Below are 55,802 nucleotides of genomic sequence, written 5' to 3'. Positions count from 1 at the left end.
CGACTGCCGCATCCCCTCAAGGCAACATCCATGCCCGACGCATCAACGATTTCTGCCGGCTTTTCCGACGCGGCCACCACCTTCCACTTGCGTACGCCCGACGCCCAGCGCGTGCATGTGCGGCTGGCCGGCGCCGCGGACGGCCAGCCGTGGCTGGTGCTGCATGGCGGGCCGGGCAGCGGCTGCTCTGCCGCCATGGCGCAGTGGTTCGACCCGCGGCGGCACCGCGTGGTGATGCCGGACCAGCGCGGCGCCGGCCGCTCCAGGCCGGCCGGCTGCCTGCGCCGCAATACCGTGGGCGCGCTGCTGGCCGACCTGGAGCAGCTGCGCCGCGCGCTGGGCATCGAGCGCTGGGGCGTGGTGGGCGGATCATGGGGTGCGGCACTTGCCCTGGCGTACGCGGCGCAATGCCCGCACGCCGTGGCGGCGCTGGTCCTGCGCGGCACCTTCCTGACTGGCCGCGACGATGTGCTCGCGCTGTTTTCACCGCGCCATGGGGGCCGCCGCATGCTGCATTGCGTCAAGGCATGGGGCGAGCGCTTGCCCGATGCGCGCGCGCGGCTGCTCACTGTGTCACGGCTGTTGCAAAGTGGTACGCCTGTTCAAAAACGGGACACTGCCGCGGCGTGGCAGGCGAGCGAACAGGCGTTGCTGGGTCTTTCCCCTGCGTCGCATTCGCGCCGGCAGCCGCGGCCTGAGCGCATGGCCGCGGTGAACAAATACCGGATCCAGGCGCACTACCTGCGCAACCGGGCCGGACTGGGCAAGCCGGCCCTGCTCAGCGCGGCGCGGGTCATCGGCGCGCATGGCCTGCCGGTGACGCTGCTGCATGGCCGCGCCGACAAGGTCTGCCGTCCCGCCAACGCGCTGCGCCTGCAGGCCGCCATGCCGGGCGCACGGCTGGCATGGGTGGACGGCGGACACCTGGCGGCCGGGGCCATGCGCGACGCCCTGGTGGCCGCGATCCGCGCCGCGGGCTGGCAGCGGTGATGCCCACGACGCGGCGCGGCTTTCTTGGCGCCACGCTTGCGCTGGCCATGAACGGCTGGCGCCCGGCGGCCGCTGCCGGCACGCGGGTCACGCTGGAGCGGCTGCAGCCAGGCGTGTACGTGGCCCGCGCCGGCAATGCCGAAGCGGCGCGCGCCAACGCCGCCGAAGTGGTGCCGACCCTGGTCCATCTGAGCGGTGCGGGCGTGCTGGTGGTGGACCCCGGGCCGCAGGCGGCGTGGGGCGGTGCGCTGCTCGGCGCCATCCGGGCGCTGACGCCGCAGCCCGTGCGTTGGGTGGTCAACACGCACGCCCACCCGGAGAACGTGCTGGCCAATGCCGCGTTCGCACGGCTGCGGCCCCGGCCCGTGTTCCTGGCTTCCGCCGCCACGGCTGCGCTGATGCGGCAACGCTGCGCGGCCTGCCTGGCCCGCATGGCCACGCTGCTCGGCAACGGTGCCATGCGCGGCGCCGCGATCGTGCTGCCGCAGCCCGCGCTGCAGCCCGATGGCTGGCTGCACACCGGCGCTACCACCTGGCAGGTGCAGGTTTATGCGAACGCGCACAGTGCCTCGGATACGGTGCTGTACGCGCCGCAGCTGCAGCTGCTGTGTGCGGGTGGCCTGGCTTACCGCGAGCGCGTGCCGGAGATGCACGAGGCCTCGCTGCAGGGGTGGCGCCGTGCGCTGCGGCGGCTGCAGGAGCTGCCGGCGCGCACGGTGGTGGGCACGGCGGTGGGCACGCCCGCCCAGACGCTGGCGCCGACGCTGGCCTACCTGGATGCGCTGGCGCACGGAATCGGCGCCGCGCTGGCCGCAGGCAGCGATGCCTCGCGCGCCAGCGACGCCGTGGCGGCGGAGCCGTTCCGGCATTGGCGCCATTTCCAGTCGGGCCACCCGCTGAACCTGCAGCGCGCCTGGCGCGAGCTCGAAGACCTGTGGATGCAGGGCGAGCCGCTGGCCTGAGCGCGCGGCTGCCCTGGTGCGTGGCCGGGATCAGCCGGCCTGGTGGGGCAGCCCGCGGGCCTCTTCCATTTTCCGGTAGACCGTATTGCGCGAGATCCCCAGCGCCTTGGCCGCCGCAGAGATATTCCCGTTGTGCGCCTTGACCGTGGCGACAATGGCCATGGCCTCGACATCGGCCAGCCGCGTGGGCTGCGCGCGCGGCAGCATATGGCCCGCGGGCGCCGCCGCATGCCCCTGGCGCTCGCGCAAGTCATCGAGGAAGTCGTCGGGCAGGTGGTCCTCGGTGATCTCGGCTTCGCCTTCCGCCATCAGCCGCGCGGTGCGCAGCAGGTTGCCCAGCTGGCGGATATTGCCCGGCCAGTGGTAGCGGCGGAACATCTCCATCACCGACTCGCGGATGCGGGGCGGCTCGCCGGGTTGCACGCCGGCCTGCTCCTGGCGCAGCAGCCTGGCGGCCACCACGTCGAGGTCGCCGCGCTCGCGCAGGGCCGGCAGCCGCACCACCAGCCCGTTGAGGCGGTAGTAGAGGTCTTCGCGGAACTGGCCGTTGGCGACCAGATCACGCAGGTTGCGGTTGGTGGCGCACACCACCGAGACATCGATATGGATGACCTTGCTGCTGCCCAGCGGCGACACCGCGCGTTCCTGCAGCGCGCGCAGCAGCCGCCCTTGCAGATGCAGCGGCATGTCGCCGATCTCGTCCAGGAACAGCGTGCCGCCGTTGGCCAGCAGCATCTTGCCGATGCCGCCCTTCTTGCGGGCGCCGGTGAAGGCCCCTTCTTCATAGCCGAACAGCTCGGATTCGATCAGGTTTTCCGGGATGGAGGCGCAGTTCACCGCAATGAACGGCCCGGCATGGCGCGGGCTGTCGGCGTGGATGGCGCGCGCCATCAGTTCCTTGCCGGTGCCGGTCTCGCCCAGCACCATCACCGGAATATCCTTGCCGATGACCTTGCGCAGCTTGCCGATGACCGCGCGGATGTGCGCGTCGCCCGTGTCCAGGTCGTCCAGCCCGGGGGAGGGGGCCGGGCCTGCGGCCAGGCTGCGCGGTGCGGCGGCCGTGCCAGGCTGGACTGCGTCGCCGGCATCGGTGTTGCCCGGCAACGATGCGGCGGGTGACTTCCATTCGACCCGGGCGCTGACCTTGACGCCGCTGGGCAGGTGCAGCTGGACGATGCCCGCATGAGCCGCGCGCACCGCGTCGAACAGCTGCGACATCGACAGCCCGAACAGCGAGGAGAAGGTGTGCGCATGCAGGGCGCCATTGGACAGGCCAAGCTGGAACTGCCCGCTGCGGTTGGCTGACAGGAAGCGCCCGCCGGGCGTGAAGGAGACGATGCCCTCGACCAGCGTGCCCAGGAACTCCGCGCGCGAATGGAAGCGGATGCACACCATGTCACGGAAGGCGTTGCCGAACAGCTGGTTCTCGATCATCTGCGCCGACATCCGCACCAGCGCCATGGTGTGCTTGTGGAAACCGCGCTGGTCGCCGGTCACATCCAGCGCCCCCACGGTCTTGCCGTAAGGGTCGAGGATGGTCATGCACGAGCAGGTCAGGAACTGGTTGGCCTCCAGGAAGTGGTCGGCGCCGTGTACCAGCGTGGCCCGGTTCTCGGCCAGGGCCGTGCCGATGGCGTTGGTGCCGCGGCGCGCTTCCGACCACTCCGCGCCCGGGCGCAGCGCGACCTGGTTGGCCCGGGCCAGAAAGTCGTCATCGCCCATCGAGTGCAGGATCAGGCCATCGGCGTCGGTCAGGATGACCATGCTCTGCGTATTCACGATCTGGTCGTAGAGCGTTTCCATCACCGGCAGCGCATAGGCGAACAGCGACTGGCTACGCTCGATCCGCGTTTTCAGCTCGCTCTGCAGCACCGGGCAGAAGTCGGGCGATTCATAGGGACGCAGGCCATAGGACTCGGAACGCTGGTGGGCCTGGGCAATCAGTTGGTCGCGCTCGGGCTGCCCCGTGTCACCCGGGGCGCCCGCCGCGGGGCGGGCCGGTTCCGGCTGGAAGGTCATTTCTCTGTCTCCTGTGGAAAGTCCGCCCGCGATCTTTGCGCGGGTCGCTGTCGGCGTCGCCGGGGCGCATGGTCGACAGTGTTGCGTCATGAAGCAAAACACTTGCCAGGGTGTGGCAATCCGGGACACCCGTGCCGCGATGCTGCGTTGCACTGAACCATGGCGGCGCGGTGAAGCCTGCCTGCAGGCGCCTCCGGGCCTGGTCCGGCTGGCTGGTATGGCTCTTGCGGAAACAGGGCAAACAACCAAGACCCGTCCACTGTAGGAGACATCCATGAAAACGCAGCGCCGCCTGCTTGCCTTGCTCGCGCTTTGCGCGTCCCTGACCGCCGTCCCGGCCGGCTCCGTGCTGGCCCATGGCGACGTCACGCCCCAGGCCGTCGATACCAAAGCGTTACCACAGCTGGGCGACGAATGGCGCCCGGACAATCCCTACCGCAGCGGCGATGCGCACAAGGAGGCGCTGCGCATCGGCAGCTCGGCCTATAACCAGAACTGCGCGCGCTGCCATGGCCTGGAAGCGGTGTCAGGGGGCATCGCGCCGGACCTGCGCAAGCTTGACGGCGACTGCGTCTCACTGGCGGATGCAAAGAAGAAGCAGGCGTGCATGAGCGAGATTTCGCAGTTCTACACCACCACCGTGCGCAAGGGCCGCACGCGCGACGGCCGCGTCTACATGCCGCCGTTCGACGGCGTGCTGAGCCAGGAGGCGGTGTGGGCCATCAAGACCTACCTGGAGTCGCGCCACGAGTAAGAGGCGGCTGCGCCGGCAGTCCTTCACGTTGTCCAGCCCCGGCCCGCAGTGCCGGGTCAACGCATCTTCCAGGAGCCATCCCATGCCCGCCAGCCCTGTCCGCGGCCTCAGGCATTCCGTGTCCCCCATGCCGGCGGCGCCGGCAGGCGCCGTGCGCTGGCTGTGCGGCGCCATGCTGGCTGCCGGCGCGCTCCTCTTCTGCGCGCAACCGGCCCAGGCCGACCTGGCCAGGATCCGCCAGACCGGCACCCTCAAGGTGGCGGTCTACAAAGGCTTGCCGCCGTTCTCCGCGATCGCGGGCAGTCAGGCCGCGGGCATCGACGTGGCCCTGGCCAGGGCACTGGGCAAGGAGCTGGGCCTGTCGGTGGCGCTGATGCCGTTCGATGCCGATGAAAGCATGGCTGACGACTTGCGTGCCATGGTCTGGCGCGGCCATTACCTTGGTTACGGACCGGCCGACGTAATGCTGCACGTGCCGGTCGACCGCGCCTTCATGCGCGAGAACGACAAGGCGCTGATCTTCGCGCCGTATTACCGCGAGACCTTCGTGCTGGTGCAGGACCGCGAGCGCGTGCCGGCGGTGCGCGGCCTGGAAGACCTGGCCGGGCAGCCGACCGGCGCCGCAGCCGGTTCGGCCGGGGCCAATGCGCTGCTGTCCGGCGCGGGCGGCGCCTTGCGCGACAAGGTCAGGATCTACCCCGAAGCCGACGCGGCATTGCGCGCGCTGTTCTCCGGCGAGATCGCGGCGGCGATGGTGACGCGCGCCCAATACGAGAGCGCGCTCAAGGCCGCGGGGCAATCCGGGGCGCGCTTTGCCGCGACGGAACCCAGCGCGCCGCTGCTGCCGCGGCGCGGGTGGGCCGTCGGCATGGCGGTCAAGGCAGGCGAGCGGGAACTGGCCGAAGCGCTGGAAAAGGCGTTGAGCGCGCTGCGCAGCAATGGCGAGCTGGCGCGCATCTTTGCCGGCTACGGGGTGTCGATGCAGGCGCCGTGAGGGGTGGGTGGCGAGCGCCTCACCGGGCCGGCCTGCCGGCCCGTGCAAGCGGCAGCGTCTGCAGGCGCTCGGCAACGACATTGCGGATCGCCTGCGGCGCGTCCAGTTCGTCCAGCATGCGCGGCCAGTTGGCATGTGCCAGCGCGACGGCTTCCCTGACGGCGGCGGTCGCAATGCGCCGCGGGACGCCGGCCTTCTCCGCGATGGTCTCGTACGTTGCCAGGGTTTCTTCACGCTGCCGCTTGTCGATGGCAACGTTCTGGCCATAGGTCGCAAAGCCGGGAAGCGCGGCCACGCAGACGATGTCGTACGCCGGTGACAGTTCCGGCAGGACCCCGTTGTGATAGGTCACCGAGAAGTTCTTCAGGTGCGCATCGCTGTTGCCGATCAGCGTGTTGACCGCCTGGCGCAGGAAGAACTGCCGCGCATGCTCGACCCCGCTCGGGCTCAGGCGATACAGGGCGGCAACGAGCTGAATGTAGCTCTCGATGCCGGCGTACTTCTTCGCTGGCATCCTGCCCAGCATCTGGCAGCCGTCTTCGGCGTGCACACGCCCGGCCGGGGTGCGGTCAAACCTGTCCACCGCAAGGTAGTGCAGGTTTTCGCCCAGAGATTCAACCAGTCCCTCGACCTCGATGGTCGAGACTGGCAGCACTCTGGTCGGCGCGACATGGACGCCGGCGGCGGCCGCAAGCTGCATCGAGATCGATTCGTTGAACACCTGCGAATCATCGTTCCTGGCAGGAAGCTTGGCGATGATGTCGGACAGCCTGCCCTTGGCTGGCAGGGTGTAGCGCTTGTCCTGCAGCACCGTCGACAGGGCCAGCTTGTTCTGCACGCCGGACACCGAGGCCGCGCCCTGGGTGGCGCCCTCCACCACGGCAATTTCCAGGTTGTCCGCGCCGCCGGTCACGCCATACGTCCGCGCATACTCCGGCAAGGCGCCGATGTCCGCCGGCACGATGACGACGGCCCCGGGGAGATCATTGCCGGCCGATGCCAGGATGCCGAAATCGTCCTTGTCATCGGGATTGCTCCGCGTTGCCTCGAGCCGCTTGCGCAGTTCGCCCTCGGGCAGCAGGCCGGCAAAGTAGGGCGGCAGTTCATGGCCCGTGCTGTAGACGGCAGGATGAAAGGGGTTGTCCAGCACCTCGGCGGTGGCCTTGCGGCCGGCCTCGGTCGGGACGCTGATCGACAGGCTCAGCGTGGGGCGGCGCGTGTCGCCCCGAAAGGCTTCGGATGGCACGAACCGGACATTGCCGCTGGCCTCGCACAGGTAGCCGCATAGCTGGTCGTAGAGCCGGACCTCAAGAAAGCGCGGATGCAGTTCGTAGCTCATTCCTGGTCCAGGAAGATGTCGACTGCGCTGCGGGCACTGCGGTCGGGCCCGCTGCCTTTGCCTTCCAGGACTTGCCTGACTTCCTGTGCCCGCTCGTTGGGCACCAGGACCCATTCCGCGTCCAGGGCGGCCGCCAGGGCTTCGAGGGTGGATGCGCGGCTGTCCTTCTTCCCCAGCAGGATCGCCGACAGGTTCTGGCTTGCCATGCCCAGCACCCGCCCGATCTCGGTCAGGGTCTTGCCTCTGGCTTCCCGCATGTCGCGGCACTGAGAAACTAATGACATAGCATTATTTCACTGATGTATGCATGTTCTAGTATGATACATCGGCGCGCCGATATCCAGGTGTGTATCATTCGATAGTAGCTATATCTCTAGAAAATAATACTATCGAATTACTTTCTATTGCGAACCGCCGCCCGGCATGAAACCGGGTGGAGCAAATGAAGACGGCCGCCGCCCGCCCGTCTCACTTCCCCGGGGTCCCCCAAGCCACCCCTTGCCGCTACCCCTTGCGCTGGCACCAGATACTGTATAAATATACAGTTATCGTAAACCTACTAGTTCCTCGCCCTCCCCGGCGAGCGACACCAACTCCACATGACTGCGCAATCGCACGCAGCCCCGCCCATGACGGCGGAGGGCCTTCTTTTCCCAGCGCCGGCGCCCCCGGAGCCTGCCCCGTCTGCCCCGGCCTCGCGCCAGCAGGCGCTGTCGGCGCTCGAGCAGCGCTATCCCGGGCTGTGGCGGGCCGGCCAGCTGGGCCGTGCCGGCGGTGCGGCGGTATGCCCGACCGGATATGACGCGCTGTCGGCCGAGCTGCCCGGCGGCGGCTGGCCGGCGGGCGGGCTGACGGAGCTGCTGACGGCGCAGGGTGGAGCGGGCGAGCTGCGCCTGCTGCTGCCGGCGCTGCGCGCGCTGGCCGGGGCCGGGCGCCGTATTGCGCTGGTGGCGCCGCCTTACCTGCCCAATGCGATGGGGCTGGCCGCGGCCGGCCTGCCGGCGCGCCAGCTCTACTGGATGCGCCCCCCGGCCGGCGCCGGCAAGGCCGCGCAACAGGCCGACATGCTGTGGGCGGCCGAGCAGGTGCTGCGCAGCCAGGCCTTTGGCGGCGTGCTGGTCTGGCTGCCCGCGGCCCGCCCCGAGGCGCTGCGCCGCCTGCAGGTGCTGGCGCAGGCCGGCGACGCGGTGGCATGGGCGCTGCGCCCGGCCACGGCGCTGCGCGAGTCGTCGCCGGCGGTGCTGCGGCTGCTGCTGGCGCCGCTGCCCGGCAATGTGCTGTCGATCACCTTCCACAAGCGGCGCGGGCCGGTGCGGGACACGCCGCTGCTGCTGCGCCTGGACGGGATGGCGGCGGCCACGCGCGCAGCCGCCTGGCCTGTCCCGGCAGGTGCGCCTGCCTTGTCTGAATCGTCTTCTCCATCTTCTTCCGATGCCGTACTGGATCGCGGTGCACCTGCCGCGCCTGCCCCTGGACGCCCTGCAGCCCAACTGGCCTGAGCTGGCGCCCGCCGCGAGCCCGCCTGCCGCCACCGCCACGCTGCACCATGCGCTGCCGGTGGCGGTGATGGCGCGCGAGCAGGTGGTGCTGGCCAACGGCCCGGCGATGCAGCTCGGCGTGCGCTACGGCATGCGCCGCGGCGGCGTGCAGGCGCGGTCGGCCGACATCGTGCAACTGGAGCGCGACCTCGCCGCGGAAGCATCGCTGATGGAGGCGGTGGCGCTGGCGCTGCTGCATTTCACGCCGGGCGTGTCCGTCGACGAGGAACCGGAGTCGGCCACGGTGATGCTGGACGTCACCGCCAGCCTGCGCCTGTTTGGCGGCCACCGCGCGCTGTGCCGCGCGGTGCGTGCCTGCGTGCGCCAGCTTGGCACCTTTGCCCAGGTGGGCTCAGGCCCGACCGCGCACGGCGCCGCGTGGCTGGCGCGCCAGCCACTGCGGCGCACGCGGCGCGGCGTGGTGCGGCCCGGGCGCCGCGCGGTGGGCATGGCGCGCCTGCACCGGCTGCTGGACCGCCTGCCGGTGGAGGCGCTGCACACGCTGGCCGATCCGGCCTGGCTGGACGGCATCGGCTGCCGCACCCTGGGCGAGGTGCGGCGCCTGCCGCGCGCGGGCCTGACGCGCCGGCTGGGCCCGGCGCTGCTGGCGCGGCTGGACCAGGCCTATGGCGAGGCGCCGGCGCGCTTCGTCTGGTTTGTGGCGCCGCCCGCGTTTGCGCAGCGCATGGACCTGCCGGGCCGCATCGAATCCGCCGAGGGCGTGCTGGCCGGCGCGCAGCGCCTGCTGCTGGCGCTGGCCGGCTGGCTGGCAGTGCAGCAGGCCGGCGTCACGCGCTGCGTGCTGGTGCTGGAGCATGAGCGCTACCGGCGCGGCGTGGACACCGACGGCACCGAGGTGCCGGTGGGCCTGGCCCAGCCCAGCCGCGATCCCGCGCACCTGTCGCGGCTGCTGCGCGAGAAGCTCGACAAGCTCAACTTCCACGCCCCCGTGACCGGCCTGGCGCTGCGCGTTGAGGCGATGGCCGCATGCGTGCCGCAAAGCGATGCGCTGTTCCCCGAGCCCGGCGGCACGCCGGAAGACCTGGGCCGCCTGCTCGATACGCTGATGGCGCGGCTGGGCCGCGACAACGTGCTGCAGCCGCGGCCGCTGGCCGACCACCGGCCCGAGCGCGCCAACCGCTGGTGCCCGGTCGACGAACCCGGCGGCAACAAGGCCGCCAGCCTGCCGGGCCCGCAGCCGGAGCGCCCGCTGTGGCTGCTGCCGCAACCGCTGCCGCTGCCGGTGCAGCGCCACCGGCCCTGCCACGGCGGCCCGCTGGCGCTGCTGAGCCGCCCTGAGCGCATCGAGGCCGGCTGGTGGGACGGCGCGCTGGCCACGCGCGACTACTTTATCGCCGAGCGCGCCGACGGCCTGCGCTGCTGGATCTTTCGCGAACGTCCGGGCCATGCGGCGCAGGACGAGGGCGGCGAGTACCGCTGGTTCCTGCATGGGTTGTTCGCATGAGCGCGCTGTCCTTGCCTGCCTCGCTGCCGGGTTTGCTGCCGGCGCTGCCGGATTACGTGGAGCTGCACTGCATCTCCAACTTCACCTTCCTGACCGGCGCCTCGCACCCGGGCGAGCTGATCGAGCGCGCCTTCGGCCTGGGCTACAGCGGGCTGGCGCTGACCGATGAATGCTCGGTGGCCGGCACCGCGCGCGCGCACGATGCCATCGAGACCCTGCGCAAGCGCCTGCACGACGCGGTGGCGCGCAGCGCCGCACGCGGCGAAGAGAGCGTGGATGAGCCGCTGCTGGACCATGACGAAGAGCCTGACGCCGGCGCTGACGATCCCCATGCCCACGCCAGCCGCCACCAGCGGCTGCAGGCGCTGGCCCGCGCCGCCGATGCCTTCTCGCTGCTGATCGGCAGCCGCTTCAGCCTGACCCCGGCCGATGGCTCGGAGCGCGCGCCGCTGCGGCTGGTGCTGATCGCCCAGCACCGCGAGGGCTTTGGCAACCTGAGCGAGCTGATCACGCTGGGCCGGCGGCGCGCGCAGAAGGGCACCTACCGGCTGCATCCCGAGGACCTGGCCGCGCCCGCCGCCGACGAAGCGCACCTGCGCGGCATGCCCGGCTGCGTGGCGCTGCTGCTGCCCGACTATTGCGCCGATCCTGAACTGCTGCGCGAGCAGGCCGAGTGGTGCCGCGCGGTCTTCGGCGAACGTGCCTGGATTGCGCTGGAGCAGCTGCAGGGCCATGCCGACGCGCTGCACCGCGCGCGCCTGGAAGCGGTATCGGCCCAGACCGGCGTGCCGCTGGCGGCGGCCGGCGCGGTCACCATGCACGTGCGTTCGCGCAAGCCGCTGTCCGATGTGCTGGCCGCGATCCGGCTGGGCCAGCCGCTGGCCGAATGCGGCATGGCGCTGGCGCCCAATGCCGAGCAGCACCTGCGCATGCGCCAGGTGCTGTCGCGCCTGTACCCGCGCGAGGCGCTGGCGCAGACGCTGAAGATTGCCGAGTCCTGCGATTTCTCGCTGGGGATGCTGCGCTATGAATATCCCGAGGAACTGGTGCCGGCCGGCGAGACGCCGATCTCCTACCTGCGCAAGGAGGTCACGCGCGGCAAGCATGAGCGCTTTCCCAACGGCCTGAAGCCGGAGTGGGAGAAACAGCTCGAAGAAGAACTGCAGCTGATCGAAGAAAAACATTACGAACCCTTCTTCCTGACCGTGCACGACATCGTGCGCTTTGCGCGCGGGGAGGGCATCCTGTGCCAGGGCCGCGGCTCGGCCGCCAATTCACTGGTGTGCTTCTGCCTGTATGTGACCGAGGTCAGCCCCGAGCAGGCCAACCTGCTGTTCGGCCGCTTCCTGTCGCGCGAGCGCGATGAGCCGCCCGATATCGACGTGGACTTCGAGCACCAGCGGCGCGAAGAGGTGATCCAGTACATCTACAGGAAATACGGCCGCCACCGCGCCGCGCTGGCGGCGTCGCTGATCACCTACCGCTCGCGCAGCGCATTGCGCGACGTGGGCCGCGCGCTGGGCATCGACGCCAGCGTGGTGGAGCAGGTGGTCAAGGGCCAGGCCTGGTGGGACGGCGGCCGCGGCTTTGTCGAGAAGATCGCCCGCTACGGGCTCGATCCCGAATCGCCGGCGGTGCAGCAGTGGGCCAGCCTGACCGCGCAGCTGCGCGGCTTTCCGCGCCACCTGTCGCAGCATGTGGGCGGTTTCGTGATCGCGCAGCACAAGCTGTCGCGGCTGGTGCCGATCGAGAACGCGGCCATGGCCGACCGCAGCGTGATCCAGTGGGACAAGGACGACCTGGAGTCGCTGGGCCTGCTCAAGGTCGATGTGCTGGCGCTGGGCATGCTGTCGGCGATCCGGCGCGCGCTGGAGATGATCCCCAACCCGGACCTGGCGCGCGCTGCATTGCCGACGCGGATGGAAGACATCCCCAAGGAAGACCCGGACACCTACGACATGATCTGCAAGGCCGAGACCATCGGCGTATTCCAGATCGAATCGCGCGCGCAGCAATCGATGCTGCCGCGGCTGCAGCCGCGCCAGTACTACGACCTGGTGGTGGAGGTCGCCATCGTGCGGCCCGGCCCGATCCAGGGCGGCATGGTGCATCCCTACCTGAAACGGCGCGAGGCCTTCCGCCGCACGCAGCAGCCGCCGGCCTATTTCAACAAGGTGATCGAGAATGTGCTGGGCCGCACGCTGGGTGTGCCCATCTTCCAGGAGCAGGTGATGCAGCTGGCCATCGACGCGGCTGGCTTTTCACCGGGGCAGGCCGACCAGCTGCGCCGGTCGATGGCGGCGTGGCGGCGGCGCGGCGACCTGCGCCAGCACCAGGATGCGCTGGTGCGCGCGCTGACCGGCAACGGCTACCCGGAATCCTTCGCGCTGGCGATCTGCAAGCAGATCGAGGGGTTTGGCGAGTATGGCTTCCCCGAGAGCCACGCCGCCAGCTTCGCCAAGCTGGTCTATATCAGCGCCTGGCTCAAGTGCCATCATCCGGCCGCCTTCCTGTGCGCGCTGCTGAACAGCCAGCCGATGGGATTCTATTCACCGTCGCAACTGGTGCAGGACGCCAGCCGCAATGGCGTGCAGGTGCTGCCGGTGGATGTCACCATCAGCCGCTGGGACAGCACGCTGGAGCCGGTGGAGGCCGATGTCGCCGACGCGCAGGCCCGCACCAGGCCGCAGCATCCGCGCGTGCGCCTGGGCCTGGGCCGCGTCAAGGGCATGCGCGAAGCGGCCGCGCTGCGCATCGAGGCCGCGCGCGCCCAGCGTCCGTTCGACAGCGTCGAAGACCTGGCACTGCGCGCCAGCCTGGACCGGCACGACATCGACGTGCTGGCCGCCGCCGACGCACTGGCGCCGCTGGCCGGCAACCGCCGCCAGGCCCGCTGGCAGGCCCGCGCCGCCGCCGCGCATGCCGCGCACCGCGACCTGCTGTACGAAGCGCCGCCCGCCGAAGCCGCGCTGGCGCTGCCCGCGCCCCGGCTCGGCGAAGACGTGACGGCGGACTATGCCAGCCTGGGCCTGTCGCTCAAGTCGCACCCGCTGGCGTTGCTGCGGCACAAGCTGGCGGCGATGCGCTTTGCCACCGCCAGCCAGCTCGCGCGCTGCGCCAACGGCCGCCGCGTGCGCGCCTGCGGCATCGTCACCGTGCGCCAGCGCCCATCCACCGCCAGCGGCACCATCTTCGCGACCATCGAGGACGAGACCGGCTCCGTCAACCTGATCCTGTGGCCCGACCTGGTCGAGCGCCAGCGCAAGGAGGTGCTGGGCGCCACGCTGCTGGGCGTGGTCGGCACCTGGCAGCGCCAGGGCGACGTGCGCCACCTGGTGGCCAAGGAGCTGGTGGATTTAAGTCCGATGCTGGGGCGGTTGATGGTGGGGAGCCGGGATTTTCATTGAGACGCACGGCCAGAAGCCAGGTCATGCCTGTGCGTAGAGCGGTTTACTTGCACGCCTGATTCATCGCCAGGCACCGCTTTGTTGTTCACGCAACTGTAACGAAGCGCAGGTAACGTAGCGTCCGTCCACTACCGGACACCACAGGGCGCTGCGCCCGGCCCGCGCCCCCCACACCTGGCGCTGCCGGCGCGTGCGCCAGCCAGCCTGATCGGGCTGCCCGGAATTGCCTTGTCTGCACCGTGGGCGCGCTTTGCCCGCACTCCTGAACCGCCTCGACACCACCGCCATGAAAACCCGACTGATCGCCGCGGCCTTGCTGGCCGCCACGGCGAGCCCTGCCTTCGCCCTGAACATCCTGCTGACCAACGACGATGGCCTGACCAGCAACCTGAAGGCGCTGTACGACGCCCTCAAGGGCGCAGGCCACAACGTCATCGTCAGCGTGCCCTGCACCGGCCAGAGTGGCCGCGGCGCCGGCATCGTGATGTACAGCACCACGGTCATCGTGCCCGACAACGACAAGACCCAGGTCGAGGCCGAAGGCGGCTGCCACAACGGCGCGGCGGCCACCGGCGAGCCGGCGGTGGGGCCTTTCACCAAGCCGGGCTATGCCAACGGCGATTACCACTACGCTCACGGCACGCCGGTGATGGCGACCATGTACGGGCTCGACGTGCTGGCCCCCGCGCGCTGGGGCAAGGCGCCGGACCTGGTGCTGTCCGGGCCCAACGAAGGGCAGAACGTGGGCCGCATCGTCAACAGCTCGGGCACCGTCAGCAACGCGCAGTTCGGCGCGGCGCGCGGCATTCCGTCGATCGCGCTGAGCGCCGGCACCGACTCGGTCGACAACGCCGGCCTGGCGAGCCCGGTGTCGGGCGTGGTGGCGCAACTGACCATCAAGCTCATCAACACGCTGCGTGCCAAGACCAACGGTGGTCCGCTGCTGCCGGCGGGGCTGGCGCTGAATGTCAACTTCCCGAACGCGCCGACGGCCGCCACGCCGTTCGCGTTCTCGCGGCATGGCACCTTCGACGCCTATGCGCTGAAGTTCAACGGCACCGCGCCGTACGGGCTCGGCATCGGCGCCGGCAGCGGCACGCCGACCGCCGCGCAGGCCGAGGACGAGTCCGTCGTCTACAAGACCAGGACGGCCGTCACCGCCATGCAGATCGGCTTCGACCAGCGCCCCGCCGGCCAGCAATGGCTGCGCCTGCGCCTGGGTGAACTGTTCGGCCAGTGAGGCAGGTCCCGATGAAACGCCTCATTTCCCTGTTCCCCCTGGCAGCCGTGCTGGGGCTCGCCGGTTGCGGCGGCAACGACGCGTCCGACAACACCACGCCGCCCGCCACCGCGAGCGTGTCCGTCACGGACCTCGATCCGGGCGCCTACGTTGTCAGCGTGGGCGACGCCGACAACCCGACCGTCGGCAAGTACTACGCCGGCACGGACGGCAGCCGCTACCTGGCCCTGGCCGATGCCGAAGACAAGGCCACCACCATCTACCGCCGCGACAAGAACGGCAGCTGGGTCGCCGCACCGGGCGCGGACGCCGCGGCCAGCGTCAAGCTGCTGAGCCAGGCTGCCGTGCCCTCGGCGAAGGTAGAGCCCGGCAACGTGGCTGGCGCTTACACCGCGGTGCTGCCCTCGGGTGCCAGCGCAAGCTTCACCGTCACGGCAGAAGGCAAGATCGCGCCCGGCGCGTCTGCATGCCAGCTATCGGGAACGCTCGCCACGCATGCCATGCCGAATTCGCTGAGCCTCAAGCTGTCCACGTCGGCCTGCGGCACGCTGCCGGCCAGCGCCACCGGCGTGCTGGCCATCGACACCGACTATCAGCCCGCCGCGTTCCGCCTGATGGCGGACGACGGTGGCCGCGTGGTCGACTTGTGGGCGTATCGCGACTGAGCGGCGCAGCCTGGCGCGTGAAACAGGGACGACACGATGCTTGTGAAGCGCATTGCCGCCTGCAATCGGGTGCGCATGCGCTCGCCTGGAAAAATCCGTGAGCTGCTGCGGAAACCGCGGTATTGATGCCGGAAACCGGCGTCAAAACTCGGAGAAAGGTTAATGCACAGCCCGGATTTTTCTCGAAAAGGTCGATAGCCGCCGATAGCGGTGCCACAGCGTACGCATGGGTTCCGTCAGGCAGAAGCCTTCTTTTGCGAATTGTGAATTCACGTGCCCTGACGGGCGATTTATCGTCATTGACGCAGCGCTGGAACCACATCCCAGGAACATGGCGCGACCGTAAAAGGAGATGACGATGAAGCAGGCTTTCGATGGGCGGTGGCTGGCGCGCGCCAGGCTGGCACTAGCGGCGACCGGGATGGCGGGGGTGGTTGGCGTTGCCGTCGTGGTGGCCCCAGGCACAGCGCTGGCGGCATATCCCGACAAGCCGATCCGGCTGATCGTGCCGGCGGCCGCGGGTGGTACAACGGATATCGCGTCGCGCCTGGTCGGCAAGCGCATGGGCGAGTTGCTTGGCCAGCCGGTGGTGGTGGAAAACCGCGCCGGCGGAGGCGGCATCATTGGCGCCCAGGCGCTCAGGCAGTCTGCCGCCGATGGCTACACCCTGATGATGGGCAATATCGGGCCCAATGCCATCAACTACAGCCTGTACCGGCAACTGCCCTACCGCGCCGAGGACTTTGCGCCAATTACCATGGTGGTGTCGGTACCCAATGTCCTGGTCGTCAATGCCAGCGTGCCGGCCCGAACCGTGGCCGAACTGGTCGCGCTGGCCAAGGCGCAGCCCGGCAAGTATTCCTTTGCCTCCTCGGGCACCGGCCAGTCGGTCCACCTTTCCGGCGAGCTGTTCCGCAAGCGCACCGGCACTGACCTCATCCACGTTCCTTACAAGGGTGCGGCACCGGCCGTGGCCGACCTGGTCGCGGGACAGGTCACCATGATGGTGGACAATCTCCCCAGCTCGCTGCCGCATATCCGGTCGGGCAAGCTGCGCGCGCTGGCGGTGACCAGCGCCAGCCGGGTGCCCGAGCTGCCTGATGTGCCTACCATGAAGGAAGCTGGCGTGAACGACTTCCAGGTGACGGCTTGGTTCGGCCTGGTGGCGCCGGCCGGCACGCCACGGGAGGTGATTGACCGGCTGCAGAAGACCGTCGCCGGCATCCTGGACGAGCCCGACATCAAGGCAAGGCTGGCGGAGCTAGGGGGTATCCCAGGCGGCGATACGCCCGCTCACTTCGGCACCTTCATCAACAGCGAGCGCGAGCGCTGGGCGCGCGTGGTCAAGGACACCGGCATTCCGCAGCAATGAACCAAGACCGGCCGGCCGGGGCATGCACGCCGCCGGCGCCGGACTGGGGCCGTTCTTTACGCCGACCGCGTATGGCACGGCCCTGGCTGAGGGCAAGGAAACGCGCGAGATCGATGGCAGGGGTTATGTGCTGGAGCAACCCTTGCGCGGCGATTTCGCGCTGGTCAAGGCGCATCGGGCGGATCGCTGGGGCAACCTCGACTACCGCTATGCGGGCCGCAACTTCGGGCCGGTGATGTGCACTGCAGCCCGACACACCATCGTCCAGGTCGATGAGATCGTGCCGCTGGGCACGCTGGCGCCAGAGCAGGTGATGACGCCAGGCATCTTCGATAATGCCAGCAAGGAGCCGGTCGCGTTGCTGGCGGGCGCTTCCATCTCCGACCATGCAATGTCCTTCGCGATGATGCGCGGCGGGCATCTCGACATCACCGTGCTGGGCGGCTTCCAGGTCTCCGCCACGGGCGACCTGGGCCAACTGGTCGACCGGCGGGCCCGACGCGATTCCCGCCGTGGGTGGCGCCATGGACCTGGTGGCGGGAGCGGCCAGGCTGTTCGTGATGATGGAGCATGTCACCCGCGACGGCCAACCCAAGCTCGTGGAGCGCTGCAGCTATCCCGTTACCGGCCTTGGCGTGGTGGACCGCATCTACACGGACCTGGCGGTGATCGACGTGCAGCCTGGCGGCGGGCTGCTGGTCACCGGCCTGGCCGAAGGCGTGTCACTCGAAACGGCGGCGGCACTGAGCGCGGCGCCGCTCATGCTGAAGCCGCAATGCCGGGTGTTGCGCTAGTGTCATACGCATGGATCCGGACGACCTGCGGCACGCTGCTTGCCTGCGTCACAGGGTTGCTGGCCATCGATGCCGACTACCAGCCTGCCGCGTTCCGCCTGATTGCGGACGATGCTGGCCGCATGGTCGACTTGCGGGCGTATCGCGACTGAGCGGCGCAGCCTGGCGCGCTAGTTCATCGCCAGGCTGCCCGCCAGCATTGACTGCCCGGAAGAGAACTCGCGGATGGCCTGGTTCCGCGTCGCGGTAGTGGTGGTGATGGCAGCGCCCAGGCTGGCGATTTCCTGTTGCGGCACCGCAATGCGGACGTGCTTCCGGTTGGGGCGGCCTTCGAATGACCCATGAAGGGCTCAGGATTCAATCGGTCGATGCAATCCTCTGGAGGCCGGGCGCTCGCGACCAGTTCCGTGGCAGGGGCAACGGAAAACGGTATTGTCAACGCAAACAGTTATCATCGTGCCGTGCCTTGCCGGTTTCATCCGGAACACTGAATTCACCATACACTTTGCAGGTCGATTGATGCCGATTCCGTCTTGCCACCCGGGCTTCGCGCCGTATCGTCAGTCCCTGAGCGGGCGGGGCCCATGGTAAAGGGCCGCCGCGGCGCGGGCGCGGCGCCGGCCCGGAAATCGTCGTCGCAGGCGTCATCGGCCAGAACGGAGACCGCGCAGACCGCCGAGCCAGCGCCGCCGTCGCCCACCACGTCGGCGATGCTCGCGCGCATTCACAGCATGCGGGACTCGCTGGGGCCGGCCGGGCAGCGCATTGCCGATTTCGTGACCCGGTATCCGCAGACCGTGATCCATATGTCGGTCAGCGAAGTGGCCGAGCGCACCAATGCGAGCGAGGGCAGCGTGGTCGGCTTCTGCAAGAGCCTGGGCGCGACGGGCTTCCAGCAACTGAAGATCCTGCTGGCGCAGGAACTGGTGCAGGGGGTCCAGATCATCCACGAAGACCTCGAGCCCGGCGACACCTGCCCGGCGGTCATGCGCAAGATCTTCCAGAGCAACGTCCAGACGCTGCATGACACCAGCGCCGTACTCGACGTGGCCGCGATCGAGCGCGCGGTCGCCATGCTCAGGGCGGCCGAACGCATCGAGATCTATGGCATCGGCAGCGCGGCGCCGATCGCCGAGGATGCGCAGTACCGCATGCTGCGCATCGGGCTCAACGTGAAGGCGGTGGTGGATTCGCATATCCAGGCCATCAGCGCATCGCTCGCGGGCCCCAGGGTTGCCACGCTGACCATCTCGCATTCGGGCAGCACGCACGAAACCGTGACGGCCACGCGGCTGGCGCGGGAGAGCGGTGCCAGCACCATCTGCATCACCAATTTCGGCAAGTCGCCGATCCAGGCCTTCGCCGACGTCGTGCTGTTCACGATGGCGCGCGAGACCCGCTTCCGGACCGAGGCGATGACCAGCCGCCTGGCGCAACTGGCGATCATCGATGTGCTGATCGCCTGCCTCGCGCTGACGGACTACGACCACTCCGTCGAAACGCTGCGGCGTACGTTCGACGTCCTGTCGCTCAAGCGATATTGAGCCCCAGCCGGCCCGCGCCGGCATCCTGACATTTTCCTGCTGCAGTTGTCGTCCAGCCTTGCTCCCGTCAGTGACGGGGGGTGCCGTTCCACGGCCAGAAAATGAGGATAATTCAAATGTAAAAACAATCATATTGAGCAATATTCATTTGGATGTCACATCGGCCCCCTACGCTTCGAGTCGCGTCAGTCCCTTCCCCCTGGCCCTCGAACATAAGGAGTCCTCATGAACAACCCATTGTGGTCTGGCCGCGCCGCGCTGCTCGCGGCGCTTTTGTCCCTGGCCCTCACCGCATGCGGTGGCGGCGAAGATAGCAGCAGCATCACTCCCCAGGCCGTCAAGACAACCATGCAGGCGGCAGCAGCCGAAGACGCGGCAGCGTCGAAGCAGGGCATGCACTGCGCACCCTGACACATCCGCGACCCTTCCCCCATCGTCCGCTCCTACCATTCCCCCGATCATGACCAAAATCGATCGACGCACCTTCCTCTCCGGCGCCGTCAAAAGCGCTGCCGCTGCTTCGGTTCTGTCGATGCTGCCGCCCAGCATCGCCCGCGCACTCGCCGTTCCGGCTGCGGTCAATACCGGCACGATCCAGGACGTGCAGCACGTAGTGATCCTGATGCAGGAAAACCGCGCGCTGGACCATTACTTCGGCGCCATGCGCGGCGTGCGCGGCTTTGGCGACCGCTTCCCGGTGCCGGTGCCGTCAGGCAAGCCGGTGTGGTTCGAGTCGAACGGCACGCGCGAGATCACGCCGTTCCATCTCGACAGCGCGACCGTCAACGCGCTGCGCGTCTCCGGCACGCCGCACAGCTTCATGGATGCGCAGAATGCGTGGAACCAGGGCCGTTTCGGCTTCTGGGCCAAGTACAAGAACGACCATTCGATGGGCTACTACCGTCGTGAAGACATTCCGTTCCAGTACGCGCTGGCCGAGGCCTTCACGCTTTGCGACGCCTACCACTGCAGCCACGCCGGCGGCACCGACCCGAACCGCATCACCTTCATGTCGGGCTCCAACTACAACCCCGCGATGCGCGAGGCGGGGCGCAACTGCACGCTTGACGATGCGGAGGTCAACAACCTGCGCTGCAGCGTGAGCGGCAAGCTGCCCACGCCGGGCTACACCTACAAGGGTTCCGCCTTCCAGTGGTCCACGCTGCCGGAACTGCTGCAGGCAAAGGGCGTCAGCTGGCGCATCTACCAGAACCCCAATGCCAACTGGGGCGGCCTGCTGCATGGCGGGCTCGCCTTCAAGAGCTTCCGTGAAGCGCAGCCAGGCAATCCGCTCTACGACAACGGCATGAGCAGCTGGACCATCGAGCAGCTGGCCGCGCATGTGCGGGACGACACGCTGCCGGCCGTAAGCTGGATCCTGCCGACGCCGGCGCAGTCCGAACATCCGGGCGGCCCGTCGAGCGCAACCGAAGGCGCGGACTTCATCAACACGGTGCTGACGGCGCTGACCGCCAACCCGGAGGTCTGGAGCAAGACCGTGTTCTTCATCACCTTCGATGAGAATGACGGCTTCTTCGACCATATGCCGCCGGCCGCGGTGCCGTCCTACGACGCCAATGGCGTCCTGCACGGCAAGTCGACCGTCGACGTCACCGGCGAATACTTCGACACCGCCGGCAATACGGCGCTCGACGGCACCACCACCAGCGGCGAGACCATCCGCCTGCGCCCGTACGGGTTCGGCCCGCGCGTGCCGATGTATGTGATCTCGCCGTGGACGCGCGGCGGGTGGATCAACTCGCAGGTGTTCGACCACACCTCGATGGGGCGTTTCCTGGAACAGCGCTTCGGCATCACGGTGCCCGCGATCAGCCCGTGGCACCGCGCAGTGGCCGGCGACCTGACTTCCGTCTTCGATTTCAGGACGCCGAATGACCAGGTGTTCCCGACGCTGCCGGATACCAGCAACTACAAGCAGGTGATCGCCGAGCAGCTGGCGAAACCCAAGGCGGCGGCACCGGCCGTGCCGGCGTCGCTGTTCCAGGAGACTGGCACCAAGTATTCGCGCGCGCTGCCCTATGTCCTCCATGCGAGTGCGCTGGCCGAGCCCACCATCGGCAAGCTGAAGCTGATCTTCAGCAATACGGGGGAGCAGGGCGCGGTCTTCCATGTCTACGACCGGCTCCATCTGGACCAGATTCCGCGCCGCTACACGGTCGAGCCCGGCAAGATGCTGGACGATGAATGGGATGCGCGCACCACGGACAACGGGCGCTATGACCTGGCGGTCTACGGGCCTAACGGCTTCGTGCGCATGTTCAAGGGCCAGCTGCCCGCGGACGCCATGGCCGATGCCCCTGAGGTCCGCGTCTGCTACGACCTGGACAAGGGCAGTGTCTACCTGTCTGCGCGCAACGACGGCAAGGGCGCGGTCAACGGTGGCGGCAAGCCGCTGACGCTGGTGGTGACGCCCAACGCTTATCGTAGCGACGGTCCGTGGCAACTCCATATCACGGCCGGCGCCGAGGTGGAGCACCACTGGCCGCTGCAGGAGAGCGGCAACTGGTACGACTTCACGGTCACGGAAGCCGAAAGCGGATTCGAACGGCGCTTCGCAGGTCGCCTGGAGACTGGCCAGCATGGCGTGACGGACCCGGCGATGGCAACCGGGCTGGGCTAGCGTCCGGTCGCCGCGGTCTGGCCGGAATGCGTGCCGGACCGCGGTTTTGCGAGGTGATGGCATATCGCCTCGAAGCTCCGGATCTCGATGCGGATCTGCAGCTTGCACCGCTCGACCATCGGGAAGATGCAAACGGCGCGAGACCAACTGGCTCACGCCGTTTGCTTTTCAGCGCTGCTCATCCGTTGCGCGGTCAGCAGCGCTCTTCGTCAGACCAGCGCCTGCAGGCGGTTGGCGCTCTCGTCCAGTTGCTGCTTGAGCGGCAAGAGCAGGGCGTGGAGGCCGATGCCCTGGGGGATGGTGTCGCTCTGCAGGTCCAGCAAGGTCAGGAAGGACTGAAGACCGACGCTGACACGCAGGATGTCGTCGGTGACTTCAAGGATGTGGTCCTCCAGGGGGACGGCCTTGCTGGGCGGGGGTGGGGCGGCTTTGCGTGGCGACGAGCCTGGGCGCGGTCGATTTTGGCCAGGTTCTCGGCTAGTTGGGCTTGCTTTTGGGCGAGGGTGGGCTCTTGGGGAGCCGGGGTGTTGCTTTGCATGATTACCTCCAAGTGAGTGATGGAGGCTCGCAGTCCGCTGCTAACCGGGGGGGCGAGCACAGGGCCGGGTTAGTCAGTATGACTCCCCTGGAGCAAGGAGGGCTGGCCCGCCGCGAGGAATCAAACGCTCGCACATGACCGGTCAACGAAGCTGGCCGATTGGAAACGAATTTTGACATACTGGCCAGGTATGCAGGTCAGAGGGCGACTGCAAGTTTGTCCGGAACGTTACCGAACCCGTGTTCCGGCGGAGGTCGCTTGTCGGCCAGTTCCGGCCAGTCGTCGAGTGACTATCGACTGGCCGAATCACGCGCAATCTCGGTCGTCCGATTTGACGAGGGGCGGCCCGGGCTGTTGGTCGGCGAGCGACGCAGATTCTTACACATTGCGTAGTGATCGGAACCCGGAGCGCAACTCGGCGCTGAACAGCTCTGGTTCCTCCCAAGCGGCAAAGTGACCGCCTTTCTCGACGCGGCTATAGTAGATCAGGTTTTGATAGGCTCTCTCCAACCACTGCTTCGGCGGCCGGTATACCTCGCCTGGGAAGACGGACACTGCCACTGGAATGGTGATGGGGACGTTCTTTGCCGGTGCGATACTGGTTTCCCAGTAGATGCGTCCGCTCGACGCGCCTGTGTTGGTGAGCCAGTAGAGCGTGATGTTGTCAAGGATCGCGTCGCGGCCCAGTGCGCGCTCGGGATCGCCACGCGTGAATACCCAGTCGGCCTGCTTGTCATAGATCCACGCTGCCAAGCCCACCGGAGAATCGGCAGGCCCGTAGCCAATGGTCTGCGGCCGCGTCTGCATGATGGCGGCGTAACCGAGGCCCTTGTTAAGGAAATCCCTTGCTTCGTCGAAGACCTGCTTTTCTTCGGGAGTCAGGTTCGACGGCGCGGGATCCCCGTTTTTCAAGGCCATGGCAAGCGTCGGTGGCAACGTCGTGGCACGCTCGATCCGGTTGACGTGAATACCGAGGAGCCCCTCTGGCGCCAGGCGGCCAAGCGCGTCGGAGATAATGGCGCCCCAGTCACCCCCTTGCGAAACGTAGCGCGCATATCCAAGGCGCTTCATCAGAACATCCCACGCCCGCGCAATGCGATCCGGATTCCAGCCATTGTCCGTTGGTTTCTGTGAAAAGCCGAAGCCAGGTATCGTCGGAAACACCAGATGGAACGCATCGTTTGCAGTGCCGCCGTGCGCCGTGGGATCCGTCAGCGGGCCAATGACATTGAGCAGCTCGAAGACCGACCCCGGCCAGCCGTGGGTCATGACGAGCGGCAGCGCGTTCGCATGGCGGGAGCGGACATGGATGAAATGAATGTCCAGGCCGTCGATGTTCGTCACAAACTGCGGCCAGGCATTGAGTTTTGCCTCGGCCTTGCGCCAGTCATAGCCCGTTGCCCAGTAGCGCACGAGCGCCTGAAGTTTCTCAAACTGTACGCCCTGGGATCGATCGCCGACTGTTTCCGGACCGGGCCAGCGTGTAGCGGCAAGGCGGCGGCGCAGATCGACAAGCGCCGCTTGAGGGATGTGTGCACGGAATGGGCGGATCGCATCTGACGCCACGGCACGCCCGGAATCTGCCTGCGCGGCGGTAGTCTGGAACGGGTAAAGCATGGAGAGCGCTGCCGTCGCCACGCCCCCTAATAGTAGTGTTCGGCGCGACCGATCGGTAGCCTCGTTGGACCATTGCGTGTTCATGGAAAGCCTCCTTTATTCGCCAGCGGCAGATCCAGATTGCTTGGCCGGCACCGATAAGGGCGCACCCTTTTTGACGATGTAAGTAGCCAGTTCGGACGCCTTGCCGCTGCCGACATTGCGCGCCGAATGGGGACTCCCGGCCGGGATGAACAGCGCGTCACCGGCCTTCAGCGTGACAGCCGGCCTGTCGTCGAGCTGGTATTCCAGCGTCCCTTCCAGGACATAGGCGATTTCTTCCCCGGGGTGCGAATGTTTCGGCGCGAAGGCGCCGGGATCAAAATCAACGCGTACCTGTACACCCTCACGGCCGGGCACGCTGAGTTCGCGCTGGACTAGATCGGTGCGGTGGACTCCCGGCGTTTGCGCTTGAGCCGTTGGTAGAAGCAAGCCACTACCGGCGATAAGCAGGGCCGAGGCGAAGAGTCGGGTCATTTTCATTGGCAGGTGTCCATGTCGTGATAAACGACGGATTCACGTGAAGGTTCAGCATCGGCGGCCGCGTCGGCCGGAAGCGCTACCTTGGCCGCCTGTGCCGCCTTGGCGATTGCGCCAAGGCGCCAAGGCGACAAGCCGACCAACCAGCGCCCGGAAGCTGCTCTGGATTGGTACCACCGCCGTTGCCGGCCGAGTCCGTTGGCGTCCACTAGCTCAGCGTAGCGACCTGAATGCCGCCCTAAGTTCCTGAGTGAAGATCACCGGCTGCTCCCATGCGGCGAAGTGGCCGCCTTTCTCAGCTCGGTTGTAATAGATGAGGTTGGAGTATGCCTTCTCTGTCCAGCTTCGCGGCGCCTGATATTGCTCGCCGGGGAACACGCTCACGGCCACCGGGATCTTGACCCCTTTGGTGTTAAAGAAGCCGCCCTTATATTCCCAGTAGAGACGAGACGCAGACACTCCGGTGTTGGTGAGCCAATACAGGGTAATGTTGTCGAGGATCTCGTCACGCGTCAGTTCCCCTGTAGCGCTCGTGGTCCGGTTCAGAGCCGAGGCGACCGCCGCGGCCGGCTGGCCATCACCATCATTGTGGTCAAGGAGCCAAGCGGCGAGGCCGACAGGTGAATCGGCAATGCCGTAGAGCGTCTGCGGACGCGACCCCATTATCCGGGCGTAGTCCACTTGCTTGAACGTAAGGGCTAGCTGCTCATAGGCGCGATTCTCCTCCACTGACAGACCGGCAGGCGCAGGGGCGTTGGTCTGGAGCGCCTTGTCGACATCGGCCGGAACCGTCGCGGGCATGTTGGTATGGATGGCGAGGAGTCCCGGAGGTGCCTGCAAGCCCATTTGATCGACGACAAAGGCACCCCAGTCGCCGCCCTGAGCGACGTAGTGCTTATACCCGAGACGGCGCATCAGCTCCGCCCAGGCGCGGGCCATGTGCTCGGGACCCCAGCCTGTGCTCGTGGGCTTCGCAGAAAAACCGTAGCCCGGCATCGACGGGATGACGACGTCGAACGCGTCTCCAGCCTTCCCGCCATGTGCGACCGGGTCCGTCAGCGAACCGATGAGCTTGATCTGTTCGAGCACGGAGCCGGGCCAACCATGGCTGATGATCATTGGAAGCGCATTTTGATTCTTCGAACGAACATGGATGAAGTGGATGTCCACCCCGTCGATGGTCGTGACGAATTGCGGAAGGGCATTCAGTTTCGCCTCCGCCTTTCGCCAGTCGTAATCCGTCGCCCAATATCGCGCGAGTGTCTGGATGGTTGCGAGCGGCACGCCCTGCGAAGAATCTGTGACGGTCTCCCTGTCCGGCCATTGCGTGGCGGCGATTCGGCGACGAAGCTCGTCAATGGTTTCCTGCGGCATGTGGATTTTTGGGAACGGACGGATCGAGTCGTCCTCAGCCGTTGCGCGCTGTATCGCGGAAGGCTGATCCGCAGCCGGAACGGCATGGGCGTAACTAAAGGCAGCGGCCAGAACAAGGCCGAGTACGGCCGCAGCTGACGCGAGAAAGCTGCGCCGGGTTGGCGCTGAAAATACTATAAACATGGCAATTTTCCGAATAAGACCGCTCGAGTCTGCGGCGCGCGCAGGGCGACGCGCGGTACGTCTGTAATTTGCGCCATGGTGATGGGGTCCAGGACCATCAAACAGTGGTGGCTATGGACCGCGCGCTGCATCACCGTGTAGGGCGCCTTCGCCTATATGTGCTTGGTCAGGGATGGACGGCCTCGGCATCGCTCCCGCGAACTTGTGACCGGACGTGCCGCCGCTGGTGACGATCACGTCGCGGCCGCCGCTTACGCCGGCAACGCCTCACCAGACAGCTCCCGCACGATGTACTCGGCGTACCAGGCCGGCCAGTTCTCATCGTGCTTGCCGCCGTTGCGCTTCTCATACTCGCCATGCGCAGCCGCCGCACGCCGGAGCGCGGCCGCGAGTTCGTTCGACGAGGTGAATGTCGTATCCGCATTCACGCGCCCGGGCAATCGCGCGGTGACCTCCTGCAACAGCCAGCTGTTGCCGTCCGGGTCGCTGAACGTGGCGTACGAGGAGTAGGTCTGCCGCTGCGGATGCGGGCCACTCTGAGAGGGTTCCCCGACGGTACGGTGGAACACTTCGCTCACGTCTACACCGAGAGCGACGAGTTCGGCGCGCGCTGCCTCGATGTCAGAGACGACAAGATAGAGCCCCTGTGCCGAGCCTGGCACGGCCGACGTGACTCCCATGCCGAAGTGGATCGAACACGACGAGCCTGGAGGGGTGAATTGAAGGACCCGAAACGCGTCGCCCTTGGGGAAGTCGGCGTCGAGCTTCCAGCCCAGGCCGCCGTAGAAGCGCTTGGCGCGATCCACGTCCGAAACGGGGATGACGACAACTTCGAGCTTCATGTCATTCCTGGCAATAGTCTTCACAATTGGACTCCGTTCAGAGGGATGGGATTGAATAGATGCAGCCAACGTCCTCGATGGGGCACGAGATGCGCCCCATGATCGTTCAGCAATGTGTATGGGCGCCGTCTGGTAGTCATGATCGATTTCCTTGAACGGCAGAGCCTGATATGGTCGGGCCAAAACCCGCATACGGCTTCAATGCAATGACTTGTGGGGGTTGAAGGTAGCCAGATTTCACCAAAGGCAAGGCGGAAAACCTGGTCCGGAGAGTCTCTGCATCTTCGCTCTCAGCAATGATGCATGCGCCACCATCGCCCCGCAGCCAAATCTGCCTGACTACGCTATCGACATAGAGGTGCCGGATGACCTCGGACTCGGCTTCGCGCTCTTCGCGTGTGGGTGTCTGTTGGCGAGGGGGGACGGTGAGGGAAACCAGGACAAGAAACTGCATGGTGGATTTCCTATGAGTAAATCGTTGCTGCGTACGATGATTTCGTGGCCCGATCAGGCTTTCGATAATTCGCCATCCGTCAGGCGCCAGATGTCGCGCGGATTGTCATGCTTGAGTGCTTCCGGCAAAAGCTCGTCAGGGAAGCCCTGGTAGCACACGGGCCGCAGGAATCGCTCAATCGAACTCATGCCAACCGAGGTGAAGCGGCTATCCGACGTTGCGGGAAAGGGTCCCCCGTGGATCGACGCGTATGACACTTCTTGCGGATGCGCAAACGCATTGATGACGATACGTCCCGTGCGACGCTCGAGAATGGGCAACAGGCGCGCAGCCAACGCATGATCGGCACGGTCGATTTGCATCGTCGCCGAGAGTTGGCCGCGAAATTGCCTGGCGATGGCAATCATTTGCTCAACGTCCTTCACGCGCACCAGTAGTGCCGCAGGGCCAAACACTTCCTCCGACAATGACGGCTCGTCGAGCATGCGCGAACCGTCGATTTCAAAGAGAAGCGACTGTCCGTCCCATGGGCCAAGCGGTTCGCCGCCAGCTGCAATGCGTTCCGCACCAGCGCCAAGGTGCCGATCCACATTCTTGCGATATGCCGTAGAGATTCCCGGCGTCAGCATTGTGCGGGACTGCATCGCTTCGACGCGGGCAATCATCGCCTCCTTCAGTTCGCTGTAGCCGATGCCATCGATGGCGAGGAGGATCGCAGGCTTCAGGCAGGCCTGACCCACCGTAACCAGCATCCGTTCGGTGAAGCCGTCGCCGATTTCCCTGCCACGCGCGAAAAGCGCGGCCGGCAGGACGAATGTCGGATTGACGCTTGTCATTTCAGTGAAGACCGGGATCGGATCCGGGCGCTGCTGTGCGCGCCGGAACAGTGCCATGCCGCCGCTTTCCGAGCCTGTGAAGGTCACACCCTTGATGAGCGGATGATCTACCAGCGCCTCACCAATGGCATTGCCGCCGCCACGGACCAGGGAAAAGACGCCTTCGTGCAGATCCGAGTCTTTTACGGCTTGGCGGATCACACGCCCCATCAGTTCTGACGCACCGGGATGGCCGTTGTGTGCTTTCAGGATGACGGGGCACCCCGCGGCTAGTGCCGACGCGGTGTCGCCGCCGGCGACCGAATACGAGATAGGGAAATTGCTTGCCCCAAAGATCGCGATCGGACCCAGCGCGATCTTTTGCATGCGGTGATCCATCCGCGGGCGAGGTTGACGCGCCGGTTGCGCGGGATCGATGGTCGCCTGGCGGAAGCGACCTTGACGCACGACCGTTGCAAACTGGCGAAACTGGGTTGCGGATTTCGCGGCTTCGCCTTCGAGCTGGGCGACGGGCAAGCCGGTTTCCAGCGATGCGCGCTGGGCCAGCTCCGGCGCAATGGCGTCGAGTCCATCGGCAACGCGTTCCAGGAACGCGGCGCGTACTTCTAGACTTGTGTTGTTGTAGCTGTCGAATGCGTCGTCGGCGAGCCGAGCAGCACGATCGACTTCTGCGATGTCGCCAAATGCGAAGGTGGGTTCGATCTCGAGATTCGTCGCGGGGTTCAGGGCCTTCATACTGCCCGCGGTTACGCCCACCTCCTGGGCGCCGATAAGCAGATTGCCATTGAGCGTCATGCTTGCACTCCTTGAGACGTAACGGGGAGCGCAGCAATCAGCTCGGCAGTCGCCAGGATTTCATGCGCGAAAGTCGGGCCGTTCAGATGGTGTGCGGCATGCATCATGTCCTTGGTGAAAGCGGCCGTTGCATCGCGCACGAGCGTGACGTGATAGCCCAGTTCCATGGCAAAGCGAGATGTCGATTCGATGCAGGTATTCGCCAGCAGGCCGACGACGATGACGTGCGTAATGCCTTGCTGTTTCAACTGAAAGTCGAGATCGGTGTTGGCAAAACCGCTTTGGCCCCAGTGTTCCTGGATGATGATGTCGCCGTCCTGGGGCACGAAGTCGGGGTGCCATTCGCCGCCCCACGTCCCCTTTGCGAAGGTGTGACGCTTCTGCACCAGACGTTGGGTCGGATTCGGATGATCCCAGTTGTCGTAGTCGCCGGGTTGCCAGCGACGATGCGGCACGTAGAAGATCTGGATGCCGGCTTTGCGTACTGCCGCCACCGAAGCGCGCAAGTTGTCGAGCAGTCGGACGTCGTTGGCGACGTCCTTGACCATCGGGAACAGCTTGCCGCCATCCGAGAGGAAATCGTTGTACGGGTCCACCAGCAAAAGGCCGGTTCGGTCCGGGCGATACACAGGATTAGCCATTTCGTTTCTCCTTTCAGAGGGTATGTGCGATCAAAGTCGCGTATCACGGTGGCGCCGAGTTGCTTGACTCGGTGGATGCGAGACGTCTCACGCTTCGGTTCAACGAAGTATAACTATGAAAATCATAGTGTCAAGAAATACGGGGATTTCCGGCTGATCTTCTGGAGGGCGGCAGGCTTCCGTCGCGCGCGGCGCGATCTGAAAAGCCCTGTGACTCACATCGCGTTCTGTTACTATGAAATTAATACCAACTATGAGAGATCAGTCGTGGCACGTGTGACCGAGACGGCAAATACGGTGTGCCCGGTGGCGCGCTCGTTGGATATCGTCGGCGACCGGTGGACAGTCCTGGTGCTACGGGAGCTGTACATGGGCGAAACGCGTTTCGATGAGATACAGATCCAGACGAATGCAACGCCTCAGATGCTCGCAACGCGTTTGAAGGCGCTCGAGGCGGATGGCATGGTCGAACGACAACCGTACAGAGAGAAGCCGCTGCGCTATGAGTATCGTCTGACCAAAAAGGGGTGGGCCTTCTATCCCGTCATCTACGCATTGCGGGCGTGGGGAGAAACGTGGTGCAAGGACGACAACGAAGAAGTCGCCATGCACTTTGTGCATCGTGAGTGCGGCCACGATGTGGGTCTCGCCAGTGTGTGTCCGCAATGCGGGATCGAGGTGCAGCGAGAGGACCTAGATGCGTCGCTTGGCAGCCAATTTGCGGCGGAGCGCGCAGAACGACGCGCTGTTTTCAAGACGAAATAGGTCCGGTTCGGACCGGCATCGACGAAGGCGCGCCTGGTCGCGGGGCGTCCATTCGGGCTTGAGGCGTTTCTCGAGTCGAAAGCGCTGCTTGGCGCCGTGTGATCGAACTGCGCGCCAGGTTAGCCTGCTGCGCCTGCGCTCCGGACGGGACGAAGCGATGCACACGTTGCCCGGTCCATCGGAAAGCTCCTGCGACCGCCTCAACTTCCTGACATCCTGCCCCCGAAGGGCCGGTCAGGCGAGCGGAGCGGACGTTCTTCAAGTCGAGGAAAATGACCTCAACGGGTCGGAAGCGGAAGTTCGACGCCGCGGCGGAGGTCGGCGACCGACGGACTTCCGAGTTCGGCCAGAAAGCGACGGCCGGGCTCTCAGACTGAATGGCCGAAGCTCTGCCACAGCGGACGCGTGCACTATATGGAGCTTGCCGGGCCGCCGTTAGAGTTCCTCTTTCGGTTGCTTCCAGTCCCGCCTTTCAAGTCGAGCGCATTGTCACCAAGTTAAGCGCCGCCAGTGGTCCTCCAGGAAATTGGTGCTGCCTTCCGCCCACATCGAGCGAACCGAGATCGATGCTGAAAAACCCAAGACGATCGATCAACGTGGCCACCTCGGCTTTGGCGTTCGCATCGTCACCCGATAAAAACAACACGCGGCGGCCACCTTCTGCTTGCGGATCGCCAGACACCAGCGCGGGTTGCAGGTGATTGAACGCCTTGACAACACGCGCGCCGGGCACGAGGTCTGCAAACACTGCGCTCGAAGAGCGGCCATGCAGGTCCGCGGGGCGAAACAGCGGGGCCTCAATTGGGTTGTTTGCGTCGACGACAATCCGCCCGCCAAATTCGGGCAGCCCGCTCAGTGCCAGTGGCAGCTTCGACCAGTTCACAGCCACCAGCACGATGTCCTGCGCTGCGGCTTCCTCGCGCGTGCCCGGGCGAATCGAAGGCCCGATTGCTTTCACGGCATCCCGAAGCGTTTCAGGCCCACGGCTGTTGGCCACCACTGCCTGGATGCCGTGGCGTGCCAGCGCCGTGGCGAACGCCATGCCTATCGCGCCCGCGCCGATGATGCCAATGGTCTTTCCGTAGCTTGCTTGCATGACGAACTCCTTGTTCAAGCGGTGAAGCCGCCATCGGCAACGATCTCGGCACCGGTCACGAAGGCTGCGTCCGGGCCGGCGAGGAATGCCACCACGCCGGCAATCTCATGTGGCTGCCCGTATCGGCCCAAGGCAATGCCGGGCCCTACGATCTCGCTAACCGGGCCGCCGGCGGGGTTCATATCGGTGTCGGTCGGGCCAGGGTGGACGGTGTTGACCGTGATGCCTTTCGGCCCCAGATCACGCACCAGACTGCGATTGAAGCCTGCAATTGCACCCTTGGTCAGCGTGTAGAGCGATGCCGTGGGAAACGCTGCGTAGCGCACCATCGACGAACCGATGTGGATCACGCGCCCGCCCGCCTTCATATGCCGCACCGCTTCCTGTGTGGCCACAAATACGCCGGTCACGTTCACCGCAATCATGCGCTCGTAGGTGTCGAACGGGATGTCCTCGATAGCGCCGCCCAGGCCCAGGCCAGCGTTGTTGACGAGGATATCGAGACCACCGAATGCGTCGACCGTCGCGGCCACGGCTCGGCGCACCGCGGCAGGATCGCCGGCGTCTGCGGCGAGCGCGATGGCCCGGCCGCCGGCCGCTTCGATCTCGCGTACCACCGTGGCGGCCTTATCCGGTGAGGCAGTGTAGGTCAGCGCCACGGACGCGCCGTCGGCGGCCAGGCGGCGGGCAATGGCGGCGCCGATGGAGCGCGAACCGCCAGTAACTAGGGCGATCTTGCCGACCAGGGAAAGCGTCTGTTGAGTCATTTTTAGCTCCGGTTTGGGTGAATCACAAGGTGTGAACGAAGTATGGGCGTGCGATTCCCCGGTGATTAGTCGCGAATGACTGGAATCAACTTCAAGCGATCGTGTAAGCTGAGTCGGATGGAAACCCTCGCCAACCTCGAATCCTTTGTGCGCAGTGCCGAAACCGGTAGCTTTTCGGCGGCGGGTCGCCGACTGGCCCTGACGCCCGCGGCCGTCAGCCGCAACGTGGCCATGCTCGAGCGCAATCTGGGCGTGCGACTCTTTCAGCGCTCGACACGCAAGCTGACGCTTACCGAGGCTGGCGAACGCTTCCTTGCATCCATCGGCGGCAACCTAGACGCTCTGCAAGCCGCCATCGCCGCCATGTCGAACGACCACGGCGAACCGGCTGGCGTGCTGAAAGTCAGCCTGGCCCCGTCGTTCGGCATGGCTTACGTGCTGCCGTTGCTTCCCGATTTCCTGAAGCGTTATCCGGCGATCCGCCCGGAATGGCATTTCGAGAATCGCGCGATCGATTTGATTGCCGAAGGGTTCGACGCGGCTATAGGCGGGGGCTTCGAGCTGGCGCCGGGTCTCGTGTCGCGCGCACTGGCACCGGCGCATGTCGTCGCCGTGGCGTCGCCTGCGTATCTGCGGGAACGCACGCTGCCAGCCGATCCATCCATGCTGAACGTCATGGATGGCATCGTCATGCGCTCCGGACGCACAGGGCGCACGCGCCAATGGACCATGCGCGATGCCGCCGGCAACGAGGTTGCCGCGACCATGCCCGAACGCATTGTGGTGAGCGACCCGGCCGCCATGCGTGAAGCCGCGCTACTGGGGCTCGGTGTAACATTGCTGGCTGTACCTGATGTGTTGCCATGGATTGAACGTGGCGAACTGGTGCGCTTACTGCCACGCTGGTATGCCGATGCAGGCGCCATTTCGCTGTACTACCCTACGCGCACACTGATACCAACCAAGACGCGCGTATTCATCGAATACGTTGTGGAAGCATTTCGCCAAATGCAGATGGCCGAACGCCTGGCAGGCAGCCTCGGCATTTAGCGTTGCCTGCCGAGACATGCCGCTTCGGCGTCCGCTCTGGCCTCAACTTGAGTCACTCGCCAAGCTTTAATGAAGGGTAGGAGTGGGTCGGACAGCGACCGTTACAGCAGGCGCAAACTGAATCTCCCTTCACCTGAAAGGAGATCGTCATGGATACGCGAAACTCCCCCGCCGCGCCTCACGTTCCTTGGAACAAAGGGAAGCTTACGGGTCAGAAGCCGCCCTTGAAGCTCAAGGAAATCTGGGCGATCCGCACCAGACTCCAAATGTCCTCGAAGGCGCGCGAGCTTGCGCTGTTCAACTTGGCCATCGACAGCAAGCTCCGAGCTTGCGATCTGACTCGATTGCTGGTCCAAGACATATGCAACGGCGGGCACGTGGCCGCCCGAGCCACAGTCACTCAGCAAAAGACCCATCGACCGGTGCAGTTTGAGATCACCGAGCAGACCCGTGACAGCGTTGCTGCCTGGATTCGGATACGAGGACTCCGTTCATCTGACCACCTTTTCCCAAGCCGACTTCACGCCTCTGCCCATCTTTCGACGCGGCAGTACGCCCGCCTAGTGCATCGATGGATCGCTTCGATCGGCCTCGATGATTCGGCGTACGGCACACACACGTTGCGCCGAACGAAGGCTTCGTTGATCTACCGGCGCACCAAGAACCTGCGCGCAGTACAGTTGCTGCTTGGACACACTAAGATCGAGAGCACTGTCAGATATCTTGGCATCGAGGTCGACGACGCGCTTGAGATGGCGGAGCAGACTGAAGTTTGATGACATCACGGCCGGCGAGCGGTCGCTTGCGGCCAATTGCGGTCATTGATCGTGTCGTGTTCCAGGACTCTTTTGACTCCATCAACAGACGCTCAAAGCGGTCGAAGGGCCGTTGGCCCGCGCAATAGCTATAGTGCGATAGCTCACGCGGCGCTCTTCCTTAGGCACACGGCTGTAGTTGGGCAGACTCGCATGGTCGCCGTGTTCGAGAGATGAAGCCATTGTTGCGACCGCGGAGAGTCTGATCCGGCTTGGCTTGCTCGGCCAATCAACGGAGATTACCTAGGGCAATCTACTCGGCATCAGACAGCTTTTAGCAACTCGTTGCGCTGCTCCGCCCATTTGAGAAGAGCGTCCAGAGCGGGACAGAGTGCTTGTCCCCAATCAGTCAACCGGTATTCCACCTTGGGCGGCACCTGGGCATAGAGCTTTCTTGCCACGATCCCGTCCGCCTCCAACTGGCGTAGCTGCTGCGCGAGCATCTTTTGCGAAATACCAGGGATGAGCTTCTCCAGATCAGAGAAACGCTGCACCTTGCCATCGAAAAGGTGGAACAGGATGACCAGCTTCCAGCGCCCTTCCAGCAATTTAAGCACTGCTTCGACACCAACTGCGGCCGTGTCGGGGGTGTATTCCTTTCCCATAGGTAGGTAACTTACTTTTCCGTGCGTTCTTGTTCAATAGTAAGTTTATAGCGAAAATTCCTGTATCGACACTTTGCCATCAGAGGCTCCTTGCATGGACATTTCACTACCCGATGCGGTCTCCACTTTTTTTCAGGTGAGCAATGGTGCCGCGCCTTCATCGCTGCGGCGTGCTTTTTCCGAAAAGGCCGTTGTTCACGATGAAGGCCAGACGTATCAGGGACACGAAGCAATCGAAACCTGGCTGGCGGAAGCGCAGCGCAAGTATGCCTATAGCGTAGAGCCGTTGACGTTCGTGCAAGACGACGCCCGCGTCACTGTCGTGGCTCAATATGCTGGCAACTTCCCCGGAGGTCTCGCCGACCTGAAACATGCATTCCGGCTCACGGACCACAAGATTGAATTTCTAGAGATCCGCTGATGACCACGAACCGCGAACTCACGGGCAAGCGTGTGCTGGTCACGGCTGGCACGAAGGGCGTTGGCCGCGCCGTCGTCGAACTGCTCGGCGAACTCGGCGCGCGCATCCTGACGACGGCTCGTGCCAAGCCGGACTTCATTCCCGACGCCATGTTCGTCGAAGCCGACCTCACTACGCCGGAGGGTTGCGCCACCGTAGCACAGGCCATCGAAAACCGGCTGGGTGGCGTGGACGCCATCATCCATGTCCTGGGCGGATCGTCAGCCCCGGCAGGCGGTTTTGCCGCGCTGGATGAAACCGAATGGCAGAAAGAGCTGAACCTCAATCTGTTTCCGGCCGTACGACTGGATCGGGCGTTGTTGCCGAAGATGATTGAGCAACGTGCAGGCGTCATCATCCACGTCACGTCCATCCAGAATCGTTTGCCCTTGCCGGAATCGACCACGGCTTATGCTGCCGCCAAGGCTGCACTGTCCACGTACAGCAAGAGTCTGTCGAAGGAAATCACGCCTAAGGGCGTGCGCGTCGTGCGCGTGTCGCCGGGCTGGGTGGAAACCGAAGCGGCAGTTGCGCTGGCAGAACGGCTTGCCAGCCAGGCCGGTACGGATTACGAAGGCGGCAAGCAGATCATCATGGATGCGCTGGGTGGCATCCCGCTCGGGCGGCCGTGCAAGCCGGCGGAAGTCGCCGACCTGATCGCCTTTTTGATCTCGCCGCGTGCGGCGGCGATCAGCGGGGCAGAGTACGTGATCGACGGTGGAACCATTCCCACCGCGTAAGACTGATCCATCTGGACACCGACACGATTCTGCAGTACTCATCGCCCGGGCACCCTATGCGTCCTGGTGTACCGCCGCTGGGTTGGGGCGTGCGCCCCGCGCCGCGGGAGCCGCTGCCATCCGGCTTTGACCCCTGACGGGCGAGTCGTAAGGCTGTCGGTTTCCATCGCCTTTTAAGGCGGTGATGGCGTCGAGCCCGTTGCAATATAAGAAGCGAATCCGATTGTTGCACGCGATCGCTGCTGGTTCGTAGTCACGACGGTGCGACGTCGATTGTCTTTGTTCAGCATAGATTAGGCTCGCCTGTTCGGTCTGCCATCCTCAAGTGACCTTGCGAAGGCCATTCAAAAACTTCGGGGCGCATACTCACCGCACAAACCAATGCCGCGGGACGGTCTGTGCCATAGCATCGAGGGTTCACAACGCACTTTCGGGAGAAGGAAGGCTGTCGACAGGCGCCGAAAAATCTCCCTCACGTATCGCTTTCCGTTTTGTAGGCGTTCCAGTTACAGAGTGTCGAGTCAACCGGGATGTTCCAGTGCCTGATATGTGGTCGTCAAGGGACACTGGCAAGCTGGGTGCAACAGGCTGTTTAGGGTCGACAAGAGACCTTCGTTCACCTTAGATAGCGGGACGCGTCACGCTGGGTCAGTTCCTTGTCACCGGAATCGAGGTGGTCGCGGTCTGGGCGCTGTTCGACCGCTTCGGCGACGTGCAGGGCTGGCGCATCGGCGAAGTGGCGCTGTTCTACGGGCTGGTGAACTGCATGTTCGCCATCGCCGATGCCATCGGGCGCGGTTTCGACGTGCTGGGCAGACCTTTTTGCGTACCGGCGAATTCGACTGGTTTCGTTTTTCTCCTGGCGGCCATCGGCGCATGGCGTACCGGGCTGCGCCACTACACGTCGACTGGCAGCTAGCTGGTCACGGTCTGGGCCGTTATTGAGCTTCAGCCTTCGCGGTGGCGCAGATTGACGACCGCGAGAGGGACTCCGCTGACATCTGACGGCCGGCGAACACCATGTCTGTGTGGCCGCCTTCGACCATGCACGTATTTGTCTGGAAGCGAACAGAGCATGCCCGACGAGGGCTAGTAGCGTAGGGATCGGCGGGTGGGCTGCATGGCAAGCCCTGTCGCCGATGACGCGACGAGGCAAGGCTCAGGGCAGTTGCCTGCGTCATAAAGCGGGGCGGCGTCTGCCGTGGGCGCTACCGCTTCTGCGCAGCCATGGCGCGCTGGGGATGCCGTGTCAAATTTCTATGATCTTTCGGGGAAGGCAGCGCTGGTGACCGGCGGTGCAAAGGGGCTCGGCCGGGCGCCTGGGCGATCCGGCCGAGGCTGCGCACCTGGTAGCGTGGCTATGTTCGGACGCCAGCCGCTTTAATGCAGGCGCTGTCTTTGACATGTCCGGTGGGCGAGCGCGATTTTAAGGAAGTGCGGATCTTCGGTTGGCATGCCGTGAGATCGATTCGATAATCCGCTCCGACCCGGGCGTCTACGGCTTGATCTTCCGCGAATCGCAGCACGCGACACAGACGGCATTCGAGCCAAGCTTCGGGGCGTGAACGGCTGCCGTCTTGCCCGGCTATGGGCATTCGGCGGGCGGCCTGACATAGTAGTTCCCCCGCAAAAACTGGGACCGCTGATTGGCGGTTCGCCAATCTCCATGGTTGGCATTGCGCTGCGCCGGGCTGATAATCACGACAGTGGTCTTGGGAGGATGCATAACGACGAGGGCTGAGGAGGGGGGCAGCCAGGTCCTGGCTGGATGCGGCGTTTGCTGGCGCGTACCAGCGCGCCTGGGCCGCCCTTCAGGATCCGTCGCCATTGCTACCTGCCGCATCGCAACGACATATTGCCCGGATTCCGCTGCTGCGCCTGACTGGCACCCGCCGGCGGTCTTCCTGTCCCAGTTCTCCAGGAGCTAGCCATGAATGATCCACAGAAATCCCCGTTGACCATTGCCGAAGCTTGGCAGGCGCCGCCGGACCGCACCAGCGTGACTGACGACGCCCGCGTCGAAGACATCATTCCGCTGCCTCCGCCTGAACACCTGATCCGTTTCTTCCCGATCCGGGGCACGCCGGTCGAATCCCTGGTCACCCAGACGCGCCAGCGCATCTCGCGCATTCTGCACGGCAAGGATGACCGGCTGCTTGTGATCATGGGACCTTGCTCGATCCACGACCCGCAGGCGGCACTCGAGTACGCACGGCGGCTGATGGAGCAGCGCCAGCGCCACGCCGGGTCGCTGGAGATCGTGATGCGTGTGTACTTCGAGAAGCCGCGTACCACGGTGGGCTGGAAAGGGCTGATCAACGACCCCTACCTGGACGAAAGCTATCGCATCGACGAAGGCCTGCGCATCGCGCGCAGCCTGCTGGTCGATATCAATCGCCTCGGGTTGCCGGCGGCCGGTGAGTTCCTGGACGTGATCTCGCCCCAGTACATAGGCGACCTGATCTGCTGGGGCGCGATCGGCGCACGCACCACCGAGAGCCAGGTGCACCGCGAGCTGGCTTCGGGCGTTTCAGCGCCGATTGGCTTCAAGAATGGCACTGACGGCAACATCAGGATTGCCATCGATGCTATCCAGGCCGCATCGCGTCCGCATCACTTCCTGGGCGTGCACAAGAACGGGCAGGTGGCGACGGTGCATACCAAGGGCAACCCGGACTGCCACGTCATTCTCCGTGGCGGCAAGGCCCCGAACTACGATGCGGATTCCGTGGCGGCCGCCTGCAGGGAACTGGAAGCGGCCGGGCTCGGCAACTCGCTGATGGTGGATTGCAGCCACGCCAACAGCAGCAAGCAACACCTGCGGCAGGTCGATGTCGCGCGGGACGTGGCGCAACAGATCAACGGTGGCAGTGGCTCCATTTTCGGGGTGATGGTCGAAAGCCATCTGTTCCCCGGCGCACAGAAGTTCACCCCGGGCCAGCACAGTCCGTCCGCGTTGACATACGGGCAGAGCATCACCGACGCCTGCATCGGGTGGGACGACTCGGTGGCAGTGCTGGACATGCTTGGCGAGGCGGTCAGTGTGCGCCGTGGGCGGGATTCGCAGCCGTAGGCGTTCCGCATCTACGTCCCCAAGGAGCCGGTGAGGCAATGCGACTGGACCTCACCTCTCCCTGACATTGGTGAAATAGACAAAAGCTCTTTGCATACCGGAATGATCTCTTTTGACGTCGCACAATATCGTCTTGATTTTCAGGCTGTCGCCGTTGTGGTACGCGGAGATTATGTACTGCTCCATCGCGGCGAGAACGGTGGCTCCGGGAGCCTTCCGGACCTGTTGCAACGCCTCTAGCTGGCCCATCCTGCGTCGCATGTGCCTTCGACCAGATTAAGGTCCAATCGATGGCAGGCGTGGGCCAAGCTGCGCCGGCAGCCAAGACATAAGCCGCCGGGCAACAACCTCAATCCAGCGTAATCTTCCCCGCCTTCACAATCTCCGCATAGCGCGTGGTATCACGCTCGATCAGCTTGCGGAACTCTTCAGGCGTACCGCCCACCGGCACAAAACCGAGGTCGGTCAGCTTCTTCGCGACCTCCGGGCTGCGCGTGGCCGCGGCGATTTCCCTGGCCATGCGGGCCACGACCGGTTGCGGCGTGCCGGCAGGCGCCATCAGCCCGGTCCAGGAGCTCATCACGAAGCCGGGGAAACCTGCTTCCTCCATGGTCGGGATGTTGGGCTCGCCCGGCCAGCGCTTGGCGGAGGCCACGGCCAGCACATTGATCTTGCCCGATTTCACATGCGGCATCGGCACCAGCAGCGGGTCGAAGGCGACCGAGACTTCGCCGGACACCAGCGCGGGCAGGATCGGCGCACTGCCGTTGTACGGCACATGGGTCAGCTTGAGCTTCGACTCCATCGCCAGGCGCTCGCCCGTCAGGTGCGCGGAGCTGCCGACGCCGCTGGAACCGAAGGTCAGCATGTCGGGGTGCTTCTTGCCGTAGTCGACCAGTTCGGCGACGGTCTTGACCGGCAGCTTCTTGCTGGAGAACAGGAACAGCGGCAGCTCGGCCATTTCCGCCACCGGCACCAGATCCGTGGGCTTGTAGCTGAGCTTGGAATACAGCGACATGTTCGCGCTGTAGGCGGCCAGCACCGACACGAAGGTGTAGCCATCCGGCGCCGAGCGCGCGGCCACGCCGACGCCCAGGGTGCTGTTGGCGCCAGGCTTGTTCTCGATGATGATCGGCTGGCCCAGCCGTTGCGAGACTCTTTCGAACACGACGCGCGAGACGGTGTCGGTGGAACCGCCCGGCGTGTAAGGCACGATCACCTTGATCGGCTTGGCCGGCCACGCTTCGGCGGCGAGGGCAGTGGGGGCGGTGTGGGCGGCGGCCAGGCCGGCAATGGCCATGGCGGCGAAACGCGCGCTGCGCGCCACGCGATGCTTGATGCTGGACTTCAACTACATCTCCTTCTTTGGCTTCTTCGACTATCCCCTGGCGGGATGCTGCGGCCGGATATTCCGGCCGGCGCAATTATGCGGGACGCAGTTTCGAAGAACCGTGGCGGTACCGTCCAAATCGCGGGCGCGGGCCATCCACTGTGCGATAGCCGCACTGGGCGGACGGCTATCGGCGTCAGAATTCGTAGTTGATCGACAGGTCGAAGACCCCGTTGGTCGACTTGCGCGTGATCGGGCTGTCCGCCGCATCGCCAGCCAGCTGCGAGATCGCGATGTCGCTGGTGGCGAACCAGTGCTTGTTGAAATACCACACCGCGCTGACGCCGAAGCCGTAGGACTTGATGCCGCCGCGCGCATGGTAGGCGGGCCGTCCGGCGCGGGCCTGCGAGTCGCTGACGCCGTACCAGGCGTTCATGTAGCGCGAGTCGGCCAGGGTCACGGTGGGGCCGGCAAACCAGAAGAATTTCTCGGAGCTGCCCGGCAGCGGCATATAGGCGCCGATATCGCCGACCCAGCCGTCGCTGCCGCCCAGGCTGCGGCGCGCGTCGATGCGCAGCACCAGCGGGAATTCCTTCGAGACCGCGTATTCAGCGAACAGCTTGCCTTCCGGCGCCGGGTTGATATTGCCCATGCCGTCCAGGTGCGGCGAGTCCTCCTTTGCGCGCCGCCCAAGGTTGTAGGACAGCGCGATCCCCGCGCGCCAGTTCTTGCCCAGCAGCAGGTTCACGCCCAGCCCTTCGCCGATCGAGGCAAAGGCCAGGTCGCGGTAGCGGATATCGATGCTGGGCCCGCCGATGAGGATGTATTCCGACGAGCCGTCGTAGCGCGGCCGCACCATGGCCGCGGCGCCGAGCCGGACTTGCCAGTCGGGGATGGTGTCTTCAAACAGCTTCTGTAGCGGGATGCCGGCGGAGAACTGCCATTCCGCCAGCGGTGCCGGGGTCTGGGCGCTGGCCAGGGCCGGGGCCAGGACGGCGCCGGCGGCCAGCAGCAGGGCAATGCACGAGAACGGACGCTTGGGGTAGAGCTCGGTCACGGCAGCCTCCACGCCCGCCAGGCGGGCAGTCAGGTTGCGGGCACGAAGCCCGTGGGCGACATCTTTCCATTGGATGGCGGCCAGCGCAACCACCCTGGGCCTGGGCGGGCCTCAGTCCAGCAGCTTGTCCAGCGTAATCGGCAGGTCCCGTACGCGCCGGCCGGTGGCATGGTATACGGCATTGGCGATGGCCGCGGCCACGCCGACGATGCCGATCTCGCCGATGCCCTTGGTGCCCAGCGCGTTGATATGCGGATCGTCCTCGTCCACCACCGTCACGTCGATGGTGCCGACGTCGGCATTGACCGGCACGTGGTACTCGGCCAGGTTGGCATTGGCAACGCGCCCGGTGACGGGATCCAGCTCGGTTTTCTCATGCAGCGCCATGCCGATGCCCCAGATAATGCCGCCCTTGAGCTGGCTGTGCGCGGTCTTGCGGTTCAGCAGCCGGCCCACGCCATAGCTGGCGACGATGCGGTGGACGCGGATCTCGCCCAGGTCGGGATCGACGTGGACCTCTGCAAAGACCGCGCCAAACGCGTGCATTGCGTATTGCTTCCGCTCCTTGCCGGGCCTGGCGCTGGCCCGCGCTTCAATCGCGTGGCCACCTGCGCGGGTGATCGGCGCGGACACGGGTTCGCGCTGCGTCGGATCGGAGCGGCGTTGCAGCCAGCCGTCGCTGATCTCCACGTCTTTCGCCGGCACGCCCGACAACGGCGAAGCCGGGTCCGCCACGGCTTGCCGGATCAGTTGCCGGCGCGCGGCCGCGGCGGCTTGCTGCACGGCAGGCGCGACGCTGGCGACCGACTGCGAGCCCCCCGACACCGGGGCCTCGGGGAAGGCCGTGTCGCCCAGTTCAAAGCGCACGCGCCCGGGCGGCAGCCCCAGTGCGTCGGCGGCGACCTGCGTCATGACCGTATAGGTGCCCGTGCCGAGGTCTTGCGAGCCGGAGCGTACCAGCGCGGTGCCGTCCGGCAGCAGGCGTACCATGGCGCTGGCGCCCGAACGGTAGGTGGGATAGGTCGCGGTGGCCATGCCCTGGCCCACCAGCTTGCCGTCGGCGTGCATCGAACGCGGCTCGGGGTTGCGGCGCGCCCAGTCGAAGCGCTCGGCGGCCTCTCGATAACATTCACGCAGCGATTTGCTGGAGAACGGCAGGTGCGTCTCAGGGTCGATATCGGCGTGGTTGCGCAGGCGCAGCGCGACCGGGTCGATGCCGAGCTGTTCCGCCAGCTCGTCCAGCGCGCATTCCAGCGCAAAGCTGCCAGTGGCTTCGCCCGGCGCCCGCATGAAAGTGGGGGTGCCGATGTTCAGCCTGACCAGCCGCTGGCTGGTCTGCTGGTTGGGGCAGGCATAGAGCCTGCGCGTGATCAGCGCCGCGGATTCAAGCCAGTCTTCGATCATCGAGGTGCAGGTGGCCACGTCGTGGCGGATCGCGCTCAGCGCGCCGTCCTGTGCCGCGGCAGCGACCAGGTGCTGCTCGGTCAGGGGCCGCGTGCCCACGGTGCCGAACATCTGCGTCCGGTCCACGACCAGCTTCACCGGGCAGCCCGCCTGCCGCGCCGCCATCGCGGCCAGCATCACGTGCGACCAAACCGAGCCCTTGCCGCCGAAACCGCCGCCCACGTATGGGCAGATCACGCGAACTTTCTCCATGGGAATGCCGAACGTGGCCGATGCGACCTTGCGCACGCCGGTGACGTATTGCGTCGCGTCGTACAGCGTCAACTCGCCGCCGTCCCAGGCGGCGATGGTGGCGTGCGGCTCCATCGGGTTATGGTTTTCCATCGGCGTGGTGTAGACCGCGTCGACCACCGCGGCGGCGCTGCGCAGGCCGGCGTCAATATCGCCGCGGCGGCTGTCGGCCGATCCGGCCTCGTCGGGTTTGCATCCCTGCGCGCGGGCCTGCGCAAAGTCAAGCACGGCATCGGCGCGCCGGTATTGCACCGGCAGGCAGCGGGCGGCGTCGCGCGCTTGCTCCAGGGTGTCGGCCACGACCACGGCGACGGGCTGGTTGTTGTAGTGGATGGCGGTGTCCTGCAGCAGGTTCATGACGTGCCCGGCCGTGGCAATGTCCGCGGCGGCCTTGCCGCCCTTGGGCAGGTGCGGTGTATTGAAGGGTGTCATCACCAGCCGCACGCCCGGCATGCGCTCACAGGCGGCGGTGTCCATCGCCGTGATCTCGCCGCAGGGGATGGTGCTGGTCACCATCACCGCATGGGCCAGGCCCGGCAGCGGATGGTCGGCGGTATAGCGGGCGCGGCCGGTGACCTTCGGGATGCCATCGACGCGGTCGAGGGGGGCGCCGGTCACGCTCATGCCGAGGCTCCTTGCGGCCGGCTGGCGACCTGCAGCGCGCGCAGCACGGCACGTTGCGCCAGTCCCACCTTGAAAGCGTTGTGGGCATAGGGATGCGCGCCATCGAGCAGCAGCCGCGCGGCTTCGGCGGCGCTGTGCGCGCTCAGCGGGCGGCCCGCCAGGGCCTGCTCCGCCGCCGGGACGCGCCAGGGCTTGTGCGCCACGCCGCCCAGCGCCAGCCGGGCGCTGCGCACGGTGTTGCTGTCGATTTCCAGCGCCGCGGCCACCGAGACCAGCGCAAAGGCAAAGCTGGCGCGGTCGCGCACCTTCAGGTAGTGGGCATGGGCGGCATAGGGCGAAGGCGGCAGGTCGATGGCGACGATCAGCTCGCCCGGCGCCAGCATGGTGTCGCACTGCGGCATGTCGCCAGGCAGCCGGTGGAAGTCGCCGATGGGGATGCGGCGCTCGCCGGTGGTGGCGTGTACCACGACCACGGCTTCCAACGCGGCCAGTGCCACGCACATATCGGACGGATGCACGGCGATGCATTGCTCGCTCGCGCCCAGGATGGCGTGGATGCGGTTGATGCCATCGCGCGCGCCGCAGCCGGAGCCGGGCTTGCGCTTGTTGCAGGCGGGGAAGCCGGGATCGTAGAAGTAGTGGCAACGCGTGCGCTGCAGCAGGTTGCCGCCCATCGTGGCCATATTGCGCAGTTGCCCGCTGGCGCCCGCCAGCAGCGGATAGCGTTCGCGCACCAGCGGGTGGTTGGCCGCATCGGTGTTGCTGGCCATCGCGCCGATGCGCAGGCCGCAGTCGGGCAGCGCTGCCACCTGGGCCAGCGGCAGCCGGCTGACGTCTACCAGTAGCCGTGGCGCTTCCACGCCGGCCTTGACCAGGTCGAGCAGGTTGGTGCCACCGGCGACGTAGCGCGCGCCCGGCTGGCTGCCCAGGCGCATGGCGTCGTCGACGGACTCGGGCCGTTCATAGGAAAAAGGATTCATGCCCGGCCCTCAGCGGCTGCCGTGCTGGCTGCAGACCTCGCGGACCGCGGCAACGATATTGGGGTAGGCGCCGCAGCGGCACAGGTTGCCGCTCATGCGCTCGCGGATCTCATCGTCGCTGAGCGGCAGGGCTGCCGGGCGCAGCGGGTGGACCGAACTTGCCTCACCGGCCTGCGCCTCGGCCAGCATGCCCACCGCCGAGCAGATCTGGCCCGGCGTGCAGAAGCCGCACTGCAGCGCGTCGTGCGCGATGAAGGCGGCCTGCATCGGATGCAGCGTGTCGCCGCTGGCAAGGCCTTCGATGGTGGTGATCTGGCGGCCTTCCTGCATCACCGCCAGCGTCAGGCAGGCGTTGATGCGCCGCCCGTCGACCAGCACCGTGCAGGCGCCGCACTGGCCGCGGTCGCAGCCCTTCTTGGTGCCGGTCAGGTGGATCACTTCGCGCAGCGCGTCAAGCAGCGTGCAGCGGGGCTCCAGCTGCAGCGTGCAGGGCTTGCCGTTGATGTGCAGCGTGACAGGGCGGGCGGCGGCGCCGGGGGGCAGGGCGGTGCTGCACTGGGCGGGGGCCTTGTCTTCGGACATTTGCGGGCCTTCTGTGGGAACTCTGGCACGGTTGGGGACGGTGCCTGGGATGCAGGAAGGCTGCAAGTTCAGTGCCGGGGATGGCCGTGGCGATGGGCCTGAGGAAAGCCAGGGGAAGCCATGGCTGGAAAGTCAAAACTCCACGGCGTTTGTAGAAATTACGCTGGCGCGTCCCATGCGCCGCAAAATAAAAAACGGCGCCCGAAGGCGCCGCCTGGTGATGCCGTCTGCCGTCAGGTTCAGCCCTTCAGCACACTCCCGATAGCCTTGGCCACGATCCCCACATTGCGCTCGTTCAGCCCGGCCACGCACATGCGGCCCGAGCGCAGCAGGTACACGCCATGCTGCTCGCGCAGGCGCTCGGCCTGGTCGGCGGTGAGGCCGGTGTAGGTGAACATGCCGCGCTGGGTCAGGTAGCGCGACAGGGCCTCGCCGCTGACATGGTCGCGCAGGTTGTGGTGGATCGCCTCGCGCATGCGCGCGATGCGGCCGCACATCTGGGCCAGTTCTTCTTCCCACAGCTGGCGCAGCTCGGGCGTGGTCAGCACCTTGGACACCACGCGCGCGCCGTGCGTGGGCGGGTTGCTGTAGTTGGCGCGCACCGCGCCGGTCAGCTGGCCCAGCACGTTGGCGGCTTCGCCGGCGGTGTTGCAGAACACGCTCAGGCCGCCGCAGCGCTCGCCGTACAGCGAGAAGTTCTTCGAGAACGAGTTGGCCACCAGGCAGGGCACGTCCTGCGCCACCAGCTCGCGGATGGCGAAGGCGTCGTCGTCCAGGCCGGCGCCGAAGCCCTGGTAGGCCATGTCGACGAACGGCAGCAGCTGGTTGGCCTTGAGCAGCGCGATCAGCTGGCGCCACTGGTCCTGGTTCAGGTCCACGCCGGTCGGGTTGTGGCAGCAGGCGTGCAGCAGCACGATGCTGCCCGCGGGGATGGTACGCAGCGCGTCCATCATTGCGTCGAACTTCAGGCCGCCGGTGGCGTCGTCATAGTACGGGTAGGTATTGACGGTGAAGCCGGCGCGCTCGAACACCACGCGGTGGTTTTCCCAGCTGGGATCGCTGATCCACACCTGCGCCTGCGGGTAGTAGCGCTTGAGGAAATCGGCGCCCACGCGCAGCGCGCCCGAGCCGCCCAGCGTCTGCAGCGTGGCGATGCGGCCGGCGGCGCGCGCCGGCGAGTCTTCGCCAAAGACCAGCGCCTGCACCGCGTTGCGGTAGGCCACCAGGCCCGACATCGGCAGGTAGGGGCGCGGACCCATGTCGGCCAGCAGCGCGGCTTCGGCCTTGGCCACGGCCTGCATCACCGGCAGGCGGCCCTCGTCGTCAAAGTAGATGCCGATGCTCAGGTTGACCTTGTCGGTACGCGGGTCGCGCTGGAAGTCCTCGTTGAGCGAGAGGATCGGATCGCCGGGAAATGCCTCGATGTGTGCAAACATGGGATGCGATGGAATTGGGTCGGGGGGCAGCTGCCGCGGCGCAGGGGGCGTCGCGCAGACTGGATTCTAACCGGCGGCGCCCGCAGCCTGCAGGCGCCGCCTTGCCGCTTCAGCGCAGTTGCTGGGCGGCGATGCCGCTTTGCAGCGCGGCGGCCGCGTTCTTCTGGCGCACCAGGTAGCTCACGCCGAGCACCACCAGCCACACCGGGATCAGGTAGACCGAGAGGCGCAGGCCAGGCGTCAGGTACATCACCACCAGGATGCCGGCCAGGAACACCAGGCACAGGTAGTTGGTGAGCGGATAGCCCCAGCTCTGGAACTTCGTGGCCTGGCCGGCGCGGCGCTTGTCGGCGCGGAACTTCAGGTGGATCAGGCTGATCATCGCCCAGTTGATGATGAGCGCGGACACCACCAGGCCCATCAGCATCTCAAAGGCCTTGCCGGGCATGAAGTAGTTGATCACCACGCAGGCCGCGGTGGCCACGGCCGAGAACGCCAGTGCCGTCAGCGGAATGCCGCGCTGGTTGACCTTGAGCAGCGCCTTGGGAGCGTTGCCTTGCTGGGCCAGGCCGTACAGCATGCGGCTGTTGCAGTACACGCCGCTGTTGTAGACCGACAGCGCCGCGGTCAGCACCACCACGTTCAGCACGTTCGCCACCCAGTTGCTGTTCAGCGCGTGGAAGATCAGCACGAACGGGCTGCCGCCGGTGACCACGTTCTCCCACGGGTACAGCGACAGCAGCACCGCCAGCGCGCCCACGTAGAAGATCAGGATGCGGTAGATCACCTGGTTGGTGGCCTTGGGGATGGTCTTCTCGGGAGAATCCGCCTCGGCCGCGGTGATGCCCACCAGCTCCAGCCCGCCGAACGAGAACATGATCACGGCCATGGCCATCACCAGGCCGCCCATGCCGTTGGGGAAGAAGCCGCCGTGCTGCCACAGGTTGGCCACGCTCGCTTGCGGGCCGGCGTTGCCGGACAGCAGCAGGTAGCCGCCGAAGCCGATCATGCCGATGATGGCCGCGACCTTGATGATCGAGAACCAGAACTCCATCTCGCCGAAGGACTTCACGCTCGACAGGTTGATCAGGTTGATGATCACGAAGAAGGCCAGCGCCGAGACCCAGGTCGGGATCTCGGGCCACCAGTACTGCACGTAGATGCCAACGGCCGAAAGCTCGGCCATGCTCACCAGGATGTACAGCACCCAGTAGTTCCAGCCCGACAGGAAGCCGGCGAAGTGGCCGCAGTATTTGTCGGCGAAGTAGCTGAACGAGCCGGCGACGGGCTCGTCCACCACCATCTCGCCCAGCTGGCGCATGATGAAGAACGCCACGATGCCGGCGATCGCGTAGCCCAGCAGGACCGAGGGCCCCGCCATCTTGATGGTCTGGGCGATGCCCAGGAAAAGGCCGGTGCCGATGGCGCCACCCAGCGCGATCAGCTGGATATGCCGGTTCTTCAGGCCGCGCTTGAGCGTGCCGTCATTGCTGCTTGCATGCATTCAGTTGTTTCCTCTACCCATTCTCATGGAATGCGGGCCCGCGTTTCTGGCTTGTATCGAGTCGAACGCTTGGGCCTGGGGGACGTCACCACCCGCGCGGCAGGGTGACTGCCGCGAAGGTGGTGTGCGCGTTTCCGGACCCGGCTGTGCCCGTCAAGGGCTGCCGGTCAGGGAAAGCCGATGCCGGTCAGGCCTCGACCTTGAGCGTGCCGCGTTCGATCTGGTCGCGTTCCAGCGACTCGAACAGGGCCTTGAAGTTGCCTTCGCCAAAGCCTTCGTCGCCGCGGCGCTGGATGAACTCGAAGAACACCGGGCCGAGCGCGGTCTTGGAGAAGATCTGCAGCAGCAGGCGGGGCTTGCCGCCTTCGGTGGTGCCGTCCAGCAGGATGCCGCGCGACTTCAGTTGCTCCACAGGCTGGCCGTGGCCGGGCAGGCGCGTGTCCAGTGCTTCGTAGTAGTAGTCGTTCGGCGCGGTCATCAGCGGCACGCCTGCCAGTTGCAGGCGGTCGATGACCTCGATCAGGTTGTCGGTCAGGAAGGCGATGTGCTGGATGCCCTCGCCGTTGAAGGCCATCAGGAACTCTTCGATCTGGCCGGCGCCCTTGGACGATTCCTCGTTCAGCGGGATGCGGATTTTACCATCCGGCGCGGTCATGGCCTTGGAGGTCAGGCCGGTGTATTCGCCCTGGATGTCGAAGTAGCGGATTTCGCGGAAGTTGAACAGCTTTTCATAGAAGTTGGCCCAGTAAGCCATGCGGCCACGGTAGACGTTGTGGGTCAGGTGGTCGATCAGCTTGAGGCCGTGGCCGACCGGGTGGCGGTCGACGCCTTCGATGAACTCGAAGTCGATGTCATAGATCGACTTGCCTTCCTCGAAGCGGTCGATCAGGTACAGCGGCGCGCCGCCGATGCCCTTGATCGCGGGCAGGCGCAGCTCCATCGGGCCGGTCGGGATCTCGACCGGCTGCGCGCCCAGTTCCAGCGCGCGGGCGTATGCCTTGTGCGAATCCTTGACGCGGAAAGCCATGCCGCAGGCGCTCGGGCCGTGCTCGGCGGCAAAGTAGGCGGCGTGGCTGTGCGGCTCGCGGTTGACGATGAAGTTCACTTCGCCCTGACGGTACAGCACCACGTCCTTGGAGCGGTGCTTTGCCACCAGCGTGAAGCCCATCTGCTCGAACAGCGGCTCAAGCACGTTGGGGGTGGGCGAGGCGAATTCCACGAATTCGAAGCCCATCAGCTGCATCGGGTTGTCAAACAGGTCGGCCATGGCTTTCTCACTAAAGGGGCGGGAAATAATATTGTGGCGGCGGCACTTGGCAACGAGGTCGCACCGGTGTCAGTCGGCTCGGCGGAAACCTGTTGCAGGACAGGCCTGTAGTGCGCTTGCTTGGGATGCAGTGTATATTCCGGACGGCAAAATTGGATTTCGTAAAACAGGCAGGGAAACCCTAGATTATGAAATCTGATTGCGTGAATCTCTGATGTGAGGAAATCAAAGTGCAATCGATCGAGCTGGACCGTACCGATCGCCGCTTGCTGGGGGTGTTGCAGGAGCAGGGGCGGGCCTCCAACCTGGAACTGGCAGAGGCCATCGCGCTGTCGCCGGCGCAGACTTTGCGGCGCCACCGCCGCCTGGAAGAGGCCGGGCTGGTCAAACGCTATGAGGCGCGGCTGGACGCGGCGGCGCTGGGCTTTGGCGTGGTGGCCTTTATCCATGTGACGATGGAGCGCGGGCATATCCGCGACCTGTCCAACTTCAAGCGCCTGGTGGCGGAACTGGCGCAGATCCAGGAATGCTTCTCGGTGACCGGGGATATCGACTACGTGCTCAAGGTGGTCGCCAAGGACCTGAAATCGCTGTCTGACTTCCTGCTCGATACGCTGATGCGTATCCCGGGTGTCAGCGGCGTGAAGTCCAGCGTGTGCCTGGACGAGATCAAGTGCACCAGCGCGGTGCCGCTGGAGGCCTGAGCGGGCTTAGTCTTCCGGCTGGTCGAGGCGGTCGCACTGCACGTTCATTGCCCGGCACACCGCACACCATGACGGCCGCGAGCCGGGCTTGACGCCGCAGTGGGCGGCCTCGTCATGCGTGCCGGCCTGGCTGTCGGGCGCGCTGACCCGCACTGGCACGGCTATCTCGCGCACCCGGTGGCCACTGGCGCAGGCTTTTGCCACCGCCGCATCCAGCGCCTGCAGGCCAACCGGCTTGACGATCACGGCATTCATGCCCGCCGCCAGCGCCGCGGCATGGTCCACCGCGACGGCGCTTGCTGTGCAGCCGATCACCGGCACGCTGCCGTGCGCATCCTTGCGTGCGCGTACCGCCCGTGCGAATGCCATGCCGTCCATGACCGGCATGGCGCAGTCGCACAAGATCACGTCGAAGCTGGCCCGGTCCAGCATGGCCAGCCCTTCGCGGCCGTCACAGGCGGTGCTCACGCGGTGGCCCAGGTGTTCCAGCTGGCGCTGCAGCAGCAGCCGGTTGGGCGCGTGGTCGTCGATCACCAGGACGCTGACCCGGCGCCGTGCGCAGCCCGCCACGGGCGGCGGCACCGGCTCGGGCAGTTCCGTGGCGACGGCAAGCGTCAGCGGCAGCGTCACCATGACGCGCGTGCCCTGGCCCGGCTGGCTGGACAGCGAGATCTGGCCTCCCATCGCGCTGGCCAGGCGCTGGCAGATTGCGAGCCCCAGCCCGGTGCCGCCGGCATGGGGGCGGGTGCGGTCATGCAGCTGTTCGAAGGGTTCAAACATCCGCGCCTGGGCGCCGGCGGGAATGCCGATGCCGGTGTCGGAGACGGTCAGCATGACCTGCTGCACGCCGTCGAGAGGCGCCAGCGCGTCAAGCCTGACATGGATCGTGCCGCTGTCGGTGAAGCGCACCGCGTTGGACACCAGGTTGGCCAGGATCTGACGGAAACGCAGCGCATCGACCTGGTGCAGCGGCGCGACGGCGGCGCCGATGCCGCTGGTCAGCGGCAGGCCCTTCTGCGCGGCCACCGGTCCGAAGATCAGCAGCGTGTCCCTGACCAGGCCGGGCAGCGAAGCGGGTGCCGGGTGGATGCTGAACTTGCCGGCCTCCATCTTGGACAGGTCCAGGATGTCGTCGATCAGCGCCAGCAGGCCCAGTGCCGACTTGTGCGCCGTGACCAGCTGCAGGCGTTCCTGCTCGGCCAGCTGGCAACGCGCCAGGGTCAGCTCCAGCATGCCGGTGATGGCGTTCATCGGGGTGCGGATCTCATGGCTGACCGAGGCCAGGAAGGTGGACTTGGCGCGGTTGGCGGCCTCGGCTTCTGTCTTGGCCTGCGCCAGCTCGGCCAGCATGTCGTGGCGTTCGGTCAGGTCGACGCAGCCGCCGGCCAGGCCCTTGACGGTGCCATCGGCGCCGCGCAGCGGTGTCAGCCAGTTCAGCACGTGGTGGGTGCGCCCGCCCAGGCGCAGGCAGCGGTCCTTGTGCAGTGGGGTGCCGTCTTCGATCACCTTGCGGTAGTCGCGAGCCAGCTCGGCCATGTCGATGGCGATGGGACGCACCTGGATCGACGTGTCCAGCGGCTGCCCGCGCAAGGTGTCGCGCGTGGCGCCGACCAGTTCTTCATAGCTGCGGTTGCAGGTGATGAGCCGCAACGAGGCATCGCGCAGGTAGACAGGCTGGGGAATGCCATCGAGCAGCGCCGACTGGATCGCGATATTGTCCTTCAGCGCAATCTCGGCGGCCCGGCGCCGGCGCACCTCGCGGTACAGCATGAAGATCCATGCCAGCAGGCATGGCGTCAGCAGGCAGAGCAGCCCGGTCGTCCACCCCAGCACCCGCCAGTGCGCCTGTGGCCTTGCTTGCGGTGGCGGTGCTGGCCGCAGGGCAGGTGCCTCGGGCAAGGCGACTGGCATGCCGGCCAGGGAAGGCGCCGCGGCGGGCGCTGGCTCGGGTTCTGCCGTCCGCTGGGTACCGGCGCAGACCAATACGCTGACGAGCAGCAAGGCGGCACTTGCCAGCCGCCAGACGCGCGTGAAGCGGTGCGGGCAAGCGGTGGCCGATGGCGATTCGCTATGGATGGGCGGACGAATGGACAAGCGGGGCGGCAAATTTCAGTGAAACGTGGCAGCGACCGCTGCGCGGTTGGCGCAGCGGTCGCTGGATAGTTTTCACTCTATGGGCTCAGCCTCGATATCTCATTAGGACGAATCTGAGATTGGGGGTGAAATTTCCGGATCACGCGCTGTTGACGCCTGTCACGTCACATATCGAAGACAATGCCGAGCAGCTTCTCGCGGGCCGGCACGCCGGCATCAGCCAGGCACGCACGCGGCAGCATCGTGAAACCTCATCGCTGCGGGCGGGTCGAAAACCTTCGGATACCCCCCTGCCATTGTCCGGCGACGTCGTTCTTCACGCCGTGGCGGCAGCGTTATGATTGGGCATGCGCAACTGCCATGGTCCGCATTGCGCCAGGCTTGCAAAACCCCTCGGCCGGGTTTTCGGAAGATGCAGGCCCCCGCTCGGAAATTTCCGGTGCCCTCCAGCACAAATGCTGAGCAAAATGATGTGCCCGGGCGCCCGGACATCAAGGTGCCTGCTATGGAGTTCAAGTTTTGACCACAATCCTGATCGTCGATGACCACCCGCCCATGCGGGTGGTGCTAAAGACGCACTTTTCCCAGGTGCTGGGCATCACCCATGTGCTTGAGGCCGACAATGGCCAGGCCGCCATCGAGATCGTGCGGCAGTACACCCCCGACGTGGTGATCCTGGACCTGGACATCCCGAAGATCAACGGGCTGGACGTGATCCCCCGCCTCAGGGCCTGCCATCCCGCCGTGCGCATCCTGGTCATTTCCGGCCAGGACCAGAACACGTTTGCCCCACGCGCGCGCCAGGCCGGTGCGCATGGTTTTGTCAGCAAGACCCAGGAACTTGCCGAGATCGTGCGCTGCACCGAGTCCGTGCTGGCCGGCTATACGGTGATGCCGGAAACCGACCGCGGCAACAACGCCGGCCACGCCGACGAAGCCGCGCGCCTGGCCAGTCTTTCCGACAAGGAACTGGTGGTCATGCAGATGCTTGCCAAGGGCATGTCGAACAAGGAAATCGGCGAAACCCTGTTTATCTCCAACAAGACAGTCAGCACGCACAAGACCCGGGCCATGGAAAAACTCGGCGCAAAATCGATTGTCGATGTCATCGACTTTGCGCGGCGCCACCATATTGCGATCGGCTAGCATGCTGCCCGTGATTCGACTCGCATTGAGAAGCCGCGCATGACCGGCGCGTTGCTGCTTGCCACGCCCGGCGACACGCGCTGGGTCGCCGGGGTTGCCCCGATCCTGCGCGATCTCGGCTTTGATGTGCACACCGACACGCCCGCGCCGGACGCCGCCGCAGACATCGGCCTGGTGCTTGCCGGTGCCGCCACCGAGATCCCCGACAGCCTGTTGCGCGCCTGGCGTGCCACCGGCCCGGTCTGCGCCGTGGTGCTGCCGGCCGACGCGGTGCAGGTGCCCGGCGCGGACGAAGGTGTGATCGCCAGCCTGCGCGAACCGGTGACCGAAGCGGCCATCGTCGCCATGCTGGCCCGCCAGCGCTACCTGGCGCTGTCCCCTCGCGAGGCCGCGGGCATCGGGCCAGCCATCGCGGCGCAGACCTTCGGCAACCGCGCCTTTGCCGCTGAGCTGGTGCACGCCCTGGTCACCTCGGCGCAGGCCGACCTGACGCAGTTGCGCACCGCGGACGGTGCGCTGGACACGGTGCGCAGCGTCGCCCACCGGCTCAAGGCATCTGCCCACTACGTCGGCTGCCATGCCTTGCGTGCTTTTGCCCAGCGCCTGGAGCATGCCGCCAGCGACGGCGATGCGGCCCACGCCGCTGCGCTGGCCGCGATCGTGGCGCCGACGGTGGCGCGGCTGCTCGCCCTGCTGGCGGCGCTGCCATCGGAAAAATAAGACCGCGGCGGTCGCCGGCAGCCCCGGTGCGGGAATACACCGGATTGGCCCGGTGCGGTCGGTTGATTATGCTCGAATATATCAGGGCATCGATTTTCAATATTCTGGAATTAATGGCGCCGATTAATGCGGTGCGTTTTTATATGACGGCGCGGACGCGGGATTCTGATTTTCGGCTGGACGGTTAGTTTGACGATATTTTCCGGGAGCGGGCATGGGTCAGATCATGGCGTCAATGCCGGAGTCGGCGTTTTATTTCCACCTGGCGGCGGTGACCATGCTGCTGCTGGGGCTGGCGCTGTATCGCGCGGTGTCGCACGTGATGGCGACCCCGGACGGGCGCAAGGCCCGCGCGCAGCGCCTGGCACTGGTCACCGCGGGGCGGCTGCTGGCGCTCGGCGGTATCTGGACCGCCATCGCCTATGGCCACGGCGCCTGGGAGCGCGCCGGCGCGCATAACTGCCGGCACCTGCCGTCGTTGGATGCCGCCGCGCGGTACGCAGCGGAATACTGCTATCTGGGCCGGGAGCGGGTGTTGCTGCGCATCTACGGCGTGGAGCGCGACCGCGTGCTGGCCCAGCGCACCTTCAACAGCAGCGGGCCGGTGCGGCTCAGCTGGGACGGCCAGGCCGTGGTCTTCGATGCCGCGGCGCCTGGCAAGGCAGGGCGCCTGGCGCTGCCGCGCACGCTGGGCGACCGGTTGCTGGCGCGGCTGCCCTGATCCGGCGCTCTACAACTAGTCTGCGTGCATGCGCGCCAGCAAGGCGTCCAGGCCCGCCGGGGCCGGCAGGCGCGCGATCAGCCAGCGCACCGCTTCGGACAAGCCCTGGCCGTCGTAGTCCGGCGCGAAGCTGTGCAGCGTGGCGCCGTGCAGGAAACAGCGCAGCGCCAGCCATTCCGGCTCTGGCGGCGCGTCCGGCGGCTGGCCGAACAGCATCCGCGGCACAGCTTCCAGCGGCGCGCGCACGGCGGTGGCCAGGCGCGCGTCGCCACGCGTTGCCATCCACACCTCCAGTATGGCGAGCGAGGTATGCCGCTGTGGGCGGGTCGCCAGGATATGCAGCATCAGGTGCAGGCACAGCGAAGGGCTGAGCGGCCCCAGCGCGGCCAGGCGCGCCGCCTCGCGCTCCAGCAGCCAGGTGAGCATGGCTGGCAGCAGGTCATAGCGGCCTTCGGGGAAATGGTGCCGCAGCGAGCCGCGGCTGCTGCCGGCCAGTTCGCACACGCGCGCTTCTGAAAAGGCTGCATAGCCTTGCTCGACGAGCAAGGTCACGGCGGCGTCGATCAGGGACTGGCGGGTGCTGGCGCTGCGTTCGGCTTGGGTGGACATCTGTCGGATTGTAGCAATGGCCAGAGGGCAGCCTGGCGCGCGGGCAGCGTGGGCTTGCCTTGATCCGCGTCGACGAGGGCGGTACCAGGGCGGCCAGTATGCGGCGCGGCACAATCCGTTCGTGTACTCCCAGCCGGCGCTGAGCGGCTTCAGTGGGGCGCCGCCGCCGGGATGTCGGCGCTGCAGCTGGGCGTCGCTTCGTCGTGCGAATGCGGCGCCAGCGCGCCTGGTATGCGCTGGCTGTCCAGCCCCTTGCCTTGCAGCCACTGCGCGGTGGTGGCCGCGGCGCGGTCGATCAGCTCGCCGCATTTGGAGTAGTCGTAGGGCGAGATGTCGAGCGGGCACAGCGGCGGCACCACGCTGATCTGCGCGCGGTCGGCGAAGTGCTGCAGGTCGTGCACGAGCTGGCGCGCCACCAGCAGCGAGAGCGCGTTGAACG

The 55,802-nt window shown here is 66.1% G+C and carries 53 protein-coding genes and 3 pseudogenes (1 of these 56 cut by a window edge); 29 read left to right on the top strand and 27 right to left on the bottom strand.

Annotated features, from left to right (window positions below; all coding sequences use genetic code 11):
• Positions 1-30: 30 nt before the first annotated feature.
• Together AC3WLE_RS02795 and AC3WLE_RS02790 are read left to right on the top strand one after the other, a co-directional pair.
• Positions 31-990 (top strand): alpha/beta fold hydrolase, encoded by a 960-nt coding sequence (locus AC3WLE_RS02795; RefSeq protein WP_492351733.1) that lies wholly within the window; start codon positions 31-33, stop codon positions 988-990.
• The gene (locus tag AC3WLE_RS02790) at positions 990-1,952 is read left to right on the top strand and encodes an MBL fold metallo-hydrolase (protein ID WP_492356193.1); all 963 of its coding nucleotides are present in this window, start codon (positions 990-992) and stop codon (positions 1,950-1,952) included. The genes AC3WLE_RS02795 and AC3WLE_RS02790 overlap by 1 nt, the downstream gene beginning before the upstream one ends.
• A 30-nt stretch (positions 1,953-1,982) precedes the next feature.
• Here the strand turns inward: AC3WLE_RS02790 and AC3WLE_RS02785 are convergent, their stop codons facing one another.
• On the bottom strand, positions 1,983-3,971 hold the full coding sequence (locus AC3WLE_RS02785) for a sigma-54-dependent Fis family transcriptional regulator (protein ID WP_492318605.1): 1,989 nt from the start codon (positions 3,969-3,971) through the stop codon (positions 1,983-1,985).
• Positions 3,972-4,245: 274 nt separating this feature from the next.
• Here AC3WLE_RS02785 and pedF point away from each other — a divergent pair, with 274 nt between their 5' ends.
• Together pedF and AC3WLE_RS02775 are read left to right on the top strand one after the other, a co-directional pair.
• Positions 4,246-4,725, top strand: coding sequence for a cytochrome c-550 PedF (gene pedF, locus AC3WLE_RS02780; protein ID WP_492318604.1), 480 nt, complete (start codon positions 4,246-4,248; stop codon positions 4,723-4,725).
• An 82-nt stretch (positions 4,726-4,807) separates the two neighbouring features.
• Entirely contained in the window at positions 4,808-5,719 is a 912-nt protein-coding gene (locus AC3WLE_RS02775) for a substrate-binding periplasmic protein (RefSeq protein WP_492356194.1), read from the top strand.
• 19 nt (positions 5,720-5,738) lie between these two features.
• Here AC3WLE_RS02775 and AC3WLE_RS02770 read toward each other — a convergent pair whose 3' ends face one another.
• Both AC3WLE_RS02770 and AC3WLE_RS02765 read right to left on the bottom strand, forming a co-directional pair.
• Entirely contained in the window at positions 5,739-7,058 is a 1,320-nt protein-coding gene (locus tag AC3WLE_RS02770) for a type II toxin-antitoxin system HipA family toxin (protein WP_492351737.1), read from the bottom strand.
• Positions 7,055-7,315, bottom strand: a complete 261-nt coding sequence (locus AC3WLE_RS02765; protein WP_010809785.1) for a helix-turn-helix domain-containing protein — start codon at positions 7,313-7,315, stop codon at positions 7,055-7,057. Before AC3WLE_RS02765 ends, AC3WLE_RS02770 begins: the two co-directional genes overlap by 4 nt.
• A 372-nt stretch (positions 7,316-7,687) precedes the next feature.
• Here AC3WLE_RS02765 and imuA point away from each other — a divergent pair, with 372 nt between their 5' ends.
• The 9 genes and pseudogenes from imuA (at position 7,688) to AC3WLE_RS02720 (ending at position 17,691) form a co-directional block, all read left to right on the top strand.
• Positions 7,688-8,557 (top strand): translesion DNA synthesis-associated protein ImuA, encoded by an 870-nt coding sequence (gene imuA / locus AC3WLE_RS02760; protein WP_492318601.1) that lies wholly within the window; start codon positions 7,688-7,690, stop codon positions 8,555-8,557.
• Entirely contained in the window at positions 8,490-10,061 is a 1,572-nt protein-coding gene (locus AC3WLE_RS02755; protein ID WP_492357563.1) for a Y-family DNA polymerase, read from the top strand. Before imuA ends, AC3WLE_RS02755 begins: the two co-directional genes overlap by 68 nt.
• Positions 10,058-13,468 carry an error-prone DNA polymerase gene (locus AC3WLE_RS02750; protein WP_492318599.1) on the top strand — a complete coding sequence of 1,137 codons (3,411 nt, stop codon included), beginning with the start codon at positions 10,058-10,060 and terminating at the stop codon, positions 13,466-13,468. Before AC3WLE_RS02755 ends, AC3WLE_RS02750 begins: the two co-directional genes overlap by 4 nt.
• A gap of 286 nt (positions 13,469-13,754) precedes the next feature.
• Positions 13,755-14,708: a 5'/3'-nucleotidase SurE gene (locus tag AC3WLE_RS02745; RefSeq protein WP_492353343.1), complete on the top strand. Its 954-nt coding sequence runs from the start codon at positions 13,755-13,757 to the stop codon at positions 14,706-14,708.
• An 11-nt stretch (positions 14,709-14,719) separates the two neighbouring features.
• Positions 14,720-15,373, top strand: a complete 654-nt coding sequence (locus AC3WLE_RS02740; protein ID WP_492318597.1) for a hypothetical protein — start codon at positions 14,720-14,722, stop codon at positions 15,371-15,373.
• Between the two features lie 352 nt (positions 15,374-15,725).
• Complete coding sequence (locus AC3WLE_RS02735) at positions 15,726-16,745, top strand: tripartite tricarboxylate transporter substrate binding protein (RefSeq protein WP_492318596.1); 1,020 nt, start codon at positions 15,726-15,728, stop codon at positions 16,743-16,745.
• Positions 16,746-16,767: 22 nt separating this feature from the next.
• Positions 16,768-17,076: pseudogene (locus AC3WLE_RS02730) on the top strand (3-oxoacid CoA-transferase subunit A); the annotation flags it as partial.
• A 3-nt stretch (positions 17,077-17,079) separates the two neighbouring features.
• A pseudogene (locus tag AC3WLE_RS02725) lies at positions 17,080-17,539 on the top strand (CoA-transferase); the annotation flags it as partial.
• The gene (locus AC3WLE_RS02720) at positions 17,539-17,691 is read left to right on the top strand and encodes a hypothetical protein (RefSeq protein ID WP_492357564.1); all 153 of its coding nucleotides are present in this window, start codon (positions 17,539-17,541) and stop codon (positions 17,689-17,691) included. The pseudogene AC3WLE_RS02725 and the gene AC3WLE_RS02720, both read left to right, overlap by 1 nt.
• Before the next feature lie 18 nt (positions 17,692-17,709).
• On the opposite strand, the gene AC3WLE_RS02715 is transcribed toward AC3WLE_RS02720, so the two are convergent.
• On the bottom strand, positions 17,710-17,835 hold the full coding sequence (locus AC3WLE_RS02715) for a hypothetical protein (RefSeq protein WP_492357565.1): 126 nt from the start codon (positions 17,833-17,835) through the stop codon (positions 17,710-17,712).
• 197 nt (positions 17,836-18,032) lie between these two features.
• Positions 18,033-18,263, bottom strand: coding sequence for a hypothetical protein (locus AC3WLE_RS02710; protein WP_492353340.1), 231 nt, complete (start codon positions 18,261-18,263; stop codon positions 18,033-18,035).
• Between the two features lie 7 nt (positions 18,264-18,270).
• Between AC3WLE_RS02710 and AC3WLE_RS02705 the strand changes: the two genes are divergently transcribed.
• From AC3WLE_RS02705 to AC3WLE_RS02695, 3 genes are all read left to right on the top strand, one after another.
• A complete protein-coding gene (locus tag AC3WLE_RS02705) occupies positions 18,271-19,083 on the top strand; it encodes a MurR/RpiR family transcriptional regulator (RefSeq protein ID WP_492318592.1) in 813 nt (270 codons plus the stop codon).
• Positions 19,084-19,308: 225 nt separating this feature from the next.
• Entirely contained in the window at positions 19,309-19,494 is a 186-nt protein-coding gene (locus tag AC3WLE_RS02700) for a hypothetical protein (RefSeq protein ID WP_492318591.1), read from the top strand.
• Between the two features lie 49 nt (positions 19,495-19,543).
• Positions 19,544-21,724: a phosphocholine-specific phospholipase C gene (locus AC3WLE_RS02695; RefSeq protein WP_492357566.1), complete on the top strand. Its 2,181-nt coding sequence runs from the start codon at positions 19,544-19,546 to the stop codon at positions 21,722-21,724.
• Between the two features lie 209 nt (positions 21,725-21,933).
• Here the strand turns inward: AC3WLE_RS02695 and AC3WLE_RS02690 are convergent, their stop codons facing one another.
• The 8 genes from AC3WLE_RS02690 to AC3WLE_RS02655 all read right to left on the bottom strand — a co-directional run bounded on the left by AC3WLE_RS02690 (position 21,934) and on the right by AC3WLE_RS02655 (position 29,523).
• Positions 21,934-22,083, bottom strand: coding sequence for a DUF1484 family protein (locus tag AC3WLE_RS02690; protein WP_492318689.1), 150 nt, complete (start codon positions 22,081-22,083; stop codon positions 21,934-21,936).
• Between the two features lie 557 nt (positions 22,084-22,640).
• Entirely contained in the window at positions 22,641-23,963 is a 1,323-nt protein-coding gene (locus AC3WLE_RS02685; protein WP_492357483.1) for an epoxide hydrolase family protein, read from the bottom strand.
• 12 nt (positions 23,964-23,975) lie between these two features.
• Entirely contained in the window at positions 23,976-24,401 is a 426-nt protein-coding gene (locus AC3WLE_RS02680) for a cupin domain-containing protein (RefSeq protein WP_492357482.1), read from the bottom strand.
• 210 nt (positions 24,402-24,611) lie between these two features.
• Positions 24,612-25,955 (bottom strand): epoxide hydrolase family protein, encoded by a 1,344-nt coding sequence (locus tag AC3WLE_RS02675; protein WP_492357481.1) that lies wholly within the window; start codon positions 25,953-25,955, stop codon positions 24,612-24,614.
• 251 nt (positions 25,956-26,206) lie between these two features.
• Positions 26,207-26,797 carry a VOC family protein gene (locus AC3WLE_RS02670; protein ID WP_492357480.1) on the bottom strand — a complete coding sequence of 197 codons (591 nt, stop codon included), beginning with the start codon at positions 26,795-26,797 and terminating at the stop codon, positions 26,207-26,209.
• Positions 26,798-26,933: 136 nt separating this feature from the next.
• Positions 26,934-27,251 (bottom strand): hypothetical protein, encoded by a 318-nt coding sequence (locus AC3WLE_RS02665; RefSeq protein ID WP_492357479.1) that lies wholly within the window; start codon positions 27,249-27,251, stop codon positions 26,934-26,936.
• Positions 27,252-27,304: 53 nt separating this feature from the next.
• Positions 27,305-28,882, bottom strand: a complete 1,578-nt coding sequence (locus tag AC3WLE_RS02660) for an aldehyde dehydrogenase (NADP(+)) (RefSeq protein ID WP_492357478.1) — start codon at positions 28,880-28,882, stop codon at positions 27,305-27,307.
• Positions 28,879-29,523, bottom strand: coding sequence for a cysteine hydrolase family protein (locus AC3WLE_RS02655; RefSeq protein ID WP_492357477.1), 645 nt, complete (start codon positions 29,521-29,523; stop codon positions 28,879-28,881). The genes AC3WLE_RS02660 and AC3WLE_RS02655 overlap by 4 nt, the downstream gene beginning before the upstream one ends.
• A 75-nt stretch (positions 29,524-29,598) precedes the next feature.
• Here AC3WLE_RS02655 and AC3WLE_RS02650 point away from each other — a divergent pair, with 75 nt between their 5' ends.
• Positions 29,599-30,288 (top strand): winged helix-turn-helix transcriptional regulator, encoded by a 690-nt coding sequence (locus AC3WLE_RS02650; RefSeq protein ID WP_492357476.1) that lies wholly within the window; start codon positions 29,599-29,601, stop codon positions 30,286-30,288.
• A 472-nt stretch (positions 30,289-30,760) separates the two neighbouring features.
• Here the strand turns inward: AC3WLE_RS02650 and AC3WLE_RS02645 are convergent, their stop codons facing one another.
• Both AC3WLE_RS02645 and AC3WLE_RS02640 read right to left on the bottom strand, forming a co-directional pair.
• Positions 30,761-31,384, bottom strand: a complete 624-nt coding sequence (locus AC3WLE_RS02645) for an NADPH-dependent F420 reductase (protein WP_492357475.1) — start codon at positions 31,382-31,384, stop codon at positions 30,761-30,763.
• Between the two features lie 14 nt (positions 31,385-31,398).
• The gene (locus AC3WLE_RS02640; protein ID WP_492357474.1) at positions 31,399-32,151 is read right to left on the bottom strand and encodes a 3-oxoacyl-ACP reductase family protein; all 753 of its coding nucleotides are present in this window, start codon (positions 32,149-32,151) and stop codon (positions 31,399-31,401) included.
• 117 nt (positions 32,152-32,268) lie between these two features.
• On the opposite strand from AC3WLE_RS02640, the gene AC3WLE_RS02635 reads away from it, so the two are divergent.
• The gene (locus AC3WLE_RS02635; RefSeq protein WP_492357473.1) at positions 32,269-33,201 is read left to right on the top strand and encodes a LysR family transcriptional regulator; all 933 of its coding nucleotides are present in this window, start codon (positions 32,269-32,271) and stop codon (positions 33,199-33,201) included.
• Positions 33,202-33,350: 149 nt separating this feature from the next.
• A complete protein-coding gene (locus tag AC3WLE_RS02630) occupies positions 33,351-33,977 on the top strand; it encodes a tyrosine-type recombinase/integrase (RefSeq protein WP_492357472.1) in 627 nt (208 codons plus the stop codon).
• A gap of 302 nt (positions 33,978-34,279) precedes the next feature.
• On the opposite strand, the gene AC3WLE_RS02625 is transcribed toward AC3WLE_RS02630, so the two are convergent.
• Positions 34,280-34,621, bottom strand: coding sequence for a winged helix-turn-helix transcriptional regulator (locus AC3WLE_RS02625; protein ID WP_018312229.1), 342 nt, complete (start codon positions 34,619-34,621; stop codon positions 34,280-34,282).
• Positions 34,622-34,715: 94 nt separating this feature from the next.
• Between AC3WLE_RS02625 and AC3WLE_RS02620 the strand changes: the two genes are divergently transcribed.
• From AC3WLE_RS02620 to AC3WLE_RS02605, 4 genes and pseudogenes are all read left to right on the top strand, one after another.
• Positions 34,716-35,042 (top strand): nuclear transport factor 2 family protein, encoded by a 327-nt coding sequence (locus AC3WLE_RS02620; protein WP_492357471.1) that lies wholly within the window; start codon positions 34,716-34,718, stop codon positions 35,040-35,042.
• Positions 35,042-35,821 carry an SDR family oxidoreductase gene (locus tag AC3WLE_RS02615; protein ID WP_018312231.1) on the top strand — a complete coding sequence of 260 codons (780 nt, stop codon included), beginning with the start codon at positions 35,042-35,044 and terminating at the stop codon, positions 35,819-35,821. The genes AC3WLE_RS02620 and AC3WLE_RS02615 overlap by 1 nt, the downstream gene beginning before the upstream one ends.
• A 637-nt stretch (positions 35,822-36,458) precedes the next feature.
• Positions 36,459-36,748, top strand: a pseudogene (locus AC3WLE_RS02610) (hypothetical protein); the annotation flags it as partial.
• A 1,003-nt stretch (positions 36,749-37,751) separates the two neighbouring features.
• Entirely contained in the window at positions 37,752-38,894 is a 1,143-nt protein-coding gene (locus tag AC3WLE_RS02605) for a 3-deoxy-7-phosphoheptulonate synthase (protein ID WP_492357470.1), read from the top strand.
• Positions 38,895-39,243: 349 nt separating this feature from the next.
• On the opposite strand, the gene AC3WLE_RS02600 is transcribed toward AC3WLE_RS02605, so the two are convergent.
• The 8 genes from AC3WLE_RS02600 to hppD all read right to left on the bottom strand — a co-directional run bounded on the left by AC3WLE_RS02600 (position 39,244) and on the right by hppD (position 49,369).
• The gene (locus AC3WLE_RS02600) at positions 39,244-40,245 is read right to left on the bottom strand and encodes a Bug family tripartite tricarboxylate transporter substrate binding protein (RefSeq protein ID WP_492318582.1); all 1,002 of its coding nucleotides are present in this window, start codon (positions 40,243-40,245) and stop codon (positions 39,244-39,246) included.
• Positions 40,246-40,420: 175 nt separating this feature from the next.
• Positions 40,421-41,281, bottom strand: coding sequence for a MipA/OmpV family protein (locus tag AC3WLE_RS02595; RefSeq protein WP_492357469.1), 861 nt, complete (start codon positions 41,279-41,281; stop codon positions 40,421-40,423).
• Between the two features lie 111 nt (positions 41,282-41,392).
• Entirely contained in the window at positions 41,393-43,600 is a 2,208-nt protein-coding gene (locus AC3WLE_RS02590; protein WP_492357468.1) for a xanthine dehydrogenase family protein molybdopterin-binding subunit, read from the bottom strand.
• Positions 43,597-44,580, bottom strand: a complete 984-nt coding sequence (locus AC3WLE_RS02585; protein WP_492357467.1) for an FAD binding domain-containing protein — start codon at positions 44,578-44,580, stop codon at positions 43,597-43,599. Before AC3WLE_RS02585 ends, AC3WLE_RS02590 begins: the two co-directional genes overlap by 4 nt.
• Before the next feature lie 9 nt (positions 44,581-44,589).
• Positions 44,590-45,162: a 2Fe-2S iron-sulfur cluster-binding protein gene (locus AC3WLE_RS02580; RefSeq protein ID WP_492353059.1), complete on the bottom strand. Its 573-nt coding sequence runs from the start codon at positions 45,160-45,162 to the stop codon at positions 44,590-44,592.
• Positions 45,163-45,401: 239 nt separating this feature from the next.
• Positions 45,402-46,598, bottom strand: coding sequence for an amino acid aminotransferase (locus AC3WLE_RS02575; RefSeq protein WP_492353058.1), 1,197 nt, complete (start codon positions 46,596-46,598; stop codon positions 45,402-45,404).
• 109 nt (positions 46,599-46,707) lie between these two features.
• On the bottom strand, positions 46,708-48,102 hold the full coding sequence (locus AC3WLE_RS02570; protein ID WP_010812426.1) for an amino acid permease: 1,395 nt from the start codon (positions 48,100-48,102) through the stop codon (positions 46,708-46,710).
• A 187-nt stretch (positions 48,103-48,289) separates the two neighbouring features.
• Positions 48,290-49,369 carry a 4-hydroxyphenylpyruvate dioxygenase gene (gene hppD, locus AC3WLE_RS02565; RefSeq protein WP_010812427.1) on the bottom strand — a complete coding sequence of 360 codons (1,080 nt, stop codon included), beginning with the start codon at positions 49,367-49,369 and terminating at the stop codon, positions 48,290-48,292.
• A gap of 230 nt (positions 49,370-49,599) precedes the next feature.
• On the opposite strand from hppD, the gene AC3WLE_RS02560 reads away from it, so the two are divergent.
• A complete protein-coding gene (locus AC3WLE_RS02560) occupies positions 49,600-50,073 on the top strand; it encodes an Lrp/AsnC family transcriptional regulator (RefSeq protein WP_010812428.1) in 474 nt (157 codons plus the stop codon).
• 6 nt (positions 50,074-50,079) lie between these two features.
• On the opposite strand, the gene AC3WLE_RS02555 is transcribed toward AC3WLE_RS02560, so the two are convergent.
• Positions 50,080-51,906 (bottom strand): PAS domain-containing sensor histidine kinase, encoded by a 1,827-nt coding sequence (locus AC3WLE_RS02555; RefSeq protein WP_492357582.1) that lies wholly within the window; start codon positions 51,904-51,906, stop codon positions 50,080-50,082.
• 76 nt (positions 51,907-51,982) lie between these two features.
• On the opposite strand from AC3WLE_RS02555, the gene AC3WLE_RS02550 reads away from it, so the two are divergent.
• The 5 genes from AC3WLE_RS02550 (at position 51,983) to AC3WLE_RS02530 (ending at position 54,754) form a co-directional block, all read left to right on the top strand.
• The gene (locus tag AC3WLE_RS02550) at positions 51,983-52,189 is read left to right on the top strand and encodes a hypothetical protein (RefSeq protein WP_492357583.1); all 207 of its coding nucleotides are present in this window, start codon (positions 51,983-51,985) and stop codon (positions 52,187-52,189) included.
• A 103-nt stretch (positions 52,190-52,292) separates the two neighbouring features.
• Positions 52,293-52,508: a hypothetical protein gene (locus tag AC3WLE_RS02545; RefSeq protein WP_492318574.1), complete on the top strand. Its 216-nt coding sequence runs from the start codon at positions 52,293-52,295 to the stop codon at positions 52,506-52,508.
• Between the two features lie 178 nt (positions 52,509-52,686).
• Complete coding sequence (locus AC3WLE_RS02540) at positions 52,687-53,313, top strand: response regulator (protein ID WP_492318573.1); 627 nt, start codon at positions 52,687-52,689, stop codon at positions 53,311-53,313.
• A 39-nt stretch (positions 53,314-53,352) separates the two neighbouring features.
• Positions 53,353-54,033 (top strand): Hpt domain-containing protein, encoded by a 681-nt coding sequence (locus AC3WLE_RS02535; protein WP_492357584.1) that lies wholly within the window; start codon positions 53,353-53,355, stop codon positions 54,031-54,033.
• A 214-nt stretch (positions 54,034-54,247) separates the two neighbouring features.
• Positions 54,248-54,754, top strand: a complete 507-nt coding sequence (locus AC3WLE_RS02530) for a hypothetical protein (protein ID WP_492357585.1) — start codon at positions 54,248-54,250, stop codon at positions 54,752-54,754.
• Positions 54,755-54,769: 15 nt separating this feature from the next.
• Here AC3WLE_RS02530 and AC3WLE_RS02525 read toward each other — a convergent pair whose 3' ends face one another.
• On the bottom strand, positions 54,770-55,363 hold the full coding sequence (locus tag AC3WLE_RS02525; RefSeq protein ID WP_492318571.1) for a TetR/AcrR family transcriptional regulator: 594 nt from the start codon (positions 55,361-55,363) through the stop codon (positions 54,770-54,772).
• A 149-nt stretch (positions 55,364-55,512) separates the two neighbouring features.
• Positions 55,513-55,802, bottom strand: the final stretch of a protein-coding gene (locus AC3WLE_RS02520) for a patatin-like phospholipase family protein (protein ID WP_492318570.1). Its footprint extends 613 nt past the window's final position; 290 of the gene's 903 nt are visible here — the last part of the coding sequence; its start codon lies off the right edge, out of view; the stop codon is at positions 55,513-55,515.

The sequence above is a fragment of the Cupriavidus sp. FW306-1B-F12B genome, assembly GCF_058781795.1.
Note: the sequence above shows the minus strand (reverse complement) of the source record. Positions and strands in the feature narration are given on the sequence as shown.

Bases quoted from the DNA above. Each gene is read 5' to 3' on its own strand.
- AC3WLE_RS02795 (WP_492351733.1), top strand. From the start codon at position 31: ATGCCCGACGCATCAACGATTTCTGCCGGCTTTTCCGACGCGGCCACC.
- AC3WLE_RS02790 (WP_492356193.1), top strand. From the start codon at position 990: ATGCCCACGACGCGGCGCGGCTTTCTTGGCGCCACGCTTGCGCTGGCC.
- AC3WLE_RS02785 (WP_492318605.1), bottom strand. From the start codon at position 3,971: ATGACCTTCCAGCCGGAACCGGCCCGCCCCGCGGCGGGCGCCCCGGGT.
- pedF (WP_492318604.1), top strand. From the start codon at position 4,246: ATGAAAACGCAGCGCCGCCTGCTTGCCTTGCTCGCGCTTTGCGCGTCC.
- AC3WLE_RS02775 (WP_492356194.1), top strand. From the start codon at position 4,808: ATGCCCGCCAGCCCTGTCCGCGGCCTCAGGCATTCCGTGTCCCCCATG.
- AC3WLE_RS02770 (WP_492351737.1), bottom strand. From the start codon at position 7,058: ATGAGCTACGAACTGCATCCGCGCTTTCTTGAGGTCCGGCTCTACGAC.
- AC3WLE_RS02765 (WP_010809785.1), bottom strand. From the start codon at position 7,315: ATGCGGGAAGCCAGAGGCAAGACCCTGACCGAGATCGGGCGGGTGCTG.
- imuA (WP_492318601.1), top strand. From the start codon at position 7,688: ATGACGGCGGAGGGCCTTCTTTTCCCAGCGCCGGCGCCCCCGGAGCCT.
- AC3WLE_RS02755 (WP_492357563.1), top strand. From the start codon at position 8,490: ATGCCGTACTGGATCGCGGTGCACCTGCCGCGCCTGCCCCTGGACGCC.
- AC3WLE_RS02750 (WP_492318599.1), top strand. From the start codon at position 10,058: ATGAGCGCGCTGTCCTTGCCTGCCTCGCTGCCGGGTTTGCTGCCGGCG.
- AC3WLE_RS02745 (WP_492353343.1), top strand. From the start codon at position 13,755: ATGAAAACCCGACTGATCGCCGCGGCCTTGCTGGCCGCCACGGCGAGC.
- AC3WLE_RS02740 (WP_492318597.1), top strand. From the start codon at position 14,720: ATGAAACGCCTCATTTCCCTGTTCCCCCTGGCAGCCGTGCTGGGGCTC.
- AC3WLE_RS02735 (WP_492318596.1), top strand. From the start codon at position 15,726: ATGACGATGAAGCAGGCTTTCGATGGGCGGTGGCTGGCGCGCGCCAGG.
- AC3WLE_RS02710 (WP_492353340.1), bottom strand. From the start codon at position 18,263: ATGCGCGCGAGCATCGCCGACGTGGTGGGCGACGGCGGCGCTGGCTCG.
- AC3WLE_RS02705 (WP_492318592.1), top strand. From the start codon at position 18,271: ATGCGGGACTCGCTGGGGCCGGCCGGGCAGCGCATTGCCGATTTCGTG.
- AC3WLE_RS02700 (WP_492318591.1), top strand. From the start codon at position 19,309: ATGAACAACCCATTGTGGTCTGGCCGCGCCGCGCTGCTCGCGGCGCTT.
- AC3WLE_RS02695 (WP_492357566.1), top strand. From the start codon at position 19,544: ATGACCAAAATCGATCGACGCACCTTCCTCTCCGGCGCCGTCAAAAGC.
- AC3WLE_RS02685 (WP_492357483.1), bottom strand. From the start codon at position 23,963: ATGAACACGCAATGGTCCAACGAGGCTACCGATCGGTCGCGCCGAACA.
- AC3WLE_RS02680 (WP_492357482.1), bottom strand. From the start codon at position 24,401: ATGAAAATGACCCGACTCTTCGCCTCGGCCCTGCTTATCGCCGGTAGT.
- AC3WLE_RS02675 (WP_492357481.1), bottom strand. From the start codon at position 25,955: ATGTTTATAGTATTTTCAGCGCCAACCCGGCGCAGCTTTCTCGCGTCA.
- AC3WLE_RS02670 (WP_492357480.1), bottom strand. From the start codon at position 26,797: ATGAAGCTCGAAGTTGTCGTCATCCCCGTTTCGGACGTGGATCGCGCC.
- AC3WLE_RS02665 (WP_492357479.1), bottom strand. From the start codon at position 27,251: ATGCAGTTTCTTGTCCTGGTTTCCCTCACCGTCCCCCCTCGCCAACAG.
- AC3WLE_RS02660 (WP_492357478.1), bottom strand. From the start codon at position 28,882: ATGACGCTCAATGGCAATCTGCTTATCGGCGCCCAGGAGGTGGGCGTA.
- AC3WLE_RS02655 (WP_492357477.1), bottom strand. From the start codon at position 29,523: ATGGCTAATCCTGTGTATCGCCCGGACCGAACCGGCCTTTTGCTGGTG.
- AC3WLE_RS02650 (WP_492357476.1), top strand. From the start codon at position 29,599: ATGCGAGACGTCTCACGCTTCGGTTCAACGAAGTATAACTATGAAAAT.
- AC3WLE_RS02645 (WP_492357475.1), bottom strand. From the start codon at position 31,384: ATGCAAGCAAGCTACGGAAAGACCATTGGCATCATCGGCGCGGGCGCG.
- AC3WLE_RS02640 (WP_492357474.1), bottom strand. From the start codon at position 32,151: ATGACTCAACAGACGCTTTCCCTGGTCGGCAAGATCGCCCTAGTTACT.
- AC3WLE_RS02635 (WP_492357473.1), top strand. From the start codon at position 32,269: ATGGAAACCCTCGCCAACCTCGAATCCTTTGTGCGCAGTGCCGAAACC.
- AC3WLE_RS02630 (WP_492357472.1), top strand. From the start codon at position 33,351: ATGGATACGCGAAACTCCCCCGCCGCGCCTCACGTTCCTTGGAACAAA.
- AC3WLE_RS02625 (WP_018312229.1), bottom strand. From the start codon at position 34,621: ATGGGAAAGGAATACACCCCCGACACGGCCGCAGTTGGTGTCGAAGCA.
- AC3WLE_RS02620 (WP_492357471.1), top strand. From the start codon at position 34,716: ATGGACATTTCACTACCCGATGCGGTCTCCACTTTTTTTCAGGTGAGC.
- AC3WLE_RS02615 (WP_018312231.1), top strand. From the start codon at position 35,042: ATGACCACGAACCGCGAACTCACGGGCAAGCGTGTGCTGGTCACGGCT.
- AC3WLE_RS02605 (WP_492357470.1), top strand. From the start codon at position 37,752: ATGAATGATCCACAGAAATCCCCGTTGACCATTGCCGAAGCTTGGCAG.
- AC3WLE_RS02590 (WP_492357468.1), bottom strand. From the start codon at position 43,600: ATGAGCGTGACCGGCGCCCCCCTCGACCGCGTCGATGGCATCCCGAAG.
- AC3WLE_RS02585 (WP_492357467.1), bottom strand. From the start codon at position 44,580: ATGAATCCTTTTTCCTATGAACGGCCCGAGTCCGTCGACGACGCCATG.
- AC3WLE_RS02580 (WP_492353059.1), bottom strand. From the start codon at position 45,162: ATGTCCGAAGACAAGGCCCCCGCCCAGTGCAGCACCGCCCTGCCCCCC.
- AC3WLE_RS02575 (WP_492353058.1), bottom strand. From the start codon at position 46,598: ATGTTTGCACACATCGAGGCATTTCCCGGCGATCCGATCCTCTCGCTC.
- AC3WLE_RS02570 (WP_010812426.1), bottom strand. From the start codon at position 48,102: ATGCATGCAAGCAGCAATGACGGCACGCTCAAGCGCGGCCTGAAGAAC.
- hppD (WP_010812427.1), bottom strand. From the start codon at position 49,369: ATGGCCGACCTGTTTGACAACCCGATGCAGCTGATGGGCTTCGAATTC.
- AC3WLE_RS02550 (WP_492357583.1), top strand. From the start codon at position 51,983: ATGCCGGCCAGGGAAGGCGCCGCGGCGGGCGCTGGCTCGGGTTCTGCC.
- AC3WLE_RS02535 (WP_492357584.1), top strand. From the start codon at position 53,353: ATGACCGGCGCGTTGCTGCTTGCCACGCCCGGCGACACGCGCTGGGTC.
- AC3WLE_RS02530 (WP_492357585.1), top strand. From the start codon at position 54,248: ATGGGTCAGATCATGGCGTCAATGCCGGAGTCGGCGTTTTATTTCCAC.
- AC3WLE_RS02525 (WP_492318571.1), bottom strand. From the start codon at position 55,363: ATGTCCACCCAAGCCGAACGCAGCGCCAGCACCCGCCAGTCCCTGATC.